This is a genomic window from Paenarthrobacter sp. FR1 (assembly GCF_051106045.1).
In the GTDB taxonomy this organism is placed as follows: Bacteria; Actinomycetota; Actinomycetes; order Actinomycetales; family Micrococcaceae; genus Arthrobacter; species Arthrobacter nitroguajacolicus_A.
In genome coordinates this window covers 1-57,492 of the sequence record NZ_JBPFSF010000016.1, presented here as the reverse complement: position 1 = coordinate 57,492, position 57,492 = coordinate 1, and the positions used below count along the sequence as shown (strand labels likewise).

The following is a 57,492-nucleotide window of genomic DNA, read 5'->3' as shown; positions in this document are numbered from 1 at the left end:
TCGGTTGCCCGCTGGCGGCAACCGCGCGGAATAGGATGGTGGGATGCCCGCACCAAGGTCCAGTTTCCGCGCCCGACTCAGGCCGCCGGCCACAGCGTGGAAGGACGTGCCCTGGGCGGCCCGCCGTAGCCACCTTGGCCGACGAGGCTTGGCGATCGGCATCGACATCGGCGGGACGAAGGTGGCTGCCGGCGTGGTGGACGCTGAGGGTCGCGTCCTCGCCGAGGCCCGCAGGTCCACGCCCGGTGCAGACCCCCGGGCGGTGGAGCAGACCATCGTGGAACTGGTGGATGAGCTGAGCGCGGACCATCGAATTGCATCTGTCGGGATCGGCGCGGCGGGATGGATGGACCTTGACGGCGGCACGGTTCTGTTCAGCCCGCATCTTGCCTGGCGCAACGAGCCTCTGAGGGAGAGCCTCCAGAAGCTGCTGAGGCGTCCCGTCCTCCTGACGAACGACGCCGACGCCGCCGCCTGGGCCGAGTGGCGCTTCGGCGCAGGCCAAGGTGAGAGCCGCCTTGTCTGCATCACCCTGGGCACCGGAATTGGTGGTGCCATGGTGATGGACGGAAGGGTGGAACGCGGACGCTACGGCGTGGCCGGAGAATTCGGGCACCAGATCATCTTCCCAGGGGGGCACCGCTGCGAGTGCGGCAACCGTGGCTGCTGGGAACAGTACGCCTCAGGCAACGCCTTGGGGCGCGAAGCCCGGCAGCTTGTGCGAACCAACTCTCCGGATGGCATGGCTCTCTTGGAGAAGGCCGGTGGGACTGCGGACAGCATCACCGGGGCCGCCGTGACGGCGTTGGCGCTCGATGGCGATGCGACGTCGAGGGAACTCCTGGCGGATCAAGGAGAATGGCTTGGCCTTGGCCTGGCCAATCTGGCCGCCGCCCTGGACCCTGGGATGTTCGTTATTGGCGGGGGCCTGTGCGATGCCGGTGAGCTGCTGGCAGGGCCGGCACGCGATTCGTTCGCCAAGAACCTGACGGGCCGTGGTTTCCGTCCCATGGCCAGGATCGAACTTGCGGCGCTGGGACCCCGGGCCGGAATGATCGGTGCCGCCGACCTTTCGCGGGTCAGCGGCAGGGCCCACAGCTAAGCCGCGCTGCCTGAAAGCCGACGTCGGCAGCTAGATGCGGGCGCCGTCGTCGTCCTCATTCTTTTCCTGCGGAAGCCGCATGATGAGGTAGACCACGGACGCCACGAAGGCGGCAACGATCCCCAGGATCGCCGCGAGCGGCGCCGACCGCCAGAACATAGCAGTGAAGAGCAGCGCGATGGGTCCGCCCACGGCTCCAACCCATGCCAGCATGATCAGTGGTTCAGTTCCCACAAGGCTCGGAGGGTCCTCAGGGACGAACGCATCTTCAGCATCGTCGACTTCGAAATCCCGGGGGCCCAGCGGGCGGCCCCTGGCTTCGGATACAGCCGGGACAGCTGCCGCGTCATCCGCTGGCTCCGCGGCAGGGGTGGACAAGCCCAGAGGGTCGAAGTCCCTGAATGTCTTGCCGGATTCCCGGGGTGCATTCGGGGCTTTTGGGGCATCGGGCCCGGCAGGATCGGATGCCGGGACGTCCCCTGCCGTGGATGACTCCGTTGCTTCCAGTCGGGCCACCAGATCCTGCCATACGGCGTCGTCGTCCTTGTTGGCGCTTTGATCGGCGGAATTGGGGTCAGGCCTGTTCATGGGCTGTGTCCTTTTCGGGGGAGGGCCCGTGTTCGGCCAGGGCCGCTACGGTCTTGTGGATGAAGTCGGCCGTGCCGGCGAAAATTTCCGGTGCGTCGTTGTCGAGGGTGGCAACATGGCGGCTGTTGTGAAGGTAGTTGATGTCCACAGATGCCTGCACGCGGGAACGGAGAAATTCGAGGCTGGCGTTCGATATGACGTTGTCGACGGTGGATTTGTAGACCAGGACAGGAGAGCTGATGCGGGGGAGGAGGCTGGCCGTGTCCTTATACATCTTCTTCAGCTGGTGTGCCGCCGCAACAGGTGTCCGTGCGTAGGCACCCTCGTCCTGATCCGGTTTGAGAATGTCGTTGGCAATGGCGGGAGTTGTCTTCACTACATACTTGAGCGCGGCAACGATGACGGCGCGGGGGTCATCGAGCACCAGTCCGGGGTTGACCACCACCGTTCCTGCCACGGGGCGGGTGGCTGCAATCCGCAACGCCAAGGTGCCTCCCATGGACAAGCCGGCCGCGAAGACGTAGTCGCATTCATTGGCAAGCTCAAGATAGGCGTCATCCACAGCACGGTGCCACTCCCGCCACGAGCGTGTCGCCATGTCCTGCCAGGTGGTGCCGTGGCCGGGCAGCAGCGGCAGCCGAACGGCGCACCCGGCCGCTGCCAGGTGTTCAGCCCACGGCCTGACGCTGTGCGGGCTTCCGGTGAACCCGTGGGACATGACCACACCGACGCGCGGTCCAGTTCCGCTCCAGCTGCTGAGGAACGGCGAGAAATCCGGAAGCATTTTCATGATGATTCTGAGGCTACTCTGTCGCCGGCGTGCTGACGGAAAAACGCAGCTGATTCTTCGAAGATGGTGGGGCCGTCAACATCAAGGGTGGCCACATGGCCGCTGTGTGGAAGGGTGACAACCTTCAAGCGGGACGAAGCAAGGTGCCTGCTGATGGTGGCCACTGAGCTGGGCGGGATGACACCGTCCACCGCTGACTTGAAGACCAAGGCCGGGGCCTGCACCCTGGGCAACCCACGCGTAGCCGCCCGGAAGAGCTTTTTGAGCTCATGCACCGACTTCAGCGGTGTTTTGGAGTAGTCGCCGGTCTCATCGGTGAGCGGGGCAGGGTTGTCTTCCACTATGGGAGTGGTGGTCGGCATGACGTATTTCAGGGCGCCCACGTACTTCACCCTGCGGTCGTAGAAACTCAGGCCCGGGTTGACCAAGACCAGCCCGGGCACATCGTGGAGTGACGCCACCCGGAGTGCCACGGCCCCGCCCATGGACAGTCCGGCCACGAAGCAGGTCTCAGTCTGCTCGGCAAGGTCCAGGTAGCTCTGTTCAAAGGTCCGGTACCAGTCCTGCCAGCGGGTGGTTGAGAGGTCCTGCCAGCTGGTGCCATGGCCGGGGAGCAGGGGAACAGAAACGGCGAAGCCCTGCCCTGCCAAGTACTCGGCCCAGGGGAGTATGCTGAGCGGACTTCCCGTGAACCCGTGGCAGATGGCCACGCCGATGGAGGCGTTGGGGCCATGCCCTGCGTGGTGGAAGGCCAGCGGCGCGGCTTGTGAGTGTCGATCCGTCATGCGTCCCATCGTGTCACTGTTCCGGAGATTTCTCACTGGAGTAGGGTTGCTGTTGAATGCCCGCCGGGTTGGCGGAGGCATGCCAGCCGTCGGCCGTGAGAGGACAAACGTGTTCTATTGGGTCATGAAGCGGATCTTTCTAGGTCCCATCCTCAAGCTCCTGTTCCGGCCTTGGGTCAAGGGCCTGGACAACGTCCCGGAAAGCGGTGCAGCCATCCTGGCGTCCAACCACCTGTCGTTCTCGGACTCCATCTTCCTTCCGCTCATGGTCCACCGGCCGGTGATTTTCCTTGCCAAATCCGAGTACTTCACCGGAAAGGGATTCAAGGGGCGGCTTACGGCGCTGTTTTTCCGTCTGAGCAACCAGCTGCCCATGGACCGTTCCGGTGGCGCGGCCTCGGAGATGTCGCTGCAGGCGGGCAAGGACGTCCTGACGTCCGGGGGCCTGCTGGGAATCTACCCCGAAGGTACCCGCAGCCCGGATGCCAGGCTTTACCGCGGCAAGGTGGGCGTCGCCAGGCTGGCCCTGCAGACGCGTGTCCCGGTGGTTCCGGTAGCCATGATTGGAACTGAGAAGGTTCAACCCATCGGCAAGAGGCTTCCAAGCATTCGCCGCATTGGCATCATTTTTGGGCAACCATTGGACTTCAGCCGCTATTACGGCATGGAGGACGACCGCCTGATCCAGAGGGCGGTCACCGACGAAATCATGTACGAACTGATGCGCCTGTCCGGCCAGGAATACGTGGATGAGTATGCGGCCGTGGTCAAGGCCCAGTTGGCCGGTAAAGGCCCCGAGCCGGTCCATAAGCTCGAGGTTGCAGAAGACGCCGCGGTGGACATTGCAGAGGACAGGGACGAACCCCGCGAGGACGGGACCGGATCACCGGAGAAACTGTGACGCGGGCGGCAGCATCAGTTACGGCTGCAGTCCCGCAACCTTGCCGGAGGCTACTACTCTTGAAGGGTGACTGAGCTAACCGCGAACACCGCAACCCCCATAGCAGATCCCCTCGCCAGCACCGCCCAGAGCGGAGCAGCGAACTATCCCGGGCTCGACGCCTGGCGGGACCTGCCGATTTCCCAGCAGCCCACGTGGTCCAACGCCGATGTCTTCAAGGCTTCCGTCAAGGAACTTTCCGTGGTGCCGCCGTTGGTGTTCGCCGGGGAAGTGGATGTCCTTCGTGAGCGCCTCGCGGCTGCCGCCCAAGGCAAAGCCTTCCTTCTGCAGGGTGGCGATTGCGCAGAAACCTTCGAGGCCGCCACCGCTGACAAGATCAGCGCGCGAGTTAAGACGATCCTGCAAATGGCCGTGGTACTCACGTACGGCGCCGCGATGCCCGTCATCAAGATGGGGCGCATGGCCGGCCAATTCGCCAAGCCGCGTTCGTCCAATGACGAAACCCGTGATGGCGTGACCCTTCCCGCCTACCGCGGCGACATCGTCAACGGCTACGACTTCACTCCGGAGTCCCGGGCACACGACGCTGGCCGGATGCTGCAGGCCTACCACACCTCCGCTTCCACGCTGAACCTCATCCGGGCCTTCACCCAGGGTGGTTTTGCCGACCTTCGCCTGGTCCACCAGTGGAACAAGGGCTTTACGGAGAACCCGGCACACGCCCGCTACGAGTCGTTGGCACGTGACATCGACCGCGCCATCAGCTTCATGGACTCCTGTGGCGCGGACTTCGAGGCACTCAAGCGCGTTGAGTTCTTTGCCAGCCATGAGGCCCTGCTGCTTGATTACGAGCGCGCCCTGACCCGCATCGATTCCCGGACGGGCTTGCCCTACGACACGTCCGCGCACTTCCTGTGGATCGGTGAGCGGACCCGTGAACTCGACCACGCCCACGTGGACTTCCTGTCCCGCGTCCGGAACCCCATCGGCGTCAAGCTCGGCCCCACCACCAGCGGGGATGACGCACTGCGCCTGATCGACAAACTGGATCCCAACCGGGAACCGGGTCGTCTCACCTTCATCACCCGCATGGGTGCCAAGAACATCCGCGAAAAGCTGCCGACCGTCGTCGAACGTGTCACTGCCTCCGGCGCCCAAGTGCTGTGGGTAACTGACCCAATGCATGGCAACACGGTGACCTCGCCCAACGGCTACAAGACCCGAAACTTCGATGACGTCATCGATGAAGTCCGCGGCTTCTTCGAAGTGCACCACTCCTTGGGCACTGTTCCCGGTGGCCTGCATGTCGAAATGACGGGCGACGACGTCGCAGAGTGCCTGGGTGGCGCTGATCCGATCGACCAGGACGCTTTCCTGGACCGCTACGAATCAGTCTGCGATCCCCGCCTCAACCACATGCAGTCGCTGGAGATGGCATTCCTGGTAGCAGGAGCCCTGTCCAAGCGCTAATGGCTGACAACAAAAGGCGCGGTCCGGATGAATCCGGACCGCGCCTTTTGTTGTTCCGTGTCTGCTAGACCACGGTCAAGGTGATGAGGGAGCCTTCCGGGACGTCGGTGTTCACCGGGTTCTGGTCCCGAACCGTTCCGAAGAAGCCGCCGAGAATTTCGTTGACTTTGACCTCAAAGCCCAGATCTTCCAGTTGCTTGCGGGCATCCTTTGCCTGCTTGCCGACGAAACTGGGGACCTTGACCATCTTGGGGCCCTTCGAGACTGTCAGTGTCACCGCTTCGCCCCTGATGAGCGTGCCATTCGCTGGGGCCTGGGACACGATGGCGCCCTTGGGTACCGTCTTGTCGTTCACGGTCTCCGGAGCGATGACGGCCTTCAGGCCGACGTCCTGCAGCGCCTTGGCGGCTGCGTCCTGTGCCAAGCCGCGCACATCGGGAACAGGTATCGGTTGAGGGCCCCTGGAGACCACCAGGGCCACAGGGGTGCCGTGCCTTACCTCGGTGCCCTTGGCTGGGTCCTGCGAGATGACGACGCCGGCAGGCACTTTCTCGTCGAATGCTTCCGTGACGTTGCCGAGGGCCATCTCCGCTGCGTTGAGAGCGGTCTTGGCCTCGGCCAGCGTGCCACCGGTCAACGTGGGCAAAGCGAACAGCTGTGCCCCCTTGGAAACGAAGAGGGTGATCGGCTGAAACTTCCGCACCTGGGCCCCGGACTCCGGCTCCGTCCCGACAGCAAGCCCGGCCAGGATATCGTCGTCGAAGACATCCCGCGGCTCGGACTGGAATCCGGCGGTGCGGAGCAGCTGCTGCGCCTCCGCGACGGTCTTGTTCTTGACATCGGGCACCGTCCCCGGCGAACCCGGCCCCATGCCGAAGAACCACCCCGCAGAACCTGCGAGCAGTGCCAGGATGACGATCACGATGGTCCAGATGACGCCCCGGCGACCGGGATTGCCTTCCCGGAGCGGGCGAACAGGTGTGGCAGCCGCCCGGGCCCTGTCCTTGGCCTGTTGCCGCTCGAGCCTTTTCAGCTCACGCTTGCCTGGCTGGCGCAAGTCTTGGTCCATGTCCGCACCGGCCATGGAGCCCTTGGCCAGCGAACGGGAGGGACCATTCGCGGCCATGATGGTGGTGGGGTTGCTTTGGGGGGAAATGAATTCCGTGGGTGACACTGTGGTGGGCAGAGCTTCAGTGGGGTTACCGGCCGTGCTGCCCAACGTTGTTGTTGCAGCAGGGGGGAACGGCAGGGGAGCCGGCCCCTGCCGGTGATCCAACTGCTCGTCAGTCAGCGTCGTCCGAATGTGGCGGAGTTCGGTCAGAAGAGCTGTCCCATCCACCGGCCTGTTCTCGGCGTCGGCCGCCGTGCACCATTGCACCAGCTCGTCGAGGTCTTCGGCCAAGCCGGGAGCGGCGTCCGAAGGGCGTCCCACCACTGCATTGACGTGCTGGTACGCCACTTGGATGGGAGTTTCACCCGCGTAGGGCTGCTTCCCGGTCAACATTTCGTAGAGCATGATGCCCGCCGAATAGATATCGCTGCGCGCGTCCGCCGCTTGGCCGAGGACCAACTCAGGGGCCAAGTAAGCAACGGTACCAATCAGGGCGCCGGTGCTGGTATTTGCTGAGACAGCCCGGGCCAGTCCGAAGTCACCCACCTTGATGCGACCGTCGTCGGCAATAAGGACGTTCTCGGGTTTGATGTCGCGGTGAATCAGGCCGGAGCCGTGGGCGGCGGCCAAACCCTCAATGACGGGATCGATCAGTGCCAGCGCGAGTCGGGGCGGCAACGCGCCTTGTTCGGTCAGGACGTCACGAAGAGTATGTCCCTTGACGTACTCCATGACCAAGTAGGCAATGTGTCCATCTTCGCCCTGGTCCAGCACACCGACGATATGGGGGTGAGAGAGGCTTGCGGCAGCCTTTGCCTCGCGGCTGAGCCGTTCCAGAAAGGTGGGATCGTTGGCCAGGTGCGGGTGCAGGACTTTGAGGGCCACGTCGCGCTCGAGGCGCTGGTCCGTGGCCAGGTATACGGTGGACATTCCACCCCTCGCGAGGCGTGAACGGACCATATAGCGCCCGTCCACAATGGTTCCGATGAGGTGGTCCTGCGTTGGCTCTTGCACCATACGATCCTAAACGAGGCAGGGAAGGGGCCCGAATCCACGCGGGATGCGGGCCCCTTCCGAGGTGCTGCAAAAAGGCTTAGCCAAAGGTGCGCTGGCGGGCCTTGATCGATTCGACGTAACGCTTCGTGTCGTCGTACATGCCGTACTTGCTGACCGAGTACTGGCCTTGGTAGTAGCCGGCGATCGCGGTGTCCAGATCCTTGCTGGTGGCGATCAAGGCACGGATGATGGCGACGCCCGCAGTGGCATTGTCATAAGGATCCAGCAGGTTGAGCTTTCGACCCACCAAATCCGAGGCCCACTGGCCTGACGAGGGAATGACCTGCATGGTGCCGATGGCGTTGGCCGGCGAGACAGCACGCTGGTCAAAACCGGATTCCTGCTCGGCGAAGGCCAGCGCCAGCGAGGGGCTGACGCCCATGCGACGGGCAGTATCGGCCACGATGCTCTTCATTTCGGCCCGGCTCGGAACCGGGGACGCGTTCAGCAGAGCCTTGTTTTCATTGGCTGAGCTGACAACGGCGGCCGGGTAGGTGAAGCCAAGGAACGTGCTGGGCACCAGCGGCTTGGTGTCACCGGCCGGCTGCAGGCTCGCGCCGGGGATGGTCAGCTTCTGGCCCGGGTAGATGACGGTGGTTGCTGTCACCTTGTTCGCCGACATCAGGGCGGCCAGGGAAACGCCGTGGCGGGAGGCGATGGAGCTGAGGGTGTCACCGGCTTTGATGCTGTACGAACCGGTGCTGGCCAGGGGAGCTGGTGCAGGTGCGGGGGCAGGCGTCGAAGTTGCCGGCGCTGACGGTGCGGATCCGCCACTGACCTTGATCTTTTGGCCAGGATAAATGATGGAGCTTCCGTTGAGGCCGTTCCAGCTGAAGACGCTGGACAGAGGGACCCCATGCTTTGCGGCGATGGCTCCCAGCGTGTCACCGGACACCACCGTGTAGACAGTCGCGTTGCTGGGCGCAGCGGGAGCTGCGGGAGCCGACGGCTGGGCCGGGGCGGGCGTCGCCGTACCGGTGAGCTTGATGGTCTGTCCCGGATAGATCAACGTGGTGGCCGTGAGCTTGTTGAGCTGAAGGACTGCCGAAGTGTCCAAGTTGAATCGACGCGCGATTGCGCTGATGGTGTCGCCGCGAACAATTGTGTAGGTGTCCGGCGCTGACGGAGCCATGGGGCGAAGGGCGGCCGGAAGAGTGGTTGCAACCGACTGGGCGGGGATAACAGTACCGGCGTTGACTGCCTGAGCCTGCATGGCGGCTGCAAGTGTGGCCGGAATCTTGCGGGGCTGGGGCGCAGGCGCGGCCATGGTCGGTTGGGCCAGGGCAAGCGAGGACAAAACCACAGCGGGAAGCGCAGCCGTGGTCGCCGCGATGACCGGCATGCTCATGGTTCGTTTCGGCGGGCGGGGCGTCGTCATGAAAGTGTCCTCATCTCGAACAGCGGGGAGTGATTGTTAGCGCTGTTGTCAGTGTTACCAATGTTACTGATGTTATCAATGGTGCAAGTGTGATCAGTGTGAATCTCTCACACTTAATGAATCGGCACAAGAATTCCGGCGGTAGGGGATTATTGGCACCAAATTCTGGGAATGAAATGGTGCCCTGGCAGCGGTCGTCAACTACCGGCGTCGGACTCCGGCTAGGCGCCGGGTGGGGCGGCGTGGCAACCTTGTTCCGTGAGTAATGTAGAAAGCCTTGTTTCCGACTGGCTGCCGCTGCCGGATGTTGCCGAACTGTTGGAAGTTTCCATCACCAAAGTCCACGGACTTCTGGACGAGCGTGCGCTGGTCGCCATCAGGCAGGGAGAGCGGAATATCCGCTCCATCCCTGCCCTCTTTATCCAGGATGGGCACGTCGTGGACAGCCTAAAGGGAACCGTTGCGGTTCTCAGCGACGCCGGTTATACCGACGAAGAACTGATTATCTGGCTTTTCACTCCTGACGATTCATTGCGAGGGCGCCCCATCGATGCCCTGCGCGAGGGGCGAAAGACGGAAATCAGGCGTCGCGCCCAGTCCCTGGCCTGGTAACAGCGCCTCCTCAAAGCGGGAGGCCGGACAAAAAACGCAGACGACGACGGTTCTCACCGTCGTCGTCTTCGTCAGGTCATGTTCCATCCGGGCCCGCGCCCATAATGCGTCGTCTGGATCAGGAGGCGCGGCTCACGGCAGCTTCCGCCAATTGGCGCAGGGCCATCAAGGGCACTTCCTGCAGGGGCAGCCGTTCCAAGGCTTCGAACGCCTTGTTGCTTAGATCCGCAATGAGAGATTCCGTGGCGTCCAAAGCCCCGCACTGAACAATGATGCTGCGGATACTGGCCACGTCGTCGGGCCCCAGGTCGGGATTGCCCAGCATACGGTCGACGTAATCCGCCTCGGCTGCAACCGCTTGGTTGATGGCAAAGCCCACAAGGACAGTGCGTTTGCCTTCACGGAGATCGTCACCGGCTGGCTTGCCGGTGGTTTCGGGATCGCCGAAGACACCCAGGACATCGTCCCGCAGCTGGAATGCCTCGCCAAGGGGCAACGAGAACTCCGAGTAGGCCTCCAGCAGGTCCGCCGGTGCACCTGCCAGCGCCCCGCCCAAAGCCAGCGGGTGCTCCATGGAATATTTCGCGGATTTATACCGGATGATCGACTTTGCGCGGTCCACCGATCCAGCCCGGTCACGAACCGGTCCTGCGACTTCTTCAAGGATGTCGAGATATTGGCCGGCCATTACCTCGGCCCGCATCACGTTGAAGATACGGCGCGCGGTACTTCCGGAGGCTGCCCTCGGGCCGATCTCGGTAAAGGATTCCTCGCTGAAGGACAGGCACAGGTCTCCGGTCAAGATCGCCGCCGCGTCTCCGAACCGTCCACTGTCCAGCGCCCACCCATTCAGCTCATGGAGCTGGCTGAACCGTTTGTGTACGCTGGGACCGCCGCGACGGGTATCGGAGCGGTCAATGATGTCGTCGTGGATCAGGGCAGCTGCCTGGAAGAGCTCGAGCGCGCAGCCCGCCGTGACAATGTCTTCGTCGTCAGCGACGCCACCAGCTCCACGCCAACCCCAGTAGCACATCAGCGCCCGCAGGCGTTTGCCGCCCGTGACCAGGTTCGAAATGGAACCGATGAGCGGCTCGACGTCAGGAGAAACTGTGGCCATCATGTCGCGTTGATCTGCCAGGAAGCCACCCAGCTTGCCGGACACGCCGTCGATGAACAGCATCTGCTCGGATGCTATTCGGGATGTCGCAGTCACGTGGGAAGAGGCCGTCACTTGACGGACCCGGCCGCCACGTTGGCACCAATGGTGAACGTGGAGACGCCCTCCTTCTGCCGGATGGACACATTGACTGTTTCGCCGTCGCCACGAATGAAGTCAAGCGAGGTGACATTGCCCACCGCTTCCGGCCCGGGGACAAGTTTGAAGCCCTGCGCCTCGAGTGATGTCTTGTAGTAGTCCACCACCCCTTCCGGCGGGGCTTTAACTGTCCCAACGAGCGCAACTGTGGCCAGGGAAGCGTCCTTATCAAAGCTGCTCGAACGGACCGACGTCTTAGGCATGACGGGAATGAGCTGCTCCGGGAAGCCGGGAACGAGCGCGTTGACCGTGGCCGTGGCGTTGGGCACTGGTGCCGTCTCCGTGCTGCCCGTCGTTTCCGGTGTGGGGGTGGCACTGGAAGGTGCCGGCGATGTAGTGGACGACTGCGAGGAAGCACCCGTAGGGGACGGCGCAGCCGAACCACTTGGCGACGGCGTGCATGCCGAGGCCGCCACCGCGACAGTTGCTGCGAGCAGGGCAAACCCTCGCGCTTGAGGAGTTCCAAAGAGCTTCACAGGGGACCCTTCCTGGGGCTGAGTCGAATGGTGCCTCCAGTTTAGTCAGTGGTCGGGCATAGTATTGCCGTTGTGAGGCAGGAACCGTTCGGTGGCGCCCCAGGTGCCGGCCATCAGCCCGCCCGCAGCGCTGGAGACGCCCTGCGGGAACTGAGGCGAACCAGCATACTTCATGTGGATATGGACGCTTTCTTTGTCTCCGTGGAACTCCGCAGCCGTCCAGAACTTCGAGGAAAGCCCGTAATCGTAGGGTTCCCGGCGGAACGGTCAGTAGTGCTATCCGCTTCGTATGAGGCTCGCGCCACCGGAGTGAAGTCCGCCATGCCGATGTCGATCGCCATGAGGCGGTGCCCCGCCGCCGTCATCATCAACCCTCGACACACCGTGTACTACGAGGTCTCGGCCCAGCTGATGGAAATTTTCGCGTCCATTACGGATTTGGTGGAACCGCTCAGCGTGGACGAAGCCTTCCTGGACGTAGGTGGAGCAATTCGCAGGCTGGGTTCACCGTTGGACATCGGTCACCTCATTCGCCGGAGGGTCCAGTCGGAACTTGGCATTACGGCATCCGTGGGAATCGCCGGCACCAAGTTTGTGGCCAAGATCGCCTCCACGCGATGCAAGCCCGACGGCATCCTCCAGATCGATGCCGCGGACACCATCCCGTATCTGCATAGCCTGCCGGTCAACGCGCTCTGGGGTGTCGGAGGGAAAACGGGCGAGGTGCTGGCGCGGTTGGGTATCCGCACCGTGGCTGACGTGGCAGCTACTCCGTTGGCGTCCTTGAAGAAGGTCCTGGGTGCAAGCGGAGAACACGTTCACCGGTTGTCCATGGGAATCGATCCCCGGCCCGTGACCCCCACCAGGCTGGAGAAGAGTATTGGTGCGGAGGAAACGTTCTCTGTGGATACTGCGGATAATGCGCTGCTGCACCGGGAGTTGTTGCGGTTGTCCCACCGAACTGCTGCCCGCTTGAGGAGTTCCGGCATGCTGGCCAGGACCGTGGCTCTCAAACTGCGGTACTCCGACTTCTCCACGGTGACCCGGAGCCGAACCGTCCATGCCCCGGTGGACAGCGCACAGTTGATTTACCAGGTGGCCGTGCAGCTCCTCGATTCCCTGGGAACACGATCCATGAGCGTCCGATTGGTGGGGGTGCGGGCCGAACAGCTGGAACCCGCGGGCCAAACGTCCATGCAACTGAGCCTGGATCGTCGGGACGACAATTGGCGGGCGGCTGAGCAAGCCTTGGATCGCGTATCAGAACGGTTTGGCTCCAAAACCCTGCTTCCGGCGCGACTTTTGGAGCCCGGTAAGCCCTCGAACGGCAAATAGCACCTGCGGGTGGCCCGGCCGGGCTCCGGTGCGTCTTTCAGATCGGCCTCGGACAAACTATTCTATTTATTACAGAGATTTAGATCGTCTGGACAAACTGTTTCCTGAACAGTCGGCCCTGAGATGCCCACTGAACCCAGAGGGAATTTTGGGAACGATTTTCTTGGTCCGATCGTTTTGGTAACAGACGCACAGGACGCGTTTTGTCCAGACGCTGGCTGACTAAAGGAGGTCGCGATGCCCCTCTCGGAGCATGAACAGAAGCTGCTTGAGCAACTTGAGAAGCAACTTCATGAGGACGATCCGAAGTTTGCCAACACCATGGGTTCGGATCCCATCCGCAGCTGGTCCACCCGGCACGTCATAATCGGCGTACTAGGCGCGATTGCCGGCATACTCCTCCTGCTTGTTGGCGTGTCCATGCAGGCGATACCTGTTGGCGTCCTGGGGTTTGTTGTCATGGGCGCAGGCGTGTATTTCGCCACACTGCGGGGCGCGGCGTTCGGCAAGGCAAACAAGGGAAAGCCCGGTAAGGCCAAGTCGAAGAGTTCCTTCATGAGCAGCTTGGAAGAGCGCTGGGACGAACGGCGCCGCGACGACAATTGACGGACCACGAAGGTTTCGTAGCGCACAACGGACGAGCATCCTGAATCGGTCACGCTCCTGAAGCTCTTCAGGGGATAACGAAAGACCCGCCTTGCGGGTCTTTTCGCGTTTAAGCGTAGTTTCCCCCCATCGCCGCAGAACCCCACTTCCCACCATTCACTCCACTTTCCGCCACCCAGGTCCCGTTTCCGCCACCCAGGTCCCGGAGTCGCACCGTCCGCTGGCCGCGCAGCTGTTCCCAGCGGAACGAATGGCTCTTCGGTCCCCGGCCTATGCACCCTCCCTCCACTTCGCCCCACGGCCGAGAAATCCGCGCGGATTCAGGGCGCCTGATTCTCAAAGTGGTGGAGAAACGCCTTCGATTGCGTTGACTGTGGGGCGTTGTGGAGTAAAGTGGAGTGCATAAGAGGGTAGTGGCAGCGTTGGGTATGTGCGGGCACCTTGACTGAGGGGCGGTGGGGCCAGTGTTTTTGGGTACTCACTCGCCGCGTCTCGATGAAAAGGGCCGGATCATACTTCCCGCCAAGTTCCGTGAGGAGCTTGCCGATGGATTGGTCCTCACCAGGGGGCAGGAACGCTGCATCTACGTCTTCAGCCAGAAGGAATTCGAACGCATTCACGAGTCGATGCGGGAGGCGCCATTGTCTTCCAAGCAGGCTCGTGACTACATCCGGGTTTTTCTGTCCGGGGCCTCTGACGAAGTACCTGACAAGCAGGGGCGAGTGACGATTCCTCCGGCGCTACGGGCATATGCAGGCCTTGGCCGGGAGCTGGCAGTTATTGGTGCCGGAACCCGGGCGGAGATCTGGGATGCCGAAGCTTGGAATGAGTACCTCAACGAGAAGGAAGCAGCCTTCTCGGAAACGGATGACGACAATCTGCCCGGGTTCATCTAACCGGTCGGAGGGAGCAGTAGTCCCGCTTCTTGAATGGGATCTCCAGCCGCCCATCGAACAGTCTTCCTGGCTCAACTTCCCCTGAGCCAGGCCGACCGAACGATAGGCGCGGATGGGGATCCGATTCAAGAAACAGCATGCAAGCGATTAGGAAAGAGGAGGCAGCGTGGAAGAGCAGGACGCGGCAAGGCCCACATCGGAACGCCACGTACCCGTCCTCAAAGACCGCTGCATCAATTTGCTTGCCCCTGGTTTCGAAGCAGCCAGGAAGCGTGGCGAGACGCCAGTGGCCATCGATGCCACGTTGGGTATGGGAGGCCATTCCGAGGCCATGTTGCAGCGATTCCCGGACCTTCATCTGCTGGGCATTGACCGCGATGAGGAAGCCCTCGCCTTGGCTGGCGCCCGCTTGGAACCGTTCTCGGCAAGGACCGACCTCGTTCATGCGGTCTACGACGAGATCGAGGACGTCCTGGCGGATCTGGGTATTCCTGAAGTCCACGGCATCCTCATGGACCTGGGTGTGTCCTCCCTGCAGCTGGATGAGCGCGAACGTGGATTCGCCTACTCTTACGATGCTCCCCTCGACATGCGCATGGACACCAGCCGCGGGCAAACCGCGGCCGATGTGGTCAACAACTACAGCGAAGACGAGTTGGTGCGCATAATCCGCAAGTGGGGCGAAGAAAAGTTTGCCGGGCGGATCGCCAACCGGATAGTCAACGCCCGGGCAGACAAACCGTTCGCAACCACAGGGGAGCTGGTGGAACAGATCCGCAGCGTTGTTCCCGCTGCTGCTGCTAAGAGCGGCGGACACCCTGCCAAGCGGACGTTCCAGGCGTTGCGGATTGAGGTCAACGAGGAACTCGATGTCTTGGAACGTGCAGTTCCGGCGGCTGTGGCAGCCACAGGCATGGGCGGGCGGATCGTGGTGATGTCCTATCACTCGCTGGAGGACAAGATCGTCAAGTCGGTCTTCCAGGCCGGATCCAAATCCTCTGCTCCGCTCGGGTTCCCCGTTGAGCTCGAGGAGCACAAACCTGAACTAAAGACCATTACCAAGGGCACGGAAGTGCCGACGGCAGCAGAGATAGCCGAAAACCCACGCGCGGCGTCTGCCCGCTTGAGGGCCGTGGAGCGCATCAAACCGAGGAGAGACGCATGAGCAACGCCGCAGCGAAGACATTGCCCTCCGTGGTGGGCAACACCGCCCGCGCTCTTCCGGCTCCTGCAGGAAGGCCCGACACCGGTCGAAAGTCCCGCACACCGCTGTCCGTTGTGCGAAGTGCACCGGGTAAGCGAAGGACACCATTCGTCGTACTGTGCTTCGTGGCCATGGCGGCCGCCCTTCTGACGGTCCTCGTCTTGAACATCTCAGTCTCGACGGCCCAGTACCAGCTGGTGCAACTGAAAGCCGAGGCCGCGACCCTCAACAAGGAAAACCAGGACCTGACACAGAGGAAGCAGAACTTCGAAGCTCCCCAGAATCTGGCAGCGAAGGCTGCAGAATTGGGGATGGTACCTTCCACTGTTAAAGGCCAGATCGACCTCAACACCATGGCAGTTACCGGAAAGGCGACGCCTGCGGTCAAGGGAGACAACCCCGGCGCCCAGTTGGCCCCGCCTGCCGTGGCGGGCATGCTCGATGTGGTGCCGTCGGTGACTACCAAGGATCCGTTGGAGAACCTCAAGCCCGTCACTCCGGTTGCACCGGTCACGCCGGCGGCCCCGGCCGGAACGCCGTCGGCCCCGGCATCAGCACCGCCGGTTGAACTCAACGGAGGGTCAGTCCCGGCCCCCCAGCAAAAGGCACCAGGGCAGTAGTCCATCAGTCCACTGAAGCAAGGCCAGCAGCAAGGAATCAACGTGGCGCAGAACCCCGGCAAATCGAAAAAGACGAAGACGCCGGCGGCAAGAAAGCGGTTGCGGGTTGGCCTCGGCATCATGCTGACGCTGCTGCTGGTGGTGGGCGGAAAGCTCTTCATGGTCCAGGGCCTGGACGTCGGCGGTATGGCTGAGGCTGCGTTGGCCAAGCGCCTGACGCCAATGGTCCTCCCCGCAGAGCGCGGAAAGATCGTCGATGCAAACGGCACCGTTCTTGCCAGCAGCGTCATCCGCTACAACCTCGTGGTGGACCAAGTGCTGAACACCAACACCCCCACCTTCAAGCGGTACAACGAAAAGACGGAGGAGATCGAGGAGATCTCCAGGGACCAGGGAATTTCGGAGCTCGCCGCGCTGCTGGGCTCGGACGTGGAGAAGATCCGCGAGGCAGTGACCGGCGACAAGAAGTACTTCGTGGTGGCCAAGGACGTCAAGCCCGAACTGGAGGACCGGATCTCCAAGCTCAATATCCCCGGTATTGTTCCGGAGGGTGTCAGCAAACGCGTGTACCCCAACGGCAGTGTGGCCGGCGGGGTGGTGGGTTTCCTCCAGGACGGTACCGCTGGGCAGGCGGGCATCGAGCAGACGCAGGACGAGATTCTCCGGGGCACGGAAGGCAAGCGTGTCTTCGAGATCGGAGCCGATGGCCTCAGAATTCCGGTGGCCACTGATGAGCTGACACCCGCTGTGGATGGCAGCGACGTAAAGCTGACCCTCAACACGGACATCCAGTATTTCGCGCAGCAGGCCATCCAGAGCCAAGTGAACAAGATGAACGCCGAATGGGGCTCCATCATTGTGATTGACACCAAGACCGGCAACCTCGTGGCCCTCGCGGACACCAACTCACCTGATCCCAACGACCCCGGCAAGGTGGACGCCAAGGACCGTGGAGTGCGCTCCGTAACGGCAGCCTACGAGCCCGGTTCCGTTCAGAAGATGATTACCGCTGCTGCGGCCATCGAAGAGGGAAAGTCCTTCCCCCTGGACCATTTCACCATTCCGACGTCCTACACCATCGACGGCCAGACGTTCACCGACGCATTCGAGCATGGCACTGAGGAACGTACCCTTGCGGGCATCCTGGGATGGTCCATGAACACCGGCACGGTGATGGTCGGCAGCCGGCTCACCAAGGAGCAGCGCTACGATTGGTTGAAGAAATTCGGCATCGGCGAGCAGACGGACATCGGCCTGCCCGCCGAAGCGACGGGCATCCTCGCCAAGCCAGATCAATGGGATGAGCGCCAGCAGTACACGGTGCTTTTCGGGCAAGGTGTGTCGCAGTCCACGCTGCAAACAGTGCGGGCCTTCCAGTCGATTGCCAATGACGGCGTGATGCTGCAGCCCAGGCTTATCGACAGCTACATCACTCCCGATGGTGGGGAGCAAAAAGTTCCGGCAAAAGACTCCCGCCAGGTGGTGTCCAAGGAAACGGCCCAGCAGGTGCGGGACATTCTGGAAAGCGCTGTGACCGAGGGCCAGATCAAGGATGCCGCCATCGACGGTTATCGCGTGGGCGCCAAGACGGGAACGTCACAGGCTCCCCGTGAGGACGGACTGCCCGGGTTCGACGGCTACACCGCCTCCATGGTGGGTATGGCACCCATGGACGACCCCCGTTTCATCGTCGAGGTCGTCTTACAGCGCCCCAAGGGAAACATCTACGGCGTCACCAATGGGCCGGTGTTCCGGTCCGTCATGTCGCAGGTCCTGCGGACCTACAATGTGCCGCCATCCACGGGGACACCCGCGCGGTTGCCCCAGTTCGTCAAGTAAGCTTCTTGGGCGTCTGTTTCGGCCTAAAAGTAGATCCACCACTAACGGCCCGGGCGCCGCTGGCCCCCAGCCGGTCGTTTCACGAGCACCAACGGAGAACCACGTGTCAGAGCACAATGAGGCAGCTGTCAATGCCACGACGACGGACGCCGGCCGGTCCGGCTTCCGTCCAGAGTCTGTGGCTGCGGTGTCCTTGGCCACCATTGCCGAAACGCTGGGCATTGCAGCTCCGGACGGCAGCCACCACAAGGGAGTGACGGGCATAACGCTCAACTCCAGGGCTGTCGAAGCCGGCGACCTCTATATGGCCTTGCCGGGCGCTTCTCGCCACGGTGCCGACTTCGTTCCGCAAGCCATCGACGCCGGTGCGGTCGCCGTCGTCACGGACGACGCCGGAGCGCGCCAGCTCGCCCTGGCCGGTGAGCAGCCGGTTCCGGTACTCATCGTCGAAGAGCCTCGTGCCGCCGTCGGGCGCTTGGCCGCATTGATTTACCGCAGCCAGCCTGCGGATGGCGGCTTCCCGTCGCTGTACGGCGTCACCGGCACCAACGGAAAGACCACCACCACCTACTTCATCAACTCGCTGCTGCGAGCCCTCGGCAAGACCGCCGGGCTCATTGGAACCATCGAGATTGTTGCCGGCGGCGAGCCCATCCCGAGTCTCTTGACCACGCCGGAGTCCACGGACGTCCATGCTTTGCTTGCCCTGATGCGTGAACGTGGGCTGGACGCGGCTTCCATGGAAGTTTCGTCCCATGCGATCTCTTACCACCGCGTGGACGGAGTGATGTTCGACGTTGCAGGCTTTACGAACCTCACACAAGACCACCTTGACCTGCACGGCAGCATGGAGGAGTACTTCCGAACCAAGGCAGAACTTTTCACTGCCGGCCGGGCACGGCACGCTGTGGTTACAGTTGACGACGACTGGGGGCGCAAGCTGGCGGAGGTGGCAGACATCCCGGTGACAACCCTCTCGGCAAAGGACGGCACCGACGCCCACTGGCGTGTGGCTTCCGTGTCGGCGCGCGGGCTGGGTTCGGAATTCGAACTCAGGCACGCGGACGGCAGGACGTTGCGCGTCCACACCGGCCTGCCGGGCGACTTCAATGTGGCCAACGCTGCGTTGGCCACCATCATGGTCCTGGCGTCGGGCGTGGAGATGGCGACGCTGCAGGCTGCTTTGGACGCCCATGACCCTTTCACCGTCGCAGTGCCCGGACGCATGCAGCTGGTCTCCACCGAACCGGCGTCGGTGGTTGATTTTGCCCACAATCCTGATGCCTTGGCGCGCGCCCTGGAAGCCGTTCGTTCCCCCGTGGAGGGTTCCCGGGTCATTGTGGTCTTCGGAGCGACGGGCCAGCGCGACCAAGGCAAGCGGCCCACCATGGGAGCCATCGCCGCACGTTTGGCTGACGTCGTGATCATCAGCGATGACGATCCCCACGATGAAGATGCTGCGGCTATTCGCGCCGATGTCCTGCAGGGCGCAGAGGCGGCGCGGGAATCTGAGCACCTGACCAGCCAGATCATCGAGTCCCACCCGAGGGATGCCGCCATCCGGTTGGCCGTCGAGATGGCCACTGCCAAGGACACGATCCTCATCGCCGGACGCGGCCACGAGGTGTGGCAAGAGGTTAAAGGGGTTAACTTGGCCTTGGATGACAGGGTTGAGTTGCGTGCCGCCTTGACATCCAAGGGATTCAGCGTTTCAACGGACCAGCGGATAGAGTCCTAAACCGAGATGATTGCACTAACTGCGGCGGAGATCGCCAACATCACCCATGGCCGATTGACCGGAGATACGGACATCGTCCCGACCTCTGTCGTCACTGATTCACGGGAAGCGACACCAGGTTCGCTGTACGTGGCCAAACCCGGCGAGAACGCCGACGGCCACGACTTCGTGGACGCCGCTTTCGAACGTGGTGCCGTTCTGGCCCTCGCCGAACGCGAAGTGGCCGATGCCCACGGCAGCCCCTATCCCGCCGTCGTGGTTGACGACGCTGTCCTCGCCATGGGTGCGTTGGCAGCCGAAGTCGTCCGCCGCATCCGTGCTGTCCGCGCGCAACGCGGCGAGGATTTTACCGTCATCGGCATCACCGGGTCCGCAGGCAAAACCACCACCAAGGACCTGCTTGCCGGCATACTGTCCACGGCGGGCGCTACTGTGGCGCCCCAGGGTTCCTACAACGGTGAGGTGGGTGTCCCGCTCACGGTTTTTGCCGCTGATGCCGATACCCGCTTCCTTGTCATCGAGATGGGCGCCACCGGCTTGGGCCATATCAAATACCTCGCAGAGATGGTCAAGCCGGACATCGGCGTGGTCCTGGTGGTTGGTACGGCGCACGCCGGGGAATTTGGCGGCGTGGAGAATATCGCCAAGACCAAGGGTGAACTGGTGGAAGCCCTTAGCGAACATGGCACCGCCGTGATCAACCTCGACGATGGCCGCGTGGCTGCCATGCGCTCCCGAACCAAAGCCAAGGTCCTCGGGTTCACGGCCTCGCCCGCCACCACTGAGGAAGTGGAAGCCCGCAACGTGGTGGTCAACTCCCAGGGCTACCCTGACTTCGACCTCATACTGCCCGACGGCGGCCCTGCAGTTCAGGTGCGAAGCCGCCTGATAGGCGGCCATCATGTGACCAATCTGTTGGCGGCTGCGTCGGCCGCGTTCGCGGCCGGCATCCCGGCAGCAGACATCGCCTCCTCGCTCAGCTCCCAGTCGGCGGCCAGCCGTTGGCGCATGGAGCGGATCGAGCGCGCTGACGGCGTCACCATCATCAACGATGCCTTCAATGCGAACCCGGAATCCATGCGGGCAGCCCTTCGTACCCTGGCCGATCTCGGCCAAGGTAGAAGGACGTGGGCTGTCCTGGGAGCCATGCTCGAACTGGGGGAGGACTCCATCCGCGAGCACACCGCGGTAGGCACCCAAGTGGTGCGGCTGAACATCTCCAGGCTGGTGGTGGTGGGCCGCGAGGCCCGTGCCCTCTACGTATCCGCCATCCAGGAAGGCTCCTGGGGCGATGAGTGCTCGTTCACCGAAACGGTGGATGAGGCATACGAACTCCTGCAGAAGGAACTGGAACCCGGCGACCTGGTCCTGTTCAAGTCCTCAAAGCGCGTCGGGCTAAGGCACCTGGGTGATCGGATAGCATTACCTCCACGGGCCGAGCCCACCGGAGAGAACGCGGCCGAAGACGCCGCAAGCGAAGGGAACGAGCTGCTGTGATTGCACTTTTGATCGGCGCCGGCGTCGCCCTTCTGGTGGCCTTGATTGGGACACCCCTGTTCATCAGGTTCCTCGTGGCTAAAAGCTACGGGCAATTCATCCGCGACGACGGACCAACCTCGCATCACACCAAGCGCGGCACGCCAACCATGGGCGGAACCGTGGTGGTTGCGGCCGTGCTCATCAGCTACTTCGTGACGCACCTGATCATGTGGATGATGAACCCCCGGTCTCCCGGGCCGTCCGCGTCCGGGCTCCTGCTGCTTTTCCTGATGGTCGGTATGGGGTTTGTGGGCTTCCTTGACGACTACATCAAGATCTCGAACAAGCGCAGCCTGGGGCTCAACGCCCGCGCAAAGCTGATCCTTCAGGCGGCCGTTGGCATTATCTTTGCGGTCTTGGTCCTGCAGTTCCCCAACGAGGACGGACTGCGTCCCGCATCAACGCAGATCTCGCTGGTTCGTGACATTCCCTGGTTGGATCTGGCCTTCGGCGGCACCGTGGTTGGCGCCATCCTGTTCGTGCTGTGGTCCAACCTGATCATCACCGCCGCCACCAACGGCGTAAACCTGACCGACGGGCTGGATGGCTTGGCCGCGGGCGCGTCCATCATGGTCTTCGGTGCCTACACCATCATGGGAATCTGGCAGAGCAACCAGGCGTGCGGTTCGCCGCGCCAGGCCGGCGGAGGGTGCTACCAAGTCCGTGACCCCATGGATCTTGCGCTGCTGGCTGCCATCCTCAGTGCGGCATTGGTGGGGTTCCTCTGGTGGAACACTTCGCCCGCCAAGATCTTCATGGGTGACACAGGTTCGCTGGCCATCGGAGGCGCCGTGGCTGCATTCGCCATCCTGTCGCGCACTGAACTCCTGCTGGCCTTCATCGGCGGCCTCTTCGTCCTGATCACTTTGTCCGTGATTATCCAGGTGGGCTTCTTCAAGCTCAGCGGCGGTAAACGTGTCTTCAAAATGGCGCCACTTCAACACCACTTTGAACTCAAGGGTTGGGCGGAAGTCACCGTAGTTGTCCGCTTCTGGATTCTGGCCGGTCTCTTCGTGGCCGCCGGCCTGGGAGTTTTCTACGCTGAATGGGTGGTGCTGCTGTGAACGCAACCCCGGAGACACCAACAACGTCCGCCGAAAGGCTCAAGGACCTTACCAGCTGGGATGCTGACTGGAGGGGCCTGCGCGTCGTCGTCACAGGGATTGGCCTGTCCGGCTTCTCCGCGGCGGACACGCTGATCGAGCTTGGTGCCAAGGTGGTGGTGGTGGACGCCGCCACCACCTCCAAGGCCGCAGCCCAAGCCGACACCCTGAAGATCGTGGGTGCCGTTGATGTGTTGCTCGGGGCGGAGGCAGTCAATGCCCTTCCCTTGATCGACGGTGCCTTGCCGGAGCTGGTGGTCACCTCGCCGGGATGGCGGCCCGACCAAGCCCTCCTGGCAGCTGCCAAGCGTAAGCACATAGCCGTCTGGGGCGACGTGGAACTGGCATGGCGGCTTCGGGTCCGTGCGGGACGCAAGACGGCCGATTGGCTCACGATTACGGGTACCAACGGCAAGACCACCACAGTAGGCATGACCGAATCCATGCTGCAGGCTGCCGGGCTCAAGGCAATCGCGGTCGGCAACGTCGGCACCCCTATCCTGGACGCCCTTCGGGACCCGGTCGACTACGACGCGTTCGCTGTTGAGCTCTCCAGCTTCCAGCTGCACTGGAGCCACTCGTTGTCCCCGGTGGCAAGCGTCTGCCTCAACGTTGCTGAAGACCATGTGGACTGGCACGGGTCCTATACCTCATACCTTGCCGACAAGGCCAAGGTGTACGAGAACACGCAAAAGGCTGCCATCTACAACGCCGAGCAAATCGAAACCGAACGCATGGTTGAGAACGCGGATGTTGTGGAAGGGTGCCGGGCCATCGGGTTCACCACCAACACTCCGGCCATCAGCATGCTCGGGGTGGTTGACGGCCTGCTGGTGGACCGCGCCTTCATTGCCGAGCGCAAGGACTCTGCCGCGGAACTGGCTGCCATGACCGATCTTGGTCCCGTGGCACCGCGCCATATGGTGGCCAACGCCCTGGCGGCTGCGGCACTGGTCCGCGCCTATGGGGTTGAGCCTGCTGCCGTGAAGCAGGGCTTGGCAAATTTCCTTCCGGGGGCCCACCGTATCCAGCTGGTGGCCAGCCAGAACGACATCCTGTGGATCAACGACTCCAAGGCAACGAATCCGCACGCAGCATCCGCTGCGCTGTCCGCGTTCCAGCAGGTGGTGTGGATTGCCGGTGGGCTTTCCAAGGGCGTCAACTACGACGACCTGGTCAAGGAACATGCATCCAGGCTGAAAGCCGTGGTGCTGATCGGAACCGACACGGAGGCGCTTGAAGGCTCCCTCCAGCGACACGCACCGGATGTCCCCGTGATAGCACCGCCCAAGGGCGACACTGAAGAGGTGCAGACCGCAGCCGGTAACGCAGCATCGCCGATCTATGGCGAGACCATCATGGCCCAGGCCGTGGCATCGGCAGCCGGCGTGGCAACCGCAGGCGATACCGTCCTGATGGCACCCGCTGCTGCATCCATGGATCAGTTCTCTTCCTACGCTCACCGTGGCGATGCTTTTATCCAGGCAGTTCGCGAGCTTGTGGAAGGGCAGGCAACGACCACCGAGGAGTAACAATGGTCAGCACGCCCACCCGCACCCGCGGCAAGGATCCCCGGGACGGGAAACCCAAGGCCACGCCGACGGCGGACAAACAGCCTTCCGGGCTCCGCAGGCACCTGCGCGGCTTCTGGGACGGCCTTGAAGGCAAGGGCTCAGCTCCCAACAGTTCCACCTACTACCTCATTCTTGGTTGTGCCCTGGCCTTGACAGCCATCGGCATCATGATGGTGTTGTCGGCCTCCAGTGTGGAAGCGATCTCCGAAGGCAAGTCGCCCTACGCGGATGCCCTCAAGCAGGCAATGTTCGGCGTCATCGGACTCGTTGGCATGTACGTGATCTCACGGACCAACGTGAACTGGATGAAGAGGTTGTCGTGGTGGGCGCTTGGCGCCGTCATTGTCCTCCTCGTCCTGGTCCAGGTCATGGGTAACAGCGTCAATGGCAACAAGAACTGGATCGACATCGGCGGAGTGACGCTCCAGCCTTCCGAGACGGCCAAACTCATCCTCTGTGTTTGGATTGCCGCGGTACTGGCGCGCAAGCAGAAACTCCTCAACCGCTGGTGGCATGTGATCATCCCCGTGGTGCCGGGCGCAGGCCTCGTCATTGGCCTCGTGATGCTCGGAAACGACCTTGGAACCGTGATCGTCATTGCCGCCATCACAGCGGCGGGCCTCTACTTTGCGGGCGTGCCCGGACGGATGCTGGCCATTGCCGGTGCCGTGGGAGTGGTGGGCGCCGTGCTGGGCACCATCAGCAGTGCCAACCGGATATGCCGCATCACCTCCTGGCTCGGGACGGCGTCCGCATCATGTACCGAGCAGTTCGATTTCGACTTCCAGTCCACCAACGGCATGTACGGGCTGGCGCAAGGAAGCTGGACGGGCCTGGGCCTGGGCCAGAGCCGACAGAAATACAACTGGTTGCCGGAAGCCCACAACGACTTCATCTTCGCCATCATCGGCGAGGAACTTGGCTTGGTAGGGACCATTGTGGTTCTGGTGCTTTTCGCGATTCTTGGCATCGCCATCTTCCGTGTGGTGGTCCGGCAGACGGATCCGTTCCAGCGCACCCTTGCGGGTGGAATCATGGTGTGGCTGCTGGGCCAGGCAAGCATGAACATGGCGGTGGTGACCCAGTTGCTTCCGGTGGTCGGTGTGCCGCTGCCCTTCATCTCCTACGGTGGCTCTGCACTCGTGATGTCGCTGTGCGGGGTGGGCGTAGTGTTGTCCTTGGCCCGCGGCCAACTGCCACCGCAGCAGCGTTCAGGGTTCCTTCCGCGCCTCATGTCCAAGACCGCACGAAAGCGTAAATAGCACTTCATGACTTTTGACTCCAACGCGTCTAAGCCTTTGTCCGTCGTCCTGGCCGGCGGCGGAACCGCCGGGCATATCAGCCCGCTGTTGGCCATCGCCGACGCCATCAAGGACAAGCGTCCGGACGCTGCCATCTTGACTGTTGGCACGCCGTCGGGCATGGAAACGCGGCTCATCCCGGCCGCCGGCTACGAGCTCGCCACCATCGACCGGGTTCCGTTTCCGCGACGACCCTCCGTAGACCTCCTGAAGCTTCCCGGACGACTGAGTGGAGCGGTACGCCAGGCCCGGCGCATCCTGGAGGAAGCGCAGGCTGATGTCCTCGTGGGGGTGGGCGGCTATGTCTGCACACCCATGTACCTTGCTGCCCGGAAACTCGGGATTCCCATCGTTATCCATGAAGCCAACATGAAGGCCGGCCTCGCCAACCGCGTGGGCGCCCGGTTCAGCAACTACGTTGCTGTGGCGTTTGCCGGAACACGGTTGCGGGGAGCACGCCACGTGGGCATGCCCATGCGCCGGGCCATCTCCGGCCTCGACCGGGCCAAGGCTGCACCTGCGGCCAAGTCACTGTTGGGGTTGGATCCGGAAAGGCCGGCTTTGATCGTCACGGGAGGCTCGTCCGGGGCGTTGAGCATCAATCGTTCCATAGCGGCCGCACTTCCGGCTCTGGCAGCTGCCGGAGTCCAAACCCTGCACATTACGGGCAACGGGAAGTCTGTCCTCAATGACGACGGCGAACTGCTGGCTGCCGACGGCTATCGCCAGGTTGAGTACGTGGACGGGATGGAGAACGTCTACGCAGCTGCCGATGTGCTTCTGGCCCGCGCGGGTGCTGGAACCGTCAGCGAAGCAGCGGCGGTAGGAGTTCCGGCCGTGTTCGTGCCGCTGCCGATCGGAAACGGGGAGCAGGCACTGAACGCGGCTCCGTTGGTGAGCGCCGGTGGCGCTCTCCTGGTGGACGATAAGGACCTCAGCCCGGAATGGCTCGAAAGCGAACTCATTCCACTGCTGTCCGACCACGGCAGGCTCCGCGAAATGGCCCGCAAGTCCGAGGCCCTCGGTATCAGAAACGCCGATCAGCGCATGGCTGATCTTGTCTTGGAAGCGGTAAACGCATGACCACCAGCATCGCCCCCCTCGAATCCCTGGGACGCGTCCACTTCATTGGCATCGGCGGAGTGGGAATGTCCGCCGTCGCCCGGATCATGGTGGCGCGGGGTGTCCCTGTCAGCGGAACGGATGGCAAAGACTTGCCGGTCATGCACGACCTCGCCGCGGCTGGTGCGCGCATAGCCGTGGGATACGACGCAGAAAACCTGGGCGATGCGCAGACGATCGTGGCCGGCTCGGCCATCCGCGCCGATAATCCGGAGCTCACGGCGGCGCGGGCTGCAGGACTGCCCGTGTTGCACCGGTCCGAAGCCCTGGCTGCCACCATGGCCGGTCACCGGGTGGTTACAGTGGCGGGTACGCACGGTAAGTCCACCACCACCTCCATGATCGCCGTCCTGCTCAAGGAAGCAGGCGTTGATCCCTCCTTTGCCATTGGAGCGAACGTCCCGGCACTCGGTGTGAACGCCGCACACGGGGCTTCGGACATCTTCGTTGCCGAGGCCGACGAGTCGGATGGTTCCTTCCTCAACTATCGGCCGCTGATCGCCGTCGTCACCAACGTCGAGGCCGACCACCTGGACCACTATGGAACTCCCGAAGCAGTCTTTGCCTCGTTTGACAGCTTCGCGGCCCTCCTGCCGCCCGAAGGTATTCTCCTGGTTTGCGCCGATGATGCCGGCGCCCGCGCGCTGGCGGACCGTACTGCTTCGAAGGGAACCACCCGGGTACTGACGTACGGAACAGCGGACGACGCCGACATCCGGCTTCACGACGCTGGTCCAGGAGATGTCTCGGTGGCTGTCGCGGGCGAAGTCCACCGGCTCGAACTGCAGGTACCCGGGCGCCACAATGCCCTGAATGCGGCAGCGGCGTTCGCGGTCGCCGTCGAACTCGGGGTGGCACCTGATGCCGCAGCAGCGGCGTTGGCCCACTTTACAGGGGCCTCGCGGCGGTTTGAACTCAAAGGCCAGGGCAGGGGAGTGCGGGTCTACGACGACTACGCCCACCACCCCACGGAAGTTCGGGCGGCACTCTCGGCGGCGCGTTCAGTCGCGGCCGGCAACAAAGTGCATGTCCTCTTCCAACCGCACCTGTTCTCGCGCACCCGTGAGTTCGCCGACGAGTTTGCGGAGGCCCTGAACTCAGCGGACACGGCTCTGGTCCTGGACATCTATCCGGCCCGCGAAGATCCCATTCCGGGGGTCACCAGTGCATTGATCACCGATCATTTGTCCACTGGCCGCCTTGTTTCCGCAGACGAAGCCGTGAGGGCAATAGCCACAGTCGCAGGCGAAGGTGACGTGGTCCTGACAGTGGGCGCGGGAGACGTTACTGCGTACGGACCCGTGATCGTGGAGGCGCTGGGTGGCTAGTACCCGCAAGCCGACGTATAAACCGGCCACGGATACGGGCCAGCCGACCGCCGGCCGCCCCCGGAGCAAAGACTCCGGGACCGTCATCAGCGCCCAGCGTTCCCTTGAACCTGGTGTGACGCCAGCAGTTAAATCAACAGGTTCCGCCAATCCGGTAGATAAGAATTCGAAGTCCGGCAAGGCAACTCCACCGGGCAACGTCATTGCCTTTCCGGAGCCAAAGGGAAAACGCCAGCGGAGGCTGGTGCTGTGGACGCTTTCCATCGTCGCGGCGTTTGTTGCGGCGCTCATCGCCGGTGCCGTGTATTCGCCGGTCCTCGCAGTCCGGACCGTCACTGTGGACGGAACCACCCTGTTGACTCCTGATGCCGTGCAGAAGGCTCTCTCGGGGCTGGAAGGCAAGCCACTGCCCCAGGTCAGCGAGCAGGAGATCAACGAGCTCCTGAAGCCTCTGGTCCAAGTTCGGTCGGCCACTATGGAGGCGCGGCCACCTTCGGAATTGTTGGTTCATGTCAACGAACGTGTTCCGGTAGCGCTGCTGAAACAGGGCGACTCTTTTGTCATGGTTGACGTGGACGGCGTTCAGCTCGGTGCCACCAAGGACCAGTCCGCGGTGGCCCTGCCGTTGATCGACGCCGGCGCGGGTGCGACCAAGACGGAGCTCTTCAAGGCAATTGCTGCTGTCCTGGACACCTTGCCGGCCGACGTACTGGCCAGGATGTCCACCGCTTCGGCAGCCTCCGCGGATGCGGTGGAGCTCAAACTGGTGGACGGAAAGACGGTAGTGTGGGGCAATGCCGAGGACAGGGAATTGAAGGCGAAGGCACTTGAAGCGCTGCTAAAGATGCCGGCAGATCCGAAGGTTCCCGTGCGTGTCTACGACGTCAGCGTCCCACGGCATCCATTCACCAAATAAGCAGTTTGAGAACGTAACCTCCGGCCGTCGGTGGCCTTATTTCGCGACAATCACACGACACGCGCAAGCGGTCATTGCATGTGCGAACCATAGGAAATACCGTCGCAGTAGAGTTACTTGACATAACTATAACCTTCAACTAGAGGGTTAAGGTCCAAGAATTCAAGTTGGACTCGATCAGTTTCGCTATAGGACACAAGCAAGGGGCACGAAACGTGGCAGCACCGCAGAATTACTTGGCCGTCATCAAGGTCGTCGGCATCGGCGGCGGTGGCGTGAACGCAGTCAACCGCATGATCGAGGTCGGCCTTCGGGGCGTCGAGTTCATCGCCATCAATACTGACGCGCAGGCGCTGCTCATGAGCGACGCCGACGTCAAGCTTGACGTCGGACGTGAACTCACGCGTGGACTCGGAGCCGGCGCCAACCCCGAAGTCGGCAAGCAGGCCGCCGAGGACCACGCCGACGAGATCGAAGAAGTTCTCCGCGGCGCTGACATGGTCTTCGTCACGGCCGGCGAAGGCGGTGGCACCGGTACCGGTGGCGCCCCCGTGGTGGCGCGCATCGCGCGTTCCCTGGGTGCGCTGACCATTGGTGTGGTGACCCGTCCGTTCACCTTCGAAGGCCGCCGCCGTGCAGGTTCCGCCGAAGCCGGCATTGACGCGCTTCGCGACGAAGTCGACACCCTGATCGTCATCCCCAACGATCGCCTCCTGTCCATCAGCGATCGCAACGTCTCCGTCCTGGACGCTTTCCGCTCCGCGGACCAGGTGCTCCTCTCCGGCGTGCAGGGCATCACCGACCTGATCACCACCCCGGGCTTGATCAACCTCGACTTTGCCGACGTCAAGTCGGTCATGCAGGGTGCAGGATCAGCCCTGATGGGCATCGGTTCCGCCCGCGGTGAAGACCGTGCGGTCAAGGCTGCCGAACTTGCCATCGCCTCCCCGCTCCTGGAGGCCTCCATTGACGGCGCCCACGGTGTCCTGCTCTCCATCCAGGGTGGTTCGGATCTCGGCCTGTTCGAAATCAATGAAGCAGCCCGACTGGTGCAGGAAGTGGCGCACCCCGAGGCCAACATCATCTTCGGTGCGGTCATTGACGACGCCTTGGGCGATGAGGCCCGTGTGACGGTCATTGCTGCAGGTTTCGACGACGTCAAGGCAACCTCGCCCTCCATGGACCAGTCGCGTCCGGCGCAAAACCCCGTGCCCTCGGATCGTCCCGCTGCACCGAGCAGCGCACCTTCCAGTGCCGCTGCACCCCAGCACGCAACGGCAGGTATCGGTGCCGCGGGCTTGAGCAATTGGGGTCAGCAGCGCCCGTCCGCGCTGCCTGCTGACTCGGGCTTCGACGTCGACCTTCCGGCCGTGGTGGAGCCCGACCTGTCGGGTAGTCGCTCGGACGACCTCGACGTCCCCGACTTCCTGAAGTAAGCCGCGTTCGGAGAGTCAGTACCTGGTGTTTTGGTGGCGCAATGAAGTTCGGCCCGGCGTTTCTGTAGCCTTCACGGATGCAGGCGCCGGGAACCTGGCTCTCCACGTAGGGGACAACCCTGAGGAAGTGAGCGCACGGCGAACCCGCCTCGCGCACGCGGCGGGGTTGGGTGCGCGGCAGTTCCAATACATGAATCAAGTCCATGGCAACACGGTGGAGTTCATCGCTGCCATTGGGCCCGGACCCACTGCCGACGCCATGGTTTCAGCTTCCACGGATTCCCCGGGGGCGGCGCAGCCGTTGGCTGTCATGGTGGCCGATTGCGTGCCCGTGGTGTTCGCAGGCGTGGACGCCAACAATGACCCCATCATTGCCGTGGCCCACGCGGGACGCCCCGGCGTTGCTTCGGCCATCGTGGGGGCCACTATCGCTGGAATGCGTAGCCGCGGCGCCGTGGACATCAGCGCCTGGCTGGGTCCTTCAATTTGCGGTTCCTGCTACGAGGTGCCGGAACAACTGCGTACCGACGTCGCGGCGAAAGTCCCGGCCACCTGGTCCACCACGTCGTGGGGAACTCCCGCCCTGGACCTGCCCGCGGGTGTGCGGGCGCAATTGGCTGCATTGGATGTTCCTGTGGCTTATGCGGGGGAGTGCACCCTCGAAAATGATTCCCTTTTCTCTTACCGGCGCGAGTCCCGCACCGGTCGATTCGCAGGTTTGGTGTGGACGCATGACTAGCACTGGACACGACCACCGGCCGCAGGCTGCCGGTGGCGATGCCCGTACCGCTGAGCTCGCTGGGCGGCTGGAGGTGGTCAGGAGCCGGATCGAGGCAGCGGCGGCCGCTGCCGGACGAAGTGATGTCCCGCAGTTGATCGTCGTGACCAAGTTTCATCCGGCTGCCGACGTCCGCCGCTTGGCTGCACTTGGCGTTGGCGACTTTGGTGAGAACCGCGACCAGGAAGCAGCGTCCAAAACCGCGGAGCTGGCCGACCTTGATGTGCGATGGCATTTCATCGGGCAGCTTCAAAGCAACAAGGCAAAGTCCGTTGCCAAGTATGCGGCGTCCGTCCAGTCGATTGATCGGCCCCAGCTTGTTGACGCGTTGTCCAAGGCCGTCGCCAGGGAGCAGGATTCTACGGGGCGGAGCGACCTTGACTGCTTCGTTCAGGTCAGTTTGGAGGACGACGCCGGTGCGCACCGCGGCGGTGCCGCTCCGGCCGACGTGGAACTGCTTGCAGCCAGGATCGAGTCGGCCATTGGCCTGCGGTTGGCAGGGCTGATGGCCGTGGCACCCCTCGGTGCCGATCCTGAGGCGGCATTCAACAAGCTGGCCGCAATTTCAGAGGCGCTCCGCGTGGCGCATCCGGCTGCTGCCGGCATCTCCGCCGGAATGAGCCAGGACCTGGAAGCAGCCGTGAAGTTCGGGGCGACACACCTGCGAATTGGCTCCGATATTCTGGGTTCGCGTCCGGCCGTGGGGTAGCGTCAAAGTATTGGAATGACGGGCCGGGGTTCCAATATGTCAAGTCATGGCGGCCCGCCTACTGCAGAAACGATAGGAGTGCACCATGGCTGGCGCTCTGCGCAAGACAATGATCTATCTTGGGCTCGCCGACGGCGATGAACACTACGAATCTGAGCAGGCCGTCGCCTCGCACCACGACGAAGAACGCCCCCAGGCACAGGAACGGGAAGAGCGCCGGGCGCCTGCTCCCGTCCGGGAAGTTGTCCGTGAAATGCCCACTGTTGATGCCGAAGAGGAATACCGCGCACCCGTGACACCCATCAAGCGTGCGGCGTCCAGCCGCGAAGATGCCTCGGGCCTGAGGCAGATCACCACCGTTCATCCCCGTTCGTACAACGATGCCAAGGTCATCGGTGAAAGCTTCAGGGATGGCATTCCGGTCATCATGAACGTCACCGACATGGGTGAAGCCGACGCCAAGCGCCTTGTGGACTTCTCGGCCGGGTTGGTCTTTGGCCTGCATGGGAGTATCGAGAGGGTGACCAATAAGGTCTTCCTGTTGTCGCCGTCGTACGTCGAGGTCATCGGAGATGACAAGAAGGCCAGCGAAACGCAGGCCAGCTTCTTCAACCAGAGCTGACACCAGATTTTTTCGCGGATGCCAGGCGGGTCAACCTGCCTGGCATCTGTGTTGCAATAGTAGGGACCGATCGGCATTCCGGAACAAGTGGGAGATCTGAGCTAACTCGTGGGCATTGTTTTCGGCCTTATCTATATTGTGTTGTTGCTGTTCTTCATTGCCTTGATCATCCGACTCATCTTTGAGTGGGTGCAGATGTTCGCCCGCCAGTGGCGTCCGCGGGGTGTGGCATTGGTAACAGCCCATGTGGTCTACTCCGTGACGGATCCTCCGCTGGGGAGGCTCCGCAAACTGATACCGCCCCTCCAGCTGGGTGGAATTTCCTTGGACTTGGGGTTCCTGATCCTGATTGTTGTAGTTGTAATCGCCATGAACGTGGCTGGCGGCTTGGCATAGCTGCCCGCGGAACCCGGACCACCGATGGTCCAAAGGCCGCAAATTCTCCAATTCAACACGATGGTGTTGAATTGGAGGAACCAGATGATATTTAGGTACCGTAGTTTTGAACGGCCGGAAGGCCTACTGACTAACTAGACCAACGAGGTGACCAGATGGCTTTGACGCCAGAAGACGTTGTCAACAAGCGCTTTCAGCCGACCAAGTTCCGCGAAGGCTACGACCAGGACGAGGTAGACGACTTCCTCGACGAGATCGTGGTGGAACTTCGCCGCTTGAACCAGGAGAATGACGAACTTCGCAAGAAGCTCGGCGAAGCCGGTTCGGCTGTGCCTGCTGCAACTGCTGCGGCTCCGGTCGTCGAGAAGGTTCCGGCCCCGGTCAAGGTCGACAAGGAAGCTGAGGCCAAGGCGGAAGCCGAGGCCAAGGCTGCCGAAGCTGCCAAGAAGAAGGAAGCCGAGCAGGCCGCCGCTGCCGCTGCCGCTGCCAAGGCTCCCGCTGCAAGCAACGGTGTCACCCCCTCCGCTGAATCCGCTGCAGGACTGCTGGCCATGGCTCAGCAGATGCACGACAAGCACGTTTCGGACGGCGCGCAGCAGAAGGAAAAGATCATTGCGGAGGCTCAGATCGAGGCTTCCAGCCTCGTCAACGATGCCCAGGAAAAGTCCCGCAAGATCCTTGGTGCCCTCGAGCAGCAGCGCTCCGTTCTCGAGCGCAAGGTGGAACAGCTCCGCGGCTTCGAGCGCGACTACCGCTCCCGCCTGAAGGCTTACATCGAAGGCCAGTTGCGCGACCTCGACGCCCGTGGTTCCGTCGCTGCCCCTGAGGTCGGCGAAGCTACCGCAGACGTTTAGCAAGTATTCTGAAAGCCGGTGGCTGAGGACTCCTCGGCCGCCGGCTTTTGCTGTTAACTACCCTGATGGCAAACCTCCACGCTTCACGAATGAAAGCACTATGACCGACGACTTAACCGATGACGCCTCGCAGCCGGAGCCAACCGTCCGCCGCAAGTGGCGTCCGGCCATGCTCTGGCTTTTTGCCGGCTTCGCCGTGTTCGCCTACGCCTTTGACCAGCTCACCAAGCTCTGGGTGACCAGCACCATGACGGAGGGTGAACGCATTCCGGTGCTGCCCCCGTTGCTGCACTGGTACTACATCCGGAACTCCGGGGCGGCGTTCTCCATTGGGGAAAACGTGACGTGGGTTTTCACTATCGTCATGGCTGCCGTATCGGTGGCAATCCTCTTCCAGTTGCGACGTCTGGGCTCGGCCTGGTGGGCGCTGTCCCTTGGCCTGCTTCTGGGCGGGGCGCTGGGCAACCTGACCGACCGCCTGTTCCGGGAGCCGTCCTTCGCCATGGGCCACGTGGTGGATTTCATCCAATTGCCCAACTTCGCCATCTTCAACATCGCGGACTCGGCGGTGGTGTCCGGCGTCGTCATTATCTGCCTCCTCACCCTTCGCGGCATCGGCATGGATGGAAAGCGCCAATCAGCGGCGGCCAAACCAGCCAGTGATGCCAAGCCTGCTGCCGGATCCGCGGGGGAGACTGCCGGTGAGTAACACGCTGGTGATTCCCGAAGAACTGGCCGGGGTGCGCGCCGATGCCGGCCTGGCGCAACTGCTGGCCATCTCCCGCTCGGCGGCAGCGCTGCTGATTGCTGAAGGAAACGTGACCAGCGGCGGTGTGGCACTCGGCAAGTCGGCAAAGCTCGTGGCCGGTGCAGTACTGGACGTTACTGTTCCCGAGCGGCCGGACCCCTTGGAAGTCGTGGAGGAAGTTGTGGAAGGCCTGAAGATCCTGCTGGATGACGAGGAATTCGTTGTCATCGACAAGCCCGTGGGGGTTGCAGCGCATCCCTCGCCAGGCTGGGTGGGACCAACGGTGGTCGGTGGCCTCGCCGGGGCCGGGTACAGGATTTCGACGTCCGGAGCGCCCGAGCGTGCAGGTATCGTGCACAGGCTCGACGTCGGGACCTCCGGCGTCATGGTGGTGGCGAAGACCGAGCATGCCTACACGGTCCTGAAGCGCGCTTTCAAGGAACGCACCGTGGACAAGGTGTACCACGCTGTGGTCCAAGGACTGCCTGATCCGCTTGAAGGCACCATCGATGCCCCGATCGGACGCCACCCGGGCCACGACTGGCGTTTCGCCGTGATCGAGGACGGACGGCCATCAGTAACGCACTACGAGGTGCTGGAAGCGTTCGGCAAGGCCACCTTGGTGGAGGTTCACTTGGAGACCGGCCGTACCCATCAGATCCGAGTCCATTTCTCGGCCTTGCGGCACCCCTGTGCTGGAGATCTCACGTACGGGGCCGATCCCCGGCTCGCGGCAACACTGGGGCTCACAAGGCAATGGCTGCACGCCCGCCAGCTCGGGTTCACGCACCCCCGAACCGGTGACTGGGTGGAGGTCAGCAGTGACTACCCTGCCGATCTCCAGTACGCCCTGGATCTGCTCGCAACCGGCTCTGCATAGGGGCCTCGCCGTCCGGGTCCGCTTCCTGTCGGACCCGGGACGGTAGACTGTCGTGGTGACTTCCAGCAATGATTCGTTCGTCCACCTGCACACCCACACCGAGTACTCCATGCTGGATGGAGCGGCCAGACTGGGTGAGTTGTTCGACGAAACCGAGCGGCTGGGAATGCCCGCGCTGGCCACCACGGACCACGGCTATTTGTTCGGCGCCTTCGACTTCTGGCGCAAGGCGACTGACAAGGGCATCAAGCCCATCATCGGCGTCGAAGCCTATGTGACGCCGGGAACTGCCCGCGGTGACAAAGAGCGTGTGCGCTGGGGCGACGAAAGCCAGCGCAAGGACGACGTCTCCGGCGGTGGCTCGTACACGCACATGACGCTCCTGAGCTACAACAATGTGGGCATGCGGAACCTGTTCCGGGCATCGTCCATAGCCTCCCTGGACTCTGTGTTCGGTAAGTGGCCGCGACTGGACCGGGAGCTGCTCAACACCTACTCCGAAGGCCTGATCGCCACCACCGGCTGCCCCTCCGGTGAAGTCCAAACCAAGCTTCGTCTTGGCCAGTATCGCGAGGCCGTTGAGGCCGCTGCTGAGTTCCGGGACATTTTCGGGGCAGAGAACTACTTCTGCGAGCTGATGGACCACGGGCTGGACATCGAACGCCGCGTCACAGGAGACCTCCTCCGCCTGGCCAAGGAGCTCAACCTGCCGCTGGTGGCCACCAACGACCTCCACTACACGCACGAACACGATGCCAAGGCCCACGAGGCCCTGCTGGCCATTCAGTCCGGCTCCACCCTCCTTGAACCGACGTATGACAACGGCGGCTCCCGCTTCGCCTTCTCCGGCAGTGGCTACTACCTGAAGTCGCCGCAGGAAATGCGTGAACTGTTCCGCGACCACCCGGAGGCTTGTGACAACACGCTGCTCATCGCTGAGCGTTGCGAAGTCTCGTTCAATACCGGTGCCAACTACATGCCACGGTTCCCCTGCCCGCCAGGGGAGGATGAGACGTCCTGGCTGGTCAAGGAAGTGGATGCCGGCCTCAAGTACCGGTACCCTCAAGGCATTCCGGACAAGGTACGCAAGCAGGCCGACTACGAACTCGGCGTCATCACGTCCATGGGATTCCCCGGCTACTTCCTGGTGGTTGCCGACTTCATCAACTGGGCCAAGAACAACGGGATCCGTGTGGGTCCGGGCCGCGGTTCCGGTGCAGGCTCCATGGTGGCCTACGCCATGCGTATCACCGACCTCGACCCCCTGCAGCATGGCCTGATCTTCGAACGCTTCCTTAACCCGGACCGCGTCTCCATGCCCGACTTCGACGTCGACTTCGATGATCGCCGCCGCTCCGAAGTGATTGACTATGTCACCAAGAAGTACGGCGACGAGCGCGTGGCGATGATCGTCACGTACGGCACTATCAAGACCAAGCAGGCACTCAAGGACTCCTCGCGCGTGCTGGGCTACCCGTTCAGCATGGGGGAGCAGCTGACCAAGGCACTTCCGCCTGCCGTCATGGCCAAGGACATCCCGCTTGCGGATATCCAGAACCCCGAGTCCAAGCGCTACAGCGAAGCCGGAGACTTCCGCCAGCTGATCGCCACCGATCCTGAGGCCGCCAAGGTCTTCGAGACCGCGCTGGGTATCGAGGGCCTGAAGCGCCAGTGGGGTGTCCACGCGGCTGGCGTCATCATGTCCTCGGACCCCATCATCGACGTCATTCCGATCATGCGCCGCTTCCAGGACGGCCAAGTCATCACGCAGTTCGATTATCCGACGTCCGAAGGCCTTGGCCTGATCAAGATGGACTTCCTGGGCCTCCGAAACCTGACGATCATTTCGGATGCCCTGGAAAACATCAAGATGAACCGCGGCGTTGACCTGGACCTGGAAAACCTCGAACTCGACGACGCTGCGTCGTATGAGCTCCTGGCGCGCGGCGATACCCTGGGTGTGTTCCAGCTGGACGGTGGCCCCATGCGGTCCCTGCTCAAGCTCATGAAGCCTGACAACTTCGAAGACATCTCCGCTGTGCTGGCCCTCTACCGGCCTGGGCCCATGGGCGCCAACGCCCACACCGACTACGCCCTGCGAAAGAACGGGATCCAAGAGGTCATCCCCATCCACCCTGAGCTGGAAGAACCGCTCAAGGAAATCCTTGGCGGCACCTTCGGCCTGATCGTGTACCAAGAGCAGGTTATGGCCGTGGCGCAGAAGCTTGCCGGCTACTCACTCGGTCAGGCAGACATCCTCCGCCGCGCCATGGGCAAGAAGAAGAAGTCCGAGCTGGACAAGCAGTTCGCTGGCTTCTCCCAAGGCATGCAGGACAACGGTTACTCCATGGCCGCCGTCAAGACCCTCTGGGACATCTTGCTCCCGTTCTCCGACTACGCCTTCAACAAGGCGCACTCGGCAGCGTACGGGGTAATTTCCTACTGGACCGCCTACTTGAAGGCGCACTATGCCCCGGAGTACATGGCTGCCCTGCTCACCTCGGTGGGCGATGACAAGGACAAGTCGGCCATCTACTTGAACGAGTGCCGCCGTATGGGCATCACGGTTCTTCCGCCGGATGTCAACGAGTCGTCGCTGAACTTCACTCCAGTGGGCACGGACATTCGCTTCGGCATGGGCGCAATCCGTAACGTCGGCGTCAACGTGGTGGATGCCATGGTCTCCGCCCGTACCACGGAGGGCAGCTACACCTCGTTCAAGGACTTCCTCCTGAAGGTGCCCGCGGTGGTGTGCAACAAGCGCACCATCGAATCCCTGATCAAGGCCGGTGCGTTCGATTCGCTCGGCCACCATCGCCGAGCCCTTGCGATGATCCACGAAGAAGCCATCGACTCCGTCATCACCCTGAAGCGCAACGAGGCCATTGGCCAGTTCGACCTCTTCGCAGGGTTCGAGGATCAGGAGCCGGAAGCGTCGCTGACCACCGAAATTCCGGATCTTCCGGAATGGGAGAAGAAGGACAAGCTATCGTTCGAACGGGACATGTTGGGCCTCTATGTGTCCGACCATCCCCTCCAAGGACTCGAGGGCGTCCTCAGCCAGCACGCTGAACAGTCCATAACGTCGATCATCGCGGAAGACGGACCACACGACGGCGCAATAGTCACCATCGCCGGCATGATCACCTCGTTGAGCCGGCGAATCGCGAAGGCCAGCGGCAATGCCTATGCCCGGGCCGAGATCGAGGACCTCGGCGCTTCCATGGAGGTCATGTTCTTCGGTCAGGTCTACGGTCCCATTGCTTCGGTCTTGGCAGAGGACTTGATTGTTGTGGTCAAGGGACGGTTGCAGCGCCGGGATGACGGGGCAGTGACACTGAACTGCATGGAGCTCTCGGTTCCGGACCTCAGCGAAAGCGTGAACGGCCCGGTCGTGATCACCATTCCCACGTTCAAGGCCACGGAATCAGTGGTGACTGACTTGCGCGACGTCCTGCGAACCCACCGTGGAAACTCCGAGGTCCGCCTGAAGCTGATGGGTGACACCAAGGTGGAGGTCATGGGGCTGCCCGTTCATATGCGGGTAAACCCGAGTCCTTCGCTTTTCGGTGATCTCAAGGTGCTTCTGGGTCCTGCGTGCCTGGATAACTAGGAGTTCGGAGCCCGTTCGGGACTGGTCCGTCAGATCTCGTAGTCGAGCGGTGCCGGCTGGCTGTAGCCGCCGCTGTGGTAAAGCAGGGGAGTGCCGTCTTCGCCCACCTGGCCGTCGATGACTTCCACCACGATCACGGCGTTGTTCTCGAATGACAGGCGCATTTGAATCTTGCCCACCAGCCAGCCGCTGACATCCTTGAGAATCGGGACGTCATGGGGACCCGGCTCCCAGTGGTCGCCTTCGAAACGATCCCGGGTCCGCGCGAACCGGTTGGCAAGGGCTTGGTTCTCAAGCCCCAGCATGTGAACACCGATGTAGTCCGCGCCGGCCACGGCGGGCCATGAACTCGAGCTCCTGGCCATGTTGAAGGTGAAACGAGGCGGCTCGGCGGACAGTGATGCCACGGACGTGGCAGTAAAGCCGAAGGGCTTCCCGTTGAGGTTGGCCGTAATGATGGCAACCCCGGCGGCATGCCTGCGGAACATCTCCCTGAAAGTCTGCTCAAATCCGGATTGTTCGCTTGCCACGTGGGTGTTTCTCCTGCGCTGGGGGCTGTGCTTCTCTCCTCAGGGTATTCCTCCTCCGCAGCGGCCCCTTATTTTGTTGAGCCCGCGTGAACGTTTGTTAATGTGAGTTGCATGACCGAGCCCAGAGTAAGCCTGCCCGCAGTTCCCGAACCTGCCCCCGAGGCCGCTCACCGGCGCCCAAGGGACGTGTTTTGGCTGGTGGTTCCTGCAGCCTCGGGCGTGGTGCTTGGCGTGCTGTGGTGGTTGCTTGCCCCGGGCGGACTCAATCTGGTCTCGGGCAACCCGGACCTGGCGGATCCAGCCAACACCGAGTCCTGGCTCCCGCGCGATTTGGTCCTCGCGGCGTTGATGCTGGTGGCCGGAATCGTCACCGGACTCATGCTCGACGGAAAGCTGCAGGGCGTGTACGCAACGCGCCGGCTGGTATTGGCACTCCTTGGCGGGGCAGTGGGAGCTGTCATCGCTTGGTTGGCAGGCCTGCTCGCCGCGCAATGGTGGGGCCCGGCTCAGGATCCTGCCGTTGACCCGGCGTTTGGCTTCACGCTCCGGTCTTACGCGGTGCTGGTGCTGTGGCCTGGTGCCACGGCCTTCATCACGTTCGTCCTGGCACTGTTCGGGGTTCTGTCCAAGAAACCCGTAAAATAGCCGGGTGACCACTTCTTCGGATACTTCCGCCCCCGCAGCTGCCTCCCTCGACTTCCGGAGCATCGACTTCCGGGGGCGACACCTTTCGCTGGCCGAACTGCGCGCAGCAGTGCCCAGGGCGCGCCACCAGACCATGGCCGACGCGGAACAGAAGGTCCAGGACATTATTTCGGCCGTGCGAAGCCGGGGTTTTGCCGCCTTGTCAGACTTGGCGAAGACATTCGACGGCGTAGAACAGTCCCACCCCCGAGTCCCGGCGGAGGCACTGACTCAGGCCTTGGCCGAGCTGGACCCGGCGGTCCGGGCTGCGTTGGAGGAGTCGATCAGCCGCGCACGACAATTTGCCGATCAGCAGCGCCCGGCAAACGTGGACGTCGGGCTGGCCGATGGCGCCGTAGTGAGCCAGAATTGGATTCCCGTGGGACGCGTCGGACTGTATGTTCCCGGCGGCCTCGCTCCCTTGGCGTCCTCAGTGATCATGAATGTGGTGCCCGCAGTGGCGGCCGGTGTTGAGTCGATTGCGCTGGCTTCCCCTCCGCAAAAGGACTTCGGTGGACTGCCGCACCCCACCATCCTGGCTGCAGCCAAACTCCTCGGCATCGACGAGGTGTATGCGATTGGTGGAGCGCAGGCAATCGTTTCGTTTGCCTATGGCATCCCAGGATCAGGGGATGAATTGCCCATCGAACCTGTCGACGTCGTCACCGGGCCAGGCAACATTTTCGTTGCCACGGCCAAGCGGCTGGTCAAAGGCGTGGTGGGCATCGACTCGGAGGCCGGAACCACCGAAATCGCCATACTCGCCGACTCCACGGCCCACGCCCCGCTGGTAGCAGCCGACCTCATCAGCCAGGCCGAGCACGATCCCAAAGCAGCTTCCGTCCTGGTGACTGATGACGCAGAGTTGGCTGACGCCGTCGTGATTGAACTCGAACGGCAAGCCGCCGCTACGAAGCACAGCGCCCGCGTGCTGGAAGCGTTGTCCGGACCGCAGTCCGGCGTCGTGCTGGTGGACGATCTTGAGCAGGGGATCGCCGTGTGCAACGCCTACGCCGCAGAGCACCTGGAGATCATGACTGCCGATGCTGCAGTAGTTGCGTCTCGCATCCGCAATGCCGGAGCGATCTTCGTGGGCGACTACAGCCCTGTCAGCTTGGGCGACTACTGTGCCGGTTCCAACCACGTATTGCCCACCAGCGGAACTGCCGCCTTCTCGTCCGGACTGAACGTCACCACGTTCCTGCGTGCTGTGCAGGTCATTAATTACAACCGTGCGGCGCTGGAGCAGGTCAGCGGCCATATTGTGAGCTTGTCCGGGGCCGAGGACCTTCCCGGTCACGGGGATGCCGTGCGAATCCGCTTCGCAAATGACCTCTAACCACTACATATAAGGGTGGTAACTACTACATGTAGTAGTTACAAGCTTGTCATTACTGTGCGAACAAACGTAAACTTGTGCCGGAAGTGAATCTTCCGGCACCTTTTGCGTATCCGGCGTCCTGCTGGTTCCGGTACCGTGCCGGAGCTGTCAGGGGAGGCCCAGCGTGTATTGTCCGTTCTGCCGGAATCCCGACTCCCGCGTCGTCGACAGCCGCATGGCGGACGACGGATCTTCCATTCGACGCCGCCGTCAGTGCCCCGAATGCGGCCGCCGCTTCACCACGGTGGAAACCACCAGCCTCTCTGTCATCAAGCGATCAGGCGTGGGGGAGCCGTTCAGCCGTATCAAGGTGATCAGCGGAGTCCGTAAAGCCTGCCAGGGCCGCCCGGTCACTGAAGACGACCTCGCCATGCTGGCGCAGGAAGTCGAAGAGAACATCCGGTCATCGGGCGCCGCTGAAATTGATGCCCATGAAGTGGGCCTAGCAATTCTGGGGCCCCTGCGGAAGCTCGATGAAGTGGCTTACCTCCGCTTCGCCAGCGTGTATCAGGCTTTTGAATCCTTGGAGGACTTCGAGTCTGCAATTTCGCTTCTTCGCCACGAGGCCGAGGCACATGCGAAGACTGGCGACAAAGAAGCCAAGGGTTCAGAGAAGAGCCAACTCTAGCTCCGGTGGCGGCAGCGGAGGGGAAGCCGCAGCCGCCACCGGCACCACGGCGGGGTTATCGCCCGCCTGAGACTGGGAGAACTGCGCCGGTAATATAGCCGGCCTCATTCGACAACAGCCACATGACTGCCGCAGCTACTTCTTCCGGCTCGGCTCCACGGCCCATGGGAATGGTCGGGTTCAGCCGCTCCACACGGTCCGGCATTCCAGCTGCTGCGTGGAGGCCAGTGTTGGTGCTTCCAGGCGCCACCGCGTTGACCCGGATGCCCTGCTTGGCCACCTCAGCCGCCAAACCGACCGTCAGGACATCCACGGCACCCTTGGTGGCGGCATAGTGGACCCAGGTTCCAGGGGAGCCGGCTTTGGTTGCCGTGGACGAAATGTTAACGATGGAACCGCCGACGCCGCCGCTGTCCGTCGAAAGCCTCCGGACGGCTTCCTGGCACATGAAGATCATGCCGGCAACGTTGACGTCCACAACGCGTTGTAGTGTGTCCGCGGGCACGTCCACCAGAGGACCGATCCGGTTGCCCGTGATTGCAGCGTTGTTGATGACGGCAGTCACCGGGCCCAGGAACGCGGCTTCCTCAAACAAACGCACGACGTCGGCCGGCTGGCTGACGTCGGCCTGGACAGCTTGCGCCCTGCCGCCGTGGTCAACAATGTCGTCGACGACGCTTTTGGCGCCGGCGCTGTCCGCGGAGTAGTTGACGACGACGCCGTACCCGGCACGGGCCGCAGCGTACGCGACCGAAGCGCCGATCCCACGGCTGGCCCCCGTGACAATCGCGATTCCGGATGCGGCGTTATTGCCCTCAGACATCCCAGGACTACTTGGCAAGCTTGTGGTGCAAAGCGACCTCAAGCGCTGCGCCAACAATACCGGCGTCGTTCTTCAATTTGGCGGTGACGATCTTGGTGCGCAGCTCAAGGTGCGGGAAGTACTCGTCGGACCGCTTCGAGATGCCGCCACCCACAATAAAGAGCTCAGGGGAGAACAGGAACTCAACGTGCTGGAGGTAGCGGTTGAGGAGGACGCCGTATTGATCCCAGCTGAGGCCGTCGCGCTCCCGGGCCACGGCTGATGCCTTGGTCTCGGCGTCGTGTCCGTCCACCTCGAGGTGGCCGAGTTCGGCATTGGGAACCAACTGCCCGTTGAAGATGAAGGCGGACCCAATACCGGTGCCCAACGTGATCACGAGGACGGTGCCGTCTACGCCTTCCCCCGCGCCGTAGCGGGCTTCGGCCAGGCCCGCCGCGTCGGCGTCATTGATGACCTCGACGGGGCGGCCAAGGCGTTTGGTGAAGGTGGCATCAATATCGGTGCCGAGCCAGGTCTTGTCTACGTTTGCCGCAGAGTTGACTACGCCGTGCTGGATGATCCCGGGGAAGGTCACGCCCACCGGCGAATCGGCAGCGGGTGCGTCGGGACGGTTGGAAAGTTCCTCAACGATTTGGGCGACGACCTCGGCAACGGCCTCCGGTGTTGCCGGCTGCGGAGTGGGCACGCGGAAGCGGTCGCCAATCAGCTTGCCCTTCTTCAGGTCGACGATGCCGCCCTTGATGCCGGTGCCGCCGATGTCGATACCGATCAGCGGGGCGTTCTTGTGGGTCTTCTCATCCTTCTTGGACAATGCATTTCCGATCATGGCAGGAGGGGATGGGCATGGCGCAGCCGCCCGGGCTGCAAAGACCTTCCGAGGAGCTTAGGGAAGGGTCAGGATTTCCGCGCCGGTCTCTGTGACCAACAGGGTGTGTTCGAATTGGGCCGTGCGTTTGTGGTCTCTGGTGACGACCGTCCAGTCGTCGGCCCACATATCCCATTCGATGGTGCCGAGGGTCAGCATGGGTTCGATGGTGAACACCATGCCTGCCTCAATCACGGTGTTGTACGCCGGGGCTGCGTCGTAATGCGGAATGATGAGGCCCGTGTGGAAGGCCTCACCCACGCCGTGGCCAGTGAAATCCCTCACCACGCCGTAGCCGAAGCGTTTGGCGTAGGACTGGATGGCGCGGCCGATTACGTTGATTTCGCGGCCCGGGGCCACGGCCTTGATGGCCCGGTTGAGCGACTCCTGCGTACGCTCAACCAGCAGACGGGATTCTTCATCCACGTCGCCAACAAGGAAAGTGAAATTGGTGTCGCCATGCACGCCGCCGATGAAAGCGGTGATGTCGATGTTCAGGATGTCGCCGTCCTGCACCACGGTGGAGTCCGGGATACCGTGGCAGATGACTTCGTTGAGGGACGAGCACAGGGACTTGGGGAAGCCCCTGTAGCCAAGGGTCGACGGGTAGGCCTTGTGGTCCAGGAGGAATTCGTGCCCCACCTTGTCCAGTTGGTCCGTGGTGACACCCGGCTGGATATGCTTGCCGACCTCAACGATTGCTTGTGCCGCGATTTTGCCGGCGATCCTGATCTTTTCGATGGTCTCCGCGGACTTCACCTCGGAGCCGGTGAACTTGGCGGGTGCCTTCTTGCCGACGTACTCGGGCCGGGGGATCGACGCGGGGACGGGTCGTTCAGGGCTGATGGTTCCCGGGGTGAGGGCGCCAATGGGTGCAGTCGAAGCAAGAGAAGGCATAGATTGATCATATAAGGCACACAAGAGACGTAAGTAACAATGCGTGGCTGGGTTTCCGTGACCCCGCCAACGTTACGCGTCCAGAGGCCCGAGGATCGAGGAGGAGACGTGACGGAGTACTGGTACAACGTCAAGACGCACGAGATCGAAGAGGACGCCATGTCCGATTGGACCCAGCTGATTGGCCCCTATAAAACCAGGGAAGAAGCCGAGCACGCCTTGGAAAAGGTCAAAGCACGAAATGATGCCTGGGACGCCCAGGACGACGACTAGAAGGAGTGTTCCGGTCCGGGGAAATGCCCGGACCGGACATCCTCGCCATAGGCGGCCGCAGCATCACTCAACGTTGTGCGAAGGTCTGCGTACTGTTTGACGAACTTGGCCATCTTGCCGCCCCGCAAACCGGCCATGTCCTGCCACACGAGGACTTGGCCCGTGGTGCTCTTGCCGGCCCCGATGCCGACTGTCGGTACCCGCAACGCGGCGTCGACGACTGCTGCGGTTTCCGTGGGGACCATCTCCATGAGGACGCTGAAGGCGCCGGCGTCCTGCAGTGCCACGGCGTCGTCCACCAAGCGCTGTGCGTCATCGCCGCGCCCTTGCACCCGGTAACCGCCCAGGGAGTGCTCACTCTGCGGGGTGAAGCCAATGTGGGCCATGACGGGAATGCCGGCCTGGACCATGGCCTTGACGGTGTTGGCGTAGTACGCAGTGCCCTCGATCTTGACGGCATGTGCCAGTCCCTCCTTGAGGAAGCGGACACCGGTGGCAACGGCCTGCTCAGCCGAAACTTCATAGCTGCCGAAGGGCAGGTCCGCGACGATAAGTGCGCGCTTGGCCGACCTGCTCACGGCCCGACACAGGGGAAGAAGCTCGTCCACCGTCACGGGAAGGCTCGTTTCGTTTCCGAACACGTTGTTGGAAGCGGAGTCGCCCACCAGGAGGACTTCGATTCCAGCCTGGTCAAAAATCTCAGCGGTGTACTGCTCGTAGGCGGTCAGCATCGCGAAGTGTTCGCCGTTGTCTTTTGCCTGCTGGAGGTGGTGTATCCGGACCCTGCTGATCGGCTTCCTGCCGGACGTCGAAGGCGTCTGTGCCGTAGCTGCTGGACCGGTGCCGTAGGGTGCGGAAACTTCGGCGGGCGTAGTGGACTCAGGAAGGTTGCTTGGGGCCATGGATAGAGCCTAAGCGGTGCCGACGGCGCCTGCCACCAGTGTGCCCAGCGTCACCTTATGTAAACGCTGTGTTACGCACAGGTACTGCTGCGGCATTAGCACGGAACTCTTAGTAGAGTGAAGGCTGAGCTGTCGTGGTTTCAATCCATTGAAACCAGCGGCATGGACACCGAATCGGAAAAGAGGCCCTATGGACCGCCAGCAAGAGTTCGTTCTGCGGACGATCGAAGAGCGTGACGTGCGCTTCGTACGCTTGTGGTTCACCGACGTCGTGGGTTCCCTCAAATCGGTGGCCCTTGCGCCTGCCGAGGTTGAAGGCGCCTTCGAGGAAGGCCTTGGCTTCGACGGTTCAGCCATCGAAGGGCTTGCCCGCGTTTTTGAGTCAGACATGCTCGCCCAGCCGGATCCCTCCACGTTCCAGATCCTGCCGTGGCGTGGTGAGACGGAACAGACCTCACGGATGTTCTGCGATGTTCTGACTCCCGATGGTGAGCCTTCGGCGGCCGACCCCCGCAATGTCCTTAAGCGCACCCTGGCCAAGGCTGCGGACATGGGATTCACCTGCTACACACACCCCGAGATTGAGTTCTACCTACTCAAGTCCAAGGACCTGGGCCCGGACGGCTCGCCTGTTCCGGTGGACGAGGGTGGCTACTTCGACCACGTCCCGGGTGGCGTCGCACAGGACTTCCGCCGCACAGCCGTCACCATGCTGGAGTCGGTGGGCATTTCCGTGGAGTTCAGCCACCACGAAGGTGGACCGGGCCAGAACGAGATCGATCTCCGCTATGCGGATGCCCTCCAGACCGCGGACAACATCATGACCTTCCGTACGGTCATCAAGGAAGTTGCGCTCCAGCAGGGTACGTATGCCACTTTCATGCCCAAGCCGTTCACCGACCACCCCGGCTCCGGCATGCACACCCACTTCTCGCTGTTCGAGGGCGACACCAACGCGTTCTTCGAAGCTGGAGCGGAGTTCCAGCTCTCCAAGACGGCACGCCAATTCATTGCAGGGATCCTCAAGCACGCGCCGGAATTTACGGCTGTCACAAACCAGTTCGTGAACTCCTACAAGCGGCTCTGGGGCGGCGGCGAGGCCCCGAGCTACCTGAGCTGGGGCCACAACAACCGCTCCGCACTGGTTCGCGTCCCCCTGTACAAGCCCGGCAAGGGCCAGTCGGCGCGGATTGAGTACCGCGGCATCGACTCCGCCACCAACCCCTACCTGGCGTATGCGGTCCTCCTTGGCGCCGGCCTGAAGGGCATCGAGGAAGGCTATGAGCTTCCCGCCGCCGCTGAAGACGACGTCTGGTCGCTGACCACCGCCGAGCGGAAGGCCATGGGACATGCTCCCTTGCCTGCCAGCCTGCACGATGCCATCCGCGCGATGGAGGAATCGGAATTGGTTGCCCAGATCCTGGGTGAGCAAGTCTTTGAGCACTTCCTGCGCAACAAGCGTGCAGAGTGGCAGGACTACCGCCTCCAGGTCACTCCGTATGAGTTGCAGCGCAACCTCGGCATTCTGTAGGCAGGGCCAGTGAGCCTTGCACGTCGGCTCATTTCAGCCGGATTCAGTGACCTCGAGAAAGGGGAACGTTTCCTCGCTGCCCCGGAACTTGAGGGGGTCGACCAGGACGCCCTGTTTGCCGGACTGTCCATGTCCGCCAGTCCGGACACTGCGCTCCAATCGCTGGTTCGGCTCATTGAGAAGAACCCGGGGCTGAAGAAGCTGGCGGCAACGGACCAGGACACCAGTGAGCCCATGTATCGGTTGCTGGGTGCATCCGAAGCCTTGGGCGAGTTCCTCATGCGGCGGCCTGAGCATCTGGATGTCTTTGATGTCCGGGTGAGTCCGGAACCTGTCCAGGCCTCCAGCGAGGAACTGCGGGCCCTACTCCTTCGTTCCGTGAAGGCGGAGCCGGGTGCCCAGCGTCCCGTCGCGGGAATCACCGGGCTGCCCGCCTATGCGGCCTTGCGGACTGCTTACCGCCGTGGACTCACGGAGCTGGCCATTAAGGACCTCTGCGCGGCATCCCCCCAGGACTTTATGCCGGCCGTCGGTGCCGAACTCGCGGATCTTGCCGGAGCTGCGATCGAGGCTGCCCTGGCAGTGTCCAGGGCAGAGGCAGCGGGCCAGTACGATGCCGATGAGATCGCTGACGTTGGCTTGGCCGTCATTGGCATGGGCAAGTGCGGCGCCCGCGAGCTGAACTACATCTCCGACGTCGATGTCATTTATGTCATTGAGTCCGGAGACCTGGACGACGCACGTGCCTCAACCATCGGCACTGCCTTGGCCTCGGGTATTTCCCGGGCGATTTCCTCTTCGGCGCCCGAGCCCGGGCTATGGGAGGTCGATGCCAACCTCCGTCCGGAAGGCAAGTCCGGGCCGCTGGTACGAACCCTCCCTTCGCATTTGAGCTACTACGCCAGGTGGGCCGAAAGCTGGGAGTTCCAAGCACTGTTGAAGGCCCGCACCATCGCGGGCGACCGGGAACTGGGCCAGCGCTACGAGAAAGCTGTGGAGCCCCTGGTCTGGTCCTCCGCGGGCCGGGACGGTTTTGTAGAGTCAGTCCAGGCGATGCGGCGCAGGGTGACGGACTACATCCCGGCGGCCGAGGAGCAGCGCCAAATCAAGTTGGGCCGCGGCGGCCTTCGTGACGTTGAATTCACAGTCCAGTTGCTGCAGTTGGTGCACGGTAAGTCCGATGAGTCGCTACGGTGCAGGGACACCACATCAGCGATTGCCGCGCTGTCTGCCGGTGGGTATATCGGCCGCACGGACGCAGCGGCCTTCGATAACGCATACCGCTACCTTCGCCTTCTGGAGCATCGGATACAGCTGTTCCAGCTGCGCCGGACCCACCTCATGCCTGTGGCAGAGGACGCCCAGCGTTTCCTCGCCAAGGCCGTCCTGGGACCCTTCTCGCTGGAGCGCCCCCATCCGGACCAGCTGATGGGGACGTGGCAGAAGACCAAGAAAGCTGTCCGGGAACTGCACGAGCGGATCTTCTACAGGCCGCTGCTGAACACCGCGGCCAAGCTGAGCAGCGAAGACGCCAAGCTCAGCCCGGAGGCAGCGCAGGGCCGCCTTGCCGCTCTGGGTTACTTGGATCCCCAAGGAGCGATGCGCCATATTGAAGCGCTCACGGCGGGTGTCAGCCGTCGTGCAGCATTGCAGCGCCAACTCCTTCCCATCCTTCTGGGCTGGCTCGCTGAGGGCGTCGATCCCGACGCCGGGCTGCTGGCGTTCCGCCGGGTCAGCGAGGCCCTTGGAACCACCCATTGGTATTTGGGATTGCTCAGGGATTCACAGGCGGCAGCCGAGCGGTTGTGCCAGGTCTTGTCGAACTCCCGCCTGATCTCGGATCTGTTGGAAGTTTCACCGGAGTCAGTGGCTTGGTTGGGCAGCGACAAGGATCTGGCTCCCGTCCGTTTCGAAGCCCAGTGGCAGGAAATCCAGTCCAAGCTGTCCCGTCATGCTGATCCGGAGAGCGCCATGCGGCTGATCCGGTTGATCCGTCGCCGCGAGATACTGCGGACGGCCATTGCGGACAGTTCGGGATTGCTGGATCAGGACGCCGTTGGCCTCGCTTTGGCGGAGACGGACCGCGCAGCGGTGCTCGGAGCATTGCACGTGGCGGAGTCCGTGGTGGCTGCAACCGAACCGTTGAAGACGGACGTGCTGGTCGTAGCCATGGGCCGGCAGGGCGGCCGGGAAATCGGCTATGGTTCGGATGCAGACGTGATCTACGTCCACCGTGCCCGCCCCGGGTTCAGCGACGCGGAAGCGCAGGAACAGGCGACGGCGATTGTCGCCAAACTGTCGAGCTTCCTCACCCAACCGCTCAAGCCGGCGATCATGGCCGAGCGCGTCCTTATGGTGGACGCCGACCTTCGGCCCGAGGGCAAAAACGGCGCCATGGTGCGTTCCCTTGAATCGTATGCCGAGTATTACCGACGATGGTCGCTGATCTGGGAAGCCCAGGCACTCTTGAGGGCCCGCCCGATGGCCGGCTCGGACGAGTTGGCTGCGGATTTCGTTAGCCTCATTGATCCCATCAGGTACCCGGACGAGCTCCCGGAGCAAGATGTTCGTGAAATCCGACGCATCAAGGCCCGTGTGGAGTCCGAGCGGTTGCCCCGCGGCGCTGATCCAGCCCGACACGTCAAGCTCGGACGCGGCGGCCTCAGCGATGTCGAATGGCTGGTCCAGTTGATCCAGTTGCAGCATGCCGGAAATCACCCCGAATTGCGGACCAGTTCCACCTTGGAAGCTCTTGCCGCCGCAGAGAAAAACGACTTCATTGGCGAAGAGGACGCTGCACTGCTGCGCGAGGCATGGCGGTTGGCCAGTCGCATCCGTTCGGCCAATGTCATCGTCACAGGCCGTGCTTCAGACGTGCTGCCATCGTCGCGGAAGGACCTCGAAGCTGTGGCGCGTTGGTGTGGCTACGCACCTGGCAACGCCGGCCACTTCGAAGAGGATTACCTGCGGCTTAGCCGCCGCGCCAGGGGAGTGTTTGAGAAGAAGTTCTACGGCAACTAAGCGGTGGCGGCTGCAGCCCTTTCGCGAGCGTGCCGCAGCATGGCAACGACCGGAGCTCCCGGTGTGAGTGTGCCGCCCTGTACGTAACCTTCTTCACGGTCTTGTAGGGCTTCCACCATGCGTTGCCGCCACATCTGGAGTTCGCCCTGGTGCGCTGCGTCGTCGGCGAGGTTATGGCACTCCTGCGGGTCGTCGTCGAGGTTGAACAGTTCTTCCGTACCCCTCCCGGAGCCCCAAATGTATTTGTGGTGCCCGTCCGTCAACCAATGCAGGTTCTGGCCCCAGTACACATGTTCGCCGTGCAGGACATCCCGAACGGCTTCGGTGCTCTGGCCCCGGACAATACTGGCCAAGGACTTGCCGTCGACAACTTCCGGGATGGGTAATCCAGCGAGGTCCAGCAGGGTGGGCGTGATGTCCCTGAGTTCCACCACGTGGTCCACCACAATTCCACGAGCTGACCGCTCCGCCGACGGCGCGTTGGCGATGATGAACGGCACGCGGGCAGATCCTTCGTAAGGCACAGCCTTGCGGAACATGTGGTGATCGCCCATCATTTCCCCGTGGTCACTGGTGAAGGCGATCACCGTGTTGTCCGTGAGGCCGAAGTCCGCCAGTGACTCCTTGATGCGATTGATCTGGAGGTCAATCTGCGCCATCAGGCCGTAGTATCCGGCCCTGGCCCTGTGGACCACATGGTCCGGCATACGGCCGTAGCTGGCCTGATAGTCACCGTCCTGCCGATGCTCGTCCCAATGGTGTTCCCAATTGCCCTCCACTGCTTTGTAGGCGGGAATGTTGAGGTACTGCTCGAAAGCCCACGACGGTGGGTCGTACGGCGGGTGGGGGCGGTGGAAGGAGAGGTAGAGGAAGAACGGCTTCACTGGGTCGCGGCGGTGCATCCATTCAATGGCTTGCGTGCCGATCCAGTGCGTGGGGTGCAGGCTTTCGGCTTTGTCCCAGGGGCGGGCCACGATGGAATTGCAGTTGACCCCGTGGTCGAAGTATTCGGCGTCAGGACCCATCCCGGGTTGCCTGCGGAGCCAGGGAACGTAGTCGTCAAACATGGCGAAGTGCTGTTGGTGTTCCCGGCGGGCGTGATGGAGGTACCCGTCGTGGAGGATGACGTCGTCGAAGCCCAACCGTGAGCGTTCGGGCCATACGTGCATCTTGCCGATGGCCTGCGTGTGGTAGCCACCCTTTCTGAACTCGTCCTGTACTGTCACCGGGTGGACTGCGTGGAACGGTACGCCGTCGTTGTAGCCAACGCGCCCGTGCCGTTCCTGCGATTGCCCGGTGAAGAGTGCCGCACGGGCTGGTACACACGAGGGCGTAGCAGAATAGCCTTTGGAAAACCGGACGCCGTTTCTGGCCAGTTCGTCGAGGTGGGGAGTCTCCACATGGGGGTGGCCTTCCGAGGACAGGCAATCGCCCCTCCACTCGTCGACGCAGATCAGAATGACGTTTGGCTGGCTCATGGGAGGGGTTCCTCTGACGTAGGAAACTATTGAGATAACCCTAAGGGGAGGACGCTGGAAAATGCTTGAATATGACTCAGGTGAAGCATTTTCAATCGGAAAAAATCAGTTTGGGTGGGGGGATGTCTGGCTAATACCGCTGAAGATGCTGGACGATGACTCCCGCGCCATCCAGCTGGGCGCGGTGGCTGAGCTGGCCGTGGAGGATGGTCAGCGCCGATTCGTGGGCGACCCCTTGCGCATGATGCTCACTGGTCTTGAAGAGGAATCCCGCTTGCCCTATGTCATCGAATCCGGGGGAGTGGCCGTCGGCGTTCTGACCCTCCAGTCCGGCGCGGCGCGGCTGGCGGGTTGGGGCGATGACGATAGCGCGTGGCTGCTGCGGGGCTTCCTCATCGACACCGCCAGCCAGGGGCGCGGTCTGGGCACCAGGGCCGCAGATGCCGCAGTGGACGAAGCCCGCAAGCTCACGGCGAGGCTGGGAGGCGGGCAGATCGGCGTCGTGCTTTCCGTCAACGAACTTAATCCTGCGGGGCAGGCTGCCTACGCCAAGGCGGGTTTCGTTGATGAGGGACCGTATCTTGGTGGGAACTCCGGTCCCCAACGGACAATGTTCAGGGCTTTCGAATGAGCCAACCTTCGTCAACGGCGGTTGACGTCCACCAAGGCGTCAACTATGGTTGACGACATGGAGGTGGACCGCATGAAAACGTTGGTTGGATCGATGGATGGCATGGGACCGGCTGAGGCACTCTATGCCGTGGCGGAGCTGCAGAAGGAAGTAGGCCGGAGGGAAGCTTCTCTGGTGCGGGCCGCCCGCCGGTCGGGCTTGTCGTGGGAGGCCATAGCCCTCTGCCTGGGAGTGAGTAAGCAGGCTGTGCACAAGAAGTACGGCAAGCAGTAGCGGGCGGGGCGGCCGGGGGCTGTTCCCGGCCGCCCCGCGTCGTCTACGATTCTCCCGTGACGGTGATGCTGGATCCTGAAGGCGCGACCTTTTCCGATGCGTCCTGCTTCCGATGTGAGCAGCCCGGGCCGCACTGGTCCTCACGTCATGGCCGGGCCGGAACCTTTGCGTGCCGTCGATGCTTCGCGACCTTCGTCGACATGGAACCCGGTGGGGCAAGCGCCGGTGTCCCGGTTGGTCATTCTGTGCCCGCCGAGACTATGGCTCGTTGTGAAACCAAGTAGTCGCCGCTGCCGGTCGGCGAAAAAACGAGTACACACTACTCGTGTCCCCAGGCTCTGGTGCGGGCAGCATATTCGGTATGACAGCCTATGTGATTGAACCAGCGGCATTGCTCCACCGCTGCCAGTGCTGCGGTGAAGAAACTGATCGGGTGTTCTGCCCGGACTGTGCGGCTCCGGAGCCGCCAGGCCAAACGCCCTCTACCAAACATTGATTCGTTCGGATGCCCGGACGCTAAGTATCCTTATAGACTTCTTCTGTATCTGATCTCAAGGCATAGGGGAACTACATGGAATACAACGGAAGTTCGACCGAAAAGGCCATTCCTGCCGGAGAGCTGGATCGACGTCACGTAGGTCAGTCCGTGAGCTTTCAGCCCAACGACTTCACTGTTGTCTTCGGCACCATCGCAGGAATTGCACGGACCGAGGCGCTCGTCTATCTGTCCCTGAACGGAGTGGCGGGTGGCACCCATCTGAAGGATGAGTACGACCTCCCAATTGATAAGAACGTCTACCTTCAGTTGGACCCGCTCGGCAGCGCGGAGAAGGGGCTTTCCGAGGCCGCCGGCTTCGTCAAAGACAAACTGGATGAGATCACCAGGAACACTCGCGAACGCGAGCACGACAAGTCGGAGTAGTCCGCAGGCATAAAATCGACCAGCCCCAGTGACTTGTGGGGCTGGTCGATTTTTTCTCTCCGCTATTGGACCGCGGAAGCCCGTCGCCGGTGGGTATGCCGCCTCGTGATGAGCTGCGTTTGTCGACGCCCCGGAAAGCGGGTGGGATGTTCAACGACGTGGTGCGCGAAATGGCGCCATTTGGTTTTGGCCCGGCGTTGCTTGTGATCGAGGGCGGTCAGCATGGTCAGGGTTACTCCAACCCATAAAACCGCCGCCACGAGGACGATACCCATCAGCATGAGGGGCTGCATGCTTGAAGTGTAAACCTTGACGATCCCGTGAAGAAGAGAGGGCAGGCCGCTGATTCCATCCAGTCGAACCCTCCGCAAAGCCAGTGTTTCCATGACCTGAGGCACCATGTCCGGAACCCAAGGGCATATGTGGCCGGACAAGGAAGATACGGCACGCGCTGCTGTCGCCTGTGTCCTCACGGACCGTCTCGATTCGCGAGCGGAGAAGCACGCAGAGGCGACTGGCCGCTAAAGACAATAGGCCGGTCCCGAGGTGGTGAAACCTCGGGACCGGCCCTGTCTGCTTCTTGATTCCTGCGGACTATGCCCGCTTCTGCCGCATGATCCAGCTAGACGCCGTAGTAGAGCTCGAACTCGTACGGGTTCGGGCGCAGCGACAGCGGACGGATCTCATTCTCGTACTTGTAGTCAATCCAAGTGTCGATGAGGTCCTGTGTGAAGACGCCGCCGGCCTGGAGGAACTCGTTGTCCTCGCGCAGGGCCTCAAGGGCCTCTTCCAGTGAGCCCGGAGCCTTGGGGATGTCCTTGGCTTCCTCAGCCGGGAGCTCGTAGAGGTCCTTGTCGATGGGTGCCGGGGGTTCGATGCGGTTGCGGATACCATCGATGCCAGCCATGAGCTGTGCAGCGAATGCAAGGTACGGGTTGGACGAGGGGTCCGGAGCGCGGAATTCGATGCGCTTGGCCTTCGGGTTGGTGCCCGTGATCGGGATACGGATACCGGCCGAGCGGTTACCCTGCGAGTACACCATGTTCACGGGGGCTTCGAAGCCCTTGACCAGGCGGCGGTAGGAGTTGACCGTCGGGTTGGTGAAGGCGAGCACTGCGGAAGAGTGCTTCAGGAGGCCGCCAATGTACCAGCGTGCGGTGTCGGAAAGGCCAGCGTAGCCCTTTTCGTCGTAGAACAGCGGGTCGCCGTTGCTCCACAGCGACTGGTGGCAGTGCATGCCCGAGCCGTTGTCACCGAAGACCGGCTTCGGCATGAACGTGACGGACTTGCCCCACGCGTCAGCGGTGTTCTTGATGACGTACTTGAACTTCTGCAGGTCATCAGCGGCTGCGGTCAGCGTGGTGAACTTGTAGTTGATCTCAGCCTGGCCGGCGGAGCCAACCTCGTGGTGGGAGCGCTCCACTTCAAGGCCTGCCTTATCCAGCTCGACGCACATGGCGTCGCGCAGGTCAGCCTGCTTGTCGGTGGGGGATACCGGGAAGTAGCCACCCTTGACGGGGGTCTTGTACCCGAGGTTGCCGCCTTCTTCCTTGCGGCCGGTGTTCCAGTGTGCTTCTTCGGAGTCGATCTTGTAGAAGCTGCCCTGCGGGGAGGACTCGTACTGGATGTTGTCGAAGACAAAGAATTCTGCTTCGGGAGCGAAGAAAGCGGTGTCCGCGATGCCTGTGGAGGCGAGGTAGGCTTCTGCCTTTTCTGCCACGCCACGGGGGTCGCGGTGGTATGGGTCACCCGTGCGGGGGTTCACGATGGAGAAGTTAAGAGCGAGCGTCTTCTCGATGCGGAACGTGTCGATGAAAGCCGAGGTCACATCCGGGATGAGCTGCATGTCGGACTCTGCGATGCCCTGGAAGCCGCGGATGGATGATCCATCGAAGAGCTGACCGTTCACGAAGAAGTCGAGGTCAACGCTCTTGGCCGGCACATTGAAGTGCTGCTGGACACCAGGGAGGTCGGTGAAGCGGATATCGACGAATTTGACGTCTTCGTCTTTGATGAACTTGAGGACTTCGTCCGCAGTCTTGAACATCTATGCTCCTTATGCATATCAAGTAACAGGCCCGGAAGGCCGCGTGGTGCAGCCCATACCAAGGGTCCGGAGACACAAAAAGATCCCCTTGCCGTGGCGGCTGGCAACTCATACCACCATAGGGAGATGGGATTTCCCGGGGGTGTCAGTATTGTTTCCGGCAGGTTACAGAATCATCTGTTGTGTAAACGGTAGTCGGCTTTGCAGTGTCCGGTCCAAGTGGGTCCGCTGGGCGAACACCCGGATCTGTTGGCGTCGGACAGCGAGCACCCCAGCCGTTAGGCTTGGAGTGTGGTTGATCGAAAAGATATTGGCTCCTGGTTGAGCGGCCCTGATACGTCCGGAATCTCCAAGTATCCCGGAGAAAGGCTCGGGTTGCCTGAATCGGGCCCCGGTTCCATTGCTCGGGCGGGCCGCCGTATCCTGGGCATCGTGGTGGACTGGACCATTGCACTGGTCATCAGCAACTTTGCCTTTGGCGGCAATCAATGGGCGACGCTTGCGATTTTCGCCGTCGAGCAGATTCTCTTGATCGGGACCTTGGGCTACAGCATCGGTCACAGGGTGGCGGGAATCCATGTGGTCCGTCTGGGAGGGGCGCCCGCCGGCCCGGTAGCGGCCATCGTGCGGACGTTGCTTCTTTGCCTTGTGATTCCCGCAGTCGTCTTCGACCCCGACCAGCGCGGACTGCACGATAAAGCCATGAATACGATCTTGATCCGTATGTAGCCGCTGGTGTGTCCGCCTCAACGACAGAAACCAAAACCGCCCCTGTCTCTGACTCAGAGACAGGGGCGGTTTAGTTTGATGCTTAGCGTCCGCGGGCGGCCTTGCGGTCCGGGCGTGCTTTGTAAGGATCGATGCCCTTGGGGATGGGGAGTCGGTTGCCCAGGGAATTGATGCGCTTGCTGACGGCGTTGACCTCCACCTTAGTGAGTTCCTTCTTCAGTTTCCCCATGGTCTTGGCCAACTTGTTCAGCGGCACCTGTCCCTCTCCGCGCCCGGACTCGAGAACGTGGATGGTGACGTTCGGGAGAATGCGTGCCAGGCGCTTGCGCTCTGCATCCACGAGTGGCTTGACGCGGTGCGTGGGCCCTTCGGAGACCAGGACGACACCGGCACGGCCAATAGCCATGAACACGGCATCCTGTGTACGGGGGTTGACGGCGACGGGCTGGTCCTGGGTGACCCAGCCGCGACGGAGGGTACCAAGTGCGGCACCCGAGGCGCCCGGCTGGTTTTCGATCTGGGCGAAGGCCGCCTTTTCGGCACGGCGGGAAAGGATGAACACCGCCGCCAGGAGACCGAGGGGAATACCGATGATCAGGCCAGTGACCCAGTTCTCCAAGAGGTAGCCAATAAGGAAGGCCACCGCCACCACGGCAAGGAACGCCAGCAGCATGATCCATACGACCTGAGGGTCGTTCCGTCGGGTCATTTTGAAGACTTCAGCGATCTGCTTCAGCTGGCTAGGCTTCTTTGCCTTGGCTTCCTTGGGCTTGCGCTTGAACAGCCCACGCTTGGGAGCGTCGGCCGAGGGGGTCGATTTGCTGGAATCAGGGGAGTTCGCCATAGTGCCTTAATTCTACGTGATGTACGTCGAAGGACCGGACGCCGTTACGCATGGCATCCGGTCCTTCGGTACTGCTGGTGTGTGGTTCGGGGGTTTAGCCGTGGGCGGCCAGGATGGTGGAGGCTTCCTGGCGGGTGGTGCCGGAGGACTCGATGTGGGCCAGGGCGGCGGGGATTTCCCAGCCCTTCTTCCGCATCGCGGTGGCCCACAAACGGCCTGCCCGGTACGAGGACCGCACCAACGGCCCGGACATGACACCCAGGAAGCCGATCTCCTCGGCCTCGTGCTGGAG

At 62.5% G+C, this 57,492-nt stretch carries 54 protein-coding genes and 1 pseudogene; 38 read left to right on the top strand and 17 right to left on the bottom strand.

The window, feature by feature from the left end; translation table 11 throughout:
* Window positions 1-43: 43 nt before the first annotated feature.
* On the top strand, window positions 44-1,102 hold the full coding sequence (locus tag ACR30Z_RS22005; protein ID WP_434374604.1) for an ROK family protein: 1,059 nt from the start codon (window positions 44-46) through the stop codon (window positions 1,100-1,102).
* Between the two features lie 30 nt (window positions 1,103-1,132).
* On the opposite strand, the gene ACR30Z_RS22000 is transcribed toward ACR30Z_RS22005, so the two are convergent.
* From ACR30Z_RS22000 to ACR30Z_RS21990, 3 genes are read right to left on the bottom strand one after another with little or no spacing between them, the layout of a single operon-like run.
* A complete protein-coding gene (locus ACR30Z_RS22000; RefSeq protein WP_144652814.1) occupies window positions 1,133-1,690 on the bottom strand; it encodes a hypothetical protein in 558 nt (185 codons plus the stop codon).
* Entirely contained in the window at window positions 1,677-2,480 is an 804-nt protein-coding gene (locus ACR30Z_RS21995; RefSeq protein ID WP_434374603.1) for an alpha/beta hydrolase, read from the bottom strand. Before ACR30Z_RS21995 ends, ACR30Z_RS22000 begins: the two co-directional genes overlap by 14 nt.
* Window positions 2,477-3,265, bottom strand: a complete 789-nt coding sequence (locus ACR30Z_RS21990) for an alpha/beta hydrolase (protein ID WP_144652812.1) — start codon at window positions 3,263-3,265, stop codon at window positions 2,477-2,479. The genes ACR30Z_RS21995 and ACR30Z_RS21990 overlap by 4 nt, the downstream gene beginning before the upstream one ends.
* A gap of 109 nt (window positions 3,266-3,374) precedes the next feature.
* On the opposite strand from ACR30Z_RS21990, the gene ACR30Z_RS21985 reads away from it, so the two are divergent.
* Window positions 3,375-4,166, top strand: coding sequence for a lysophospholipid acyltransferase family protein (locus ACR30Z_RS21985; protein WP_434374621.1), 792 nt, complete (start codon window positions 3,375-3,377; stop codon window positions 4,164-4,166).
* Between the two features lie 66 nt (window positions 4,167-4,232).
* Window positions 4,233-5,636, top strand: coding sequence for a class II 3-deoxy-7-phosphoheptulonate synthase (locus ACR30Z_RS21980; protein ID WP_434374602.1), 1,404 nt, complete (start codon window positions 4,233-4,235; stop codon window positions 5,634-5,636).
* 64 nt (window positions 5,637-5,700) lie between these two features.
* Here ACR30Z_RS21980 and pknB read toward each other — a convergent pair whose 3' ends face one another.
* Complete coding sequence (gene pknB / locus ACR30Z_RS21975; protein WP_434374601.1) at window positions 5,701-7,764, bottom strand: Stk1 family PASTA domain-containing Ser/Thr kinase; 2,064 nt, start codon at window positions 7,762-7,764, stop codon at window positions 5,701-5,703.
* Between the two features lie 76 nt (window positions 7,765-7,840).
* Window positions 7,841-9,181, bottom strand: coding sequence for a LysM peptidoglycan-binding domain-containing protein (locus ACR30Z_RS21970; protein WP_434374600.1), 1,341 nt, complete (start codon window positions 9,179-9,181; stop codon window positions 7,841-7,843).
* 258 nt (window positions 9,182-9,439) lie between these two features.
* Here ACR30Z_RS21970 and ACR30Z_RS21965 point away from each other — a divergent pair, with 258 nt between their 5' ends.
* Window positions 9,440-9,793: an Rv2175c family DNA-binding protein gene (locus ACR30Z_RS21965; protein WP_144652808.1), complete on the top strand. Its 354-nt coding sequence runs from the start codon at window positions 9,440-9,442 to the stop codon at window positions 9,791-9,793.
* Window positions 9,794-9,911: 118 nt separating this feature from the next.
* On the opposite strand, the gene ACR30Z_RS21960 is transcribed toward ACR30Z_RS21965, so the two are convergent.
* Both ACR30Z_RS21960 and ACR30Z_RS21955 read right to left on the bottom strand, forming a co-directional pair.
* Window positions 9,912-11,006, bottom strand: a complete 1,095-nt coding sequence (locus ACR30Z_RS21960) for a polyprenyl synthetase family protein (protein WP_434374599.1) — start codon at window positions 11,004-11,006, stop codon at window positions 9,912-9,914.
* 14 nt (window positions 11,007-11,020) lie between these two features.
* Window positions 11,021-11,377, bottom strand: a complete 357-nt coding sequence (locus ACR30Z_RS21955; RefSeq protein WP_434374598.1) for a hypothetical protein — start codon at window positions 11,375-11,377, stop codon at window positions 11,021-11,023.
* Between ACR30Z_RS21955 and ACR30Z_RS21950 the strand changes: the two genes are divergently transcribed.
* From ACR30Z_RS21950 to dnaE, 24 genes are all read left to right on the top strand, one after another.
* Window positions 11,364-11,564: a hypothetical protein gene (locus ACR30Z_RS21950; protein ID WP_434374597.1), complete on the top strand. Its 201-nt coding sequence runs from the start codon at window positions 11,364-11,366 to the stop codon at window positions 11,562-11,564. The two genes, ACR30Z_RS21955 and ACR30Z_RS21950, sit on opposite strands and share 14 nt — an antisense overlap.
* Window positions 11,565-11,656: 92 nt before the next feature.
* Window positions 11,657-12,919, top strand: a complete 1,263-nt coding sequence (gene dinB / locus ACR30Z_RS21945; protein ID WP_144652805.1) for a DNA polymerase IV — start codon at window positions 11,657-11,659, stop codon at window positions 12,917-12,919.
* Between the two features lie 237 nt (window positions 12,920-13,156).
* Window positions 13,157-13,525, top strand: coding sequence for a DUF3040 domain-containing protein (locus ACR30Z_RS21940; protein ID WP_144652804.1), 369 nt, complete (start codon window positions 13,157-13,159; stop codon window positions 13,523-13,525).
* Window positions 13,526-13,989: 464 nt separating this feature from the next.
* Window positions 13,990-14,421 (top strand): division/cell wall cluster transcriptional repressor MraZ, encoded by a 432-nt coding sequence (gene mraZ, locus ACR30Z_RS21935; RefSeq protein WP_144652803.1) that lies wholly within the window; start codon window positions 13,990-13,992, stop codon window positions 14,419-14,421.
* Between the two features lie 166 nt (window positions 14,422-14,587).
* Window positions 14,588-15,586 carry a 16S rRNA (cytosine(1402)-N(4))-methyltransferase RsmH gene (rsmH, locus tag ACR30Z_RS21930; RefSeq protein ID WP_434374596.1) on the top strand — a complete coding sequence of 333 codons (999 nt, stop codon included), beginning with the start codon at window positions 14,588-14,590 and terminating at the stop codon, window positions 15,584-15,586.
* On the top strand, window positions 15,583-16,245 hold the full coding sequence (locus ACR30Z_RS21925; RefSeq protein ID WP_144652801.1) for a hypothetical protein: 663 nt from the start codon (window positions 15,583-15,585) through the stop codon (window positions 16,243-16,245). Before rsmH ends, ACR30Z_RS21925 begins: the two co-directional genes overlap by 4 nt.
* A 42-nt stretch (window positions 16,246-16,287) precedes the next feature.
* Window positions 16,288-18,084, top strand: coding sequence for a peptidoglycan D,D-transpeptidase FtsI family protein (locus ACR30Z_RS21920; RefSeq protein ID WP_434374595.1), 1,797 nt, complete (start codon window positions 16,288-16,290; stop codon window positions 18,082-18,084).
* Between the two features lie 103 nt (window positions 18,085-18,187).
* Window positions 18,188-19,822 carry a UDP-N-acetylmuramoyl-L-alanyl-D-glutamate--2,6-diaminopimelate ligase gene (locus ACR30Z_RS21915; RefSeq protein WP_434374594.1) on the top strand — a complete coding sequence of 545 codons (1,635 nt, stop codon included), beginning with the start codon at window positions 18,188-18,190 and terminating at the stop codon, window positions 19,820-19,822.
* Window positions 19,823-19,828: 6 nt separating this feature from the next.
* Window positions 19,829-21,319 carry a UDP-N-acetylmuramoyl-tripeptide--D-alanyl-D-alanine ligase gene (locus ACR30Z_RS21910; RefSeq protein WP_434374593.1) on the top strand — a complete coding sequence of 497 codons (1,491 nt, stop codon included), beginning with the start codon at window positions 19,829-19,831 and terminating at the stop codon, window positions 21,317-21,319.
* A complete protein-coding gene (mraY, locus tag ACR30Z_RS21905) occupies window positions 21,316-22,425 on the top strand; it encodes a phospho-N-acetylmuramoyl-pentapeptide-transferase (protein WP_144652797.1) in 1,110 nt (369 codons plus the stop codon). The genes ACR30Z_RS21910 and mraY overlap by 4 nt, the downstream gene beginning before the upstream one ends.
* A complete protein-coding gene (murD, locus tag ACR30Z_RS21900) occupies window positions 22,407-23,996 on the top strand; it encodes a UDP-N-acetylmuramoyl-L-alanine--D-glutamate ligase (RefSeq protein WP_434374592.1) in 1,590 nt (529 codons plus the stop codon). The genes mraY and murD overlap by 19 nt, the downstream gene beginning before the upstream one ends.
* A gap of 2 nt (window positions 23,997-23,998) precedes the next feature.
* Window positions 23,999-25,300 carry a putative lipid II flippase FtsW gene (ftsW, locus tag ACR30Z_RS21895; RefSeq protein WP_144652795.1) on the top strand — a complete coding sequence of 434 codons (1,302 nt, stop codon included), beginning with the start codon at window positions 23,999-24,001 and terminating at the stop codon, window positions 25,298-25,300.
* Window positions 25,301-25,306: 6 nt separating this feature from the next.
* Window positions 25,307-26,422 (top strand): undecaprenyldiphospho-muramoylpentapeptide beta-N-acetylglucosaminyltransferase, encoded by a 1,116-nt coding sequence (gene murG / locus ACR30Z_RS21890; protein WP_434374591.1) that lies wholly within the window; start codon window positions 25,307-25,309, stop codon window positions 26,420-26,422.
* A complete protein-coding gene (gene murC / locus ACR30Z_RS21885; RefSeq protein WP_434374590.1) occupies window positions 26,419-27,789 on the top strand; it encodes a UDP-N-acetylmuramate--L-alanine ligase in 1,371 nt (456 codons plus the stop codon). The genes murG and murC overlap by 4 nt, the downstream gene beginning before the upstream one ends.
* Entirely contained in the window at window positions 27,782-28,705 is a 924-nt protein-coding gene (locus ACR30Z_RS21880) for an FtsQ-type POTRA domain-containing protein (protein WP_434374589.1), read from the top strand. The genes murC and ACR30Z_RS21880 overlap by 8 nt, the downstream gene beginning before the upstream one ends.
* Before the next feature lie 215 nt (window positions 28,706-28,920).
* Complete coding sequence (gene ftsZ, locus ACR30Z_RS21875) at window positions 28,921-30,141, top strand: cell division protein FtsZ (protein WP_011774419.1); 1,221 nt, start codon at window positions 28,921-28,923, stop codon at window positions 30,139-30,141.
* Window positions 30,142-30,166: 25 nt separating this feature from the next.
* Window positions 30,167-30,880 (top strand): polyphenol oxidase family protein, encoded by a 714-nt coding sequence (locus ACR30Z_RS21870; RefSeq protein ID WP_434374588.1) that lies wholly within the window; start codon window positions 30,167-30,169, stop codon window positions 30,878-30,880.
* Window positions 30,873-31,628, top strand: coding sequence for a YggS family pyridoxal phosphate-dependent enzyme (locus tag ACR30Z_RS21865; RefSeq protein WP_434374587.1), 756 nt, complete (start codon window positions 30,873-30,875; stop codon window positions 31,626-31,628). Before ACR30Z_RS21870 ends, ACR30Z_RS21865 begins: the two co-directional genes overlap by 8 nt.
* An 85-nt stretch (window positions 31,629-31,713) precedes the next feature.
* Entirely contained in the window at window positions 31,714-32,250 is a 537-nt protein-coding gene (locus ACR30Z_RS21860) for a cell division protein SepF (RefSeq protein ID WP_026542515.1), read from the top strand.
* A gap of 108 nt (window positions 32,251-32,358) precedes the next feature.
* The gene (locus ACR30Z_RS21855; RefSeq protein ID WP_144652789.1) at window positions 32,359-32,646 is read left to right on the top strand and encodes a YggT family protein; all 288 of its coding nucleotides are present in this window, start codon (window positions 32,359-32,361) and stop codon (window positions 32,644-32,646) included.
* Between the two features lie 155 nt (window positions 32,647-32,801).
* Complete coding sequence (locus ACR30Z_RS21850) at window positions 32,802-33,500, top strand: DivIVA domain-containing protein (RefSeq protein ID WP_144652788.1); 699 nt, start codon at window positions 32,802-32,804, stop codon at window positions 33,498-33,500.
* 100 nt (window positions 33,501-33,600) lie between these two features.
* Window positions 33,601-34,209 (top strand): signal peptidase II, encoded by a 609-nt coding sequence (gene lspA / locus ACR30Z_RS21845; RefSeq protein WP_144652787.1) that lies wholly within the window; start codon window positions 33,601-33,603, stop codon window positions 34,207-34,209.
* A complete protein-coding gene (locus tag ACR30Z_RS21840) occupies window positions 34,202-35,128 on the top strand; it encodes an RluA family pseudouridine synthase (RefSeq protein ID WP_144652786.1) in 927 nt (308 codons plus the stop codon). Before lspA ends, ACR30Z_RS21840 begins: the two co-directional genes overlap by 8 nt.
* A 55-nt stretch (window positions 35,129-35,183) precedes the next feature.
* Window positions 35,184-38,741: a DNA polymerase III subunit alpha gene (gene dnaE / locus ACR30Z_RS21835; protein WP_144652785.1), complete on the top strand. Its 3,558-nt coding sequence runs from the start codon at window positions 35,184-35,186 to the stop codon at window positions 38,739-38,741.
* 29 nt (window positions 38,742-38,770) lie between these two features.
* Here dnaE and ACR30Z_RS21830 read toward each other — a convergent pair whose 3' ends face one another.
* Entirely contained in the window at window positions 38,771-39,271 is a 501-nt protein-coding gene (locus ACR30Z_RS21830; RefSeq protein ID WP_306439417.1) for a flavin reductase family protein, read from the bottom strand.
* Window positions 39,272-39,382: 111 nt separating this feature from the next.
* On the opposite strand from ACR30Z_RS21830, the gene ACR30Z_RS21825 reads away from it, so the two are divergent.
* The 3 genes from ACR30Z_RS21825 (at window position 39,383) to nrdR (ending at window position 41,964) form a co-directional block, all read left to right on the top strand.
* Window positions 39,383-39,916: a hypothetical protein gene (locus ACR30Z_RS21825; protein ID WP_144652784.1), complete on the top strand. Its 534-nt coding sequence runs from the start codon at window positions 39,383-39,385 to the stop codon at window positions 39,914-39,916.
* A gap of 4 nt (window positions 39,917-39,920) precedes the next feature.
* Window positions 39,921-41,294 (top strand): histidinol dehydrogenase, encoded by a 1,374-nt coding sequence (gene hisD, locus ACR30Z_RS21820; RefSeq protein ID WP_434374586.1) that lies wholly within the window; start codon window positions 39,921-39,923, stop codon window positions 41,292-41,294.
* 166 nt (window positions 41,295-41,460) lie between these two features.
* The gene (nrdR, locus tag ACR30Z_RS21815; RefSeq protein WP_144652782.1) at window positions 41,461-41,964 is read left to right on the top strand and encodes a transcriptional regulator NrdR; all 504 of its coding nucleotides are present in this window, start codon (window positions 41,461-41,463) and stop codon (window positions 41,962-41,964) included.
* A 55-nt stretch (window positions 41,965-42,019) separates the two neighbouring features.
* Here the strand turns inward: nrdR and ACR30Z_RS21810 are convergent, their stop codons facing one another.
* The 3 genes from ACR30Z_RS21810 to map all read right to left on the bottom strand — a co-directional run bounded on the left by ACR30Z_RS21810 (window position 42,020) and on the right by map (window position 44,549).
* Window positions 42,020-42,787 carry an SDR family oxidoreductase gene (locus tag ACR30Z_RS21810; protein ID WP_434374585.1) on the bottom strand — a complete coding sequence of 256 codons (768 nt, stop codon included), beginning with the start codon at window positions 42,785-42,787 and terminating at the stop codon, window positions 42,020-42,022.
* A gap of 7 nt (window positions 42,788-42,794) precedes the next feature.
* Complete coding sequence (gene ppgK, locus ACR30Z_RS21805) at window positions 42,795-43,598, bottom strand: polyphosphate--glucose phosphotransferase (protein ID WP_144652852.1); 804 nt, start codon at window positions 43,596-43,598, stop codon at window positions 42,795-42,797.
* 72 nt (window positions 43,599-43,670) lie between these two features.
* Window positions 43,671-44,549, bottom strand: coding sequence for a type I methionyl aminopeptidase (gene map / locus ACR30Z_RS21800; RefSeq protein ID WP_144652780.1), 879 nt, complete (start codon window positions 44,547-44,549; stop codon window positions 43,671-43,673).
* A 108-nt stretch (window positions 44,550-44,657) separates the two neighbouring features.
* Here map and ACR30Z_RS21795 point away from each other — a divergent pair, with 108 nt between their 5' ends.
* Complete coding sequence (locus tag ACR30Z_RS21795; RefSeq protein ID WP_011774435.1) at window positions 44,658-44,822, top strand: SPOR domain-containing protein; 165 nt, start codon at window positions 44,658-44,660, stop codon at window positions 44,820-44,822.
* Here the strand turns inward: ACR30Z_RS21795 and panB are convergent.
* The gene (panB, locus tag ACR30Z_RS21790) at window positions 44,819-45,724 is read right to left on the bottom strand and encodes a 3-methyl-2-oxobutanoate hydroxymethyltransferase (RefSeq protein WP_144652779.1); all 906 of its coding nucleotides are present in this window, start codon (window positions 45,722-45,724) and stop codon (window positions 44,819-44,821) included. The genes ACR30Z_RS21795 and panB overlap by 4 nt on opposite strands.
* A gap of 190 nt (window positions 45,725-45,914) precedes the next feature.
* On the opposite strand from panB, the gene glnA (ACR30Z_RS21785) reads away from it, so the two are divergent.
* The gene (gene glnA, locus ACR30Z_RS21785; RefSeq protein WP_144652778.1) at window positions 45,915-47,255 is read left to right on the top strand and encodes a type I glutamate--ammonia ligase; all 1,341 of its coding nucleotides are present in this window, start codon (window positions 45,915-45,917) and stop codon (window positions 47,253-47,255) included.
* A gap of 9 nt (window positions 47,256-47,264) precedes the next feature.
* The gene (locus ACR30Z_RS21780; protein ID WP_144652777.1) at window positions 47,265-50,276 is read left to right on the top strand and encodes a bifunctional [glutamine synthetase] adenylyltransferase/[glutamine synthetase]-adenylyl-L-tyrosine phosphorylase; all 3,012 of its coding nucleotides are present in this window, start codon (window positions 47,265-47,267) and stop codon (window positions 50,274-50,276) included.
* Here ACR30Z_RS21780 and ACR30Z_RS21775 read toward each other — a convergent pair.
* Window positions 50,273-51,754 (bottom strand): arylsulfatase, encoded by a 1,482-nt coding sequence (locus tag ACR30Z_RS21775; RefSeq protein WP_434374584.1) that lies wholly within the window; start codon window positions 51,752-51,754, stop codon window positions 50,273-50,275. The two genes, ACR30Z_RS21780 and ACR30Z_RS21775, sit on opposite strands and share 4 nt — an antisense overlap.
* A 61-nt stretch (window positions 51,755-51,815) precedes the next feature.
* On the opposite strand from ACR30Z_RS21775, the gene ACR30Z_RS21770 reads away from it, so the two are divergent.
* From ACR30Z_RS21770 to ACR30Z_RS21760, 3 genes are all read left to right on the top strand, one after another.
* On the top strand, window positions 51,816-52,385 hold the full coding sequence (locus ACR30Z_RS21770; protein ID WP_144652775.1) for a GNAT family N-acetyltransferase: 570 nt from the start codon (window positions 51,816-51,818) through the stop codon (window positions 52,383-52,385).
* A gap of 57 nt (window positions 52,386-52,442) precedes the next feature.
* Window positions 52,443-52,658 (top strand): AsnC family protein, encoded by a 216-nt coding sequence (locus tag ACR30Z_RS21765; protein WP_144652851.1) that lies wholly within the window; start codon window positions 52,443-52,445, stop codon window positions 52,656-52,658.
* Window positions 52,659-53,229: 571 nt separating this feature from the next.
* Window positions 53,230-53,580 carry a hypothetical protein gene (locus ACR30Z_RS21760; RefSeq protein ID WP_434374583.1) on the top strand — a complete coding sequence of 117 codons (351 nt, stop codon included), beginning with the start codon at window positions 53,230-53,232 and terminating at the stop codon, window positions 53,578-53,580.
* 62 nt (window positions 53,581-53,642) lie between these two features.
* Here the strand turns inward: ACR30Z_RS21760 and ACR30Z_RS21755 are convergent, their stop codons facing one another.
* Together ACR30Z_RS21755 and glnA (ACR30Z_RS21750) are read right to left on the bottom strand one after the other, a co-directional pair.
* Window positions 53,643-53,873 carry a hypothetical protein gene (locus ACR30Z_RS21755; protein ID WP_434374582.1) on the bottom strand — a complete coding sequence of 77 codons (231 nt, stop codon included), beginning with the start codon at window positions 53,871-53,873 and terminating at the stop codon, window positions 53,643-53,645.
* A 329-nt stretch (window positions 53,874-54,202) separates the two neighbouring features.
* The gene (glnA, locus tag ACR30Z_RS21750; RefSeq protein WP_090825712.1) at window positions 54,203-55,627 is read right to left on the bottom strand and encodes a type I glutamate--ammonia ligase; all 1,425 of its coding nucleotides are present in this window, start codon (window positions 55,625-55,627) and stop codon (window positions 54,203-54,205) included.
* 291 nt (window positions 55,628-55,918) lie between these two features.
* Between glnA (ACR30Z_RS21750) and ACR30Z_RS21745 the strand changes: the two genes are divergently transcribed.
* Complete coding sequence (locus ACR30Z_RS21745; RefSeq protein WP_144652772.1) at window positions 55,919-56,356, top strand: RDD family protein; 438 nt, start codon at window positions 55,919-55,921, stop codon at window positions 56,354-56,356.
* Window positions 56,357-56,438: 82 nt separating this feature from the next.
* On the opposite strand, the gene ACR30Z_RS21740 is transcribed toward ACR30Z_RS21745, so the two are convergent.
* Together ACR30Z_RS21740 and ACR30Z_RS21735 are read right to left on the bottom strand one after the other, a co-directional pair.
* Window positions 56,439-57,200 carry a DUF4191 domain-containing protein gene (locus ACR30Z_RS21740; protein ID WP_144652771.1) on the bottom strand — a complete coding sequence of 254 codons (762 nt, stop codon included), beginning with the start codon at window positions 57,198-57,200 and terminating at the stop codon, window positions 56,439-56,441.
* Window positions 57,201-57,294: 94 nt separating this feature from the next.
* Window positions 57,295-57,492 (bottom strand): annotated as a pseudogene (locus ACR30Z_RS21735) (lipoyl synthase); the annotation flags it as partial.

Coding starts and splice junctions, on each gene's coding strand:
- ACR30Z_RS21810 (WP_434374585.1), bottom strand. CDS start 42,787: ATGTCTGAGGGCAATAACGCCGCATCCGGAATCGCGATTGTCACGGGG.
- ACR30Z_RS21995 (WP_434374603.1), bottom strand. CDS start 2,480: ATGAAAATGCTTCCGGATTTCTCGCCGTTCCTCAGCAGCTGGAGCGGA.
- murG (WP_434374591.1), top strand. CDS start 25,307: ATGACTTTTGACTCCAACGCGTCTAAGCCTTTGTCCGTCGTCCTGGCC.
- ACR30Z_RS21940 (WP_144652804.1), top strand. CDS start 13,157: ATGCCCCTCTCGGAGCATGAACAGAAGCTGCTTGAGCAACTTGAGAAG.
- ACR30Z_RS21990 (WP_144652812.1), bottom strand. CDS start 3,265: ATGACGGATCGACACTCACAAGCCGCGCCGCTGGCCTTCCACCACGCA.
- ftsW (WP_144652795.1), top strand. CDS start 23,999: ATGGTCAGCACGCCCACCCGCACCCGCGGCAAGGATCCCCGGGACGGG.
- ACR30Z_RS22000 (WP_144652814.1), bottom strand. CDS start 1,690: ATGAACAGGCCTGACCCCAATTCCGCCGATCAAAGCGCCAACAAGGAC.
- murD (WP_434374592.1), top strand. CDS start 22,407: ATGGGTGGTGCTGCTGTGAACGCAACCCCGGAGACACCAACAACGTCC.
- glnA (WP_090825712.1), bottom strand. CDS start 55,627: ATGTTCAAGACTGCGGACGAAGTCCTCAAGTTCATCAAAGACGAAGAC.
- ACR30Z_RS21755 (WP_434374582.1), bottom strand. CDS start 53,873: ATGCAGCCCCTCATGCTGATGGGTATCGTCCTCGTGGCGGCGGTTTTA.
- pknB (WP_434374601.1), bottom strand. CDS start 7,764: ATGGTGCAAGAGCCAACGCAGGACCACCTCATCGGAACCATTGTGGAC.
- ACR30Z_RS22005 (WP_434374604.1), top strand. CDS start 44: ATGCCCGCACCAAGGTCCAGTTTCCGCGCCCGACTCAGGCCGCCGGCC.
- panB (WP_144652779.1), bottom strand. CDS start 45,724: ATGGCCCCAAGCAACCTTCCTGAGTCCACTACGCCCGCCGAAGTTTCC.
- ACR30Z_RS21740 (WP_144652771.1), bottom strand. CDS start 57,200: ATGGCGAACTCCCCTGATTCCAGCAAATCGACCCCCTCGGCCGACGCT.
- lspA (WP_144652787.1), top strand. CDS start 33,601: ATGACCGACGACTTAACCGATGACGCCTCGCAGCCGGAGCCAACCGTC.
- ACR30Z_RS21825 (WP_144652784.1), top strand. CDS start 39,383: ATGACCGAGCCCAGAGTAAGCCTGCCCGCAGTTCCCGAACCTGCCCCC.
- murC (WP_434374590.1), top strand. CDS start 26,419: ATGACCACCAGCATCGCCCCCCTCGAATCCCTGGGACGCGTCCACTTC.
- ACR30Z_RS21765 (WP_144652851.1), top strand. CDS start 52,443: ATGGAGGTGGACCGCATGAAAACGTTGGTTGGATCGATGGATGGCATG.
- ACR30Z_RS21865 (WP_434374587.1), top strand. CDS start 30,873: ATGACTAGCACTGGACACGACCACCGGCCGCAGGCTGCCGGTGGCGAT.
- ACR30Z_RS21850 (WP_144652788.1), top strand. CDS start 32,802: ATGGCTTTGACGCCAGAAGACGTTGTCAACAAGCGCTTTCAGCCGACC.
- ACR30Z_RS21760 (WP_434374583.1), top strand. CDS start 53,230: ATGGAATACAACGGAAGTTCGACCGAAAAGGCCATTCCTGCCGGAGAG.
- ACR30Z_RS21910 (WP_434374593.1), top strand. CDS start 19,829: ATGATTGCACTAACTGCGGCGGAGATCGCCAACATCACCCATGGCCGA.
- glnA (WP_144652778.1), top strand. CDS start 45,915: ATGGACCGCCAGCAAGAGTTCGTTCTGCGGACGATCGAAGAGCGTGAC.
- map (WP_144652780.1), bottom strand. CDS start 44,549: ATGCCTTCTCTTGCTTCGACTGCACCCATTGGCGCCCTCACCCCGGGA.
- ACR30Z_RS21860 (WP_026542515.1), top strand. CDS start 31,714: ATGGCTGGCGCTCTGCGCAAGACAATGATCTATCTTGGGCTCGCCGAC.
- ACR30Z_RS21775 (WP_434374584.1), bottom strand. CDS start 51,754: ATGAGCCAGCCAAACGTCATTCTGATCTGCGTCGACGAGTGGAGGGGC.
- ACR30Z_RS21770 (WP_144652775.1), top strand. CDS start 51,816: ATGCTTGAATATGACTCAGGTGAAGCATTTTCAATCGGAAAAAATCAG.
- ACR30Z_RS21925 (WP_144652801.1), top strand. CDS start 15,583: ATGAGCAACGCCGCAGCGAAGACATTGCCCTCCGTGGTGGGCAACACC.
- ACR30Z_RS21970 (WP_434374600.1), bottom strand. CDS start 9,181: ATGACGACGCCCCGCCCGCCGAAACGAACCATGAGCATGCCGGTCATC.